The sequence below is a fragment of the Nonomuraea sp. NPDC003754 genome (assembly GCF_053605785.1).
The window spans coordinates 219,348-276,160 of record NZ_JBSGJX010000004.1 but is presented as its reverse complement, the minus strand read 5'-3'; the positions used below and the strand labels follow the sequence as shown (position 1 = coordinate 276,160).

Sequence of the window (56,813 nt, the reverse complement as noted above, 5' to 3'; positions counted from 1 at the left end):
GTCGGCCGACAGTGCGTGCTCGGGCGGCGCGTGCAAGGCGACGCTGGCCGTACCGGGCAAGGCGGCCGGGCAGCAGGTCGGCTTCATGGTCAAGGCCTACAGGAGCGACGGCGAGGGCGGGATGCTCGGCTCGGGCAACTCGAACACGGCCTACGTCACGGTTCCCGCGCCCCCGCCGCCGGCCCAGCCGAAGGCGGCGCAGACCAAGCAGGCCCAGCCGCAGACCAGCGGCAACCAGCAGGCCAAGAACACGCGCAAGACCGAACAGTCGCTCCCGTCCATCCCGTCGAAGAAGCGCGTGACGCCGACGGCCAAACCGCGGCAGAACGTGCCGAAGACGGTGAGCAGGATGCCCGCACTGCCCGCCACCGAGACCGACACCAAGGGCGAGTACAAGCTGCCCGCCGCCAAGCCCGAGACCAAGAAGAAGTCCGACGACGAGCCGCTGGTGCCGGCCGACGACGAGGCCGCGACCGCGAAGGACACCGCGGCGCAGGCCGTCGACACCACCGTCAAGGCGCAGTCGTCGGAGTCGCCGATCGGCAACATCGGACAGTACGGCATCTATGTGGCCGGTGGGCTGCTCCTCCTGCTGCTCGCGGCACACGGCGGCGCGTGGGCGCGCAGGCGGGCGCTCGCTTCCGCGGGCGGCGGGCCCGTCGCGGCGCCGGCCCCCGCACCGGCCGACGGCCCCCAGCCCGGCGACAGCATCCCGCCGACTGCCGCCGCGCCGCGCCGTCCCGCCGTCGTGCTCGCGGTGGCCAAGACCCGCAAGCCGCAGCCGCACGTCCCCGAGCAGCCGGGGCCGGACAGCGCGGGGCCGCGGCTGCCGATGTACATGAGCGCGGAGGAGGCCAAGGTCGCCGATCCTCCGGTGCGGCCGGAGCCGATCCGGCTCGCCCTGCCCAGCTCGGCGGTGACGACGGTGACGCCCGGATCCGACATCCCCCCGGTACGGCCCGCCGCGGCCCGGATCGAGGACCGCTGGGACGACTACCTCCCCCCGGCGCCGCGTTCCATGGAGGACAGCGGGTTCTGGGAGCGTCCGCAGCCGGGCGCGGGCGACTTCTGGGCGGCGGACGACGACGAGGCCGCCTACATCGGACGCCGCCACCTGGGCGGCGACAGCTGATCCACCGGGGTACGGCCCGCGTCTCGGGTTGTGGCGCAAGCCGTGTCGCGCCGGGCGGGTCAGCCGGGCAGGTCAGCGTCGCACCGGACGGGTAAGTGTCGCGTCGGGCGGGTCTGTGTTGCGTCGGGCGGGTAAGTGTCGCGCCAGGCAGGTCTGTGTGTGCCAGGCCGGTCTGTGTCGCGCCGGACGGGATCGACGCCGCCGGCACGGCGGAGCGGTCGCGCGGCGGTCGGAGACGAGGGGGCCGCTCCTCCTTCGAGAGGGAGAGGAGCCGCCCAGGGAGGGGCCGGCCACGAGCCGAGCCCTGACGTCTGCGCTGCCCTTCTTGCGTTCTGCGGTGACCAGCGCGCCGGTCCCCGAGGTGAGCGGGCGGTGTCGAGCGGTTCCTGGCGTCTCCCGTGGCGAACGGGCCTGTCAAGGGAGTGTTCTCTTGGCGAGCGGGCCCGTCAGAAGTATCCGGTCAGGCGTGGGTGTCGGTGGTGAGGAGGGTGTCGAGGAGGCGGATGGCGCCGGCCTTGTCGAGAGGCTCGTTGCCGTTGCCGCACTTGGGTGACTGGATGCACGACGGGCAGCCCCGCTCGCACTCACACGACGCGATCGCCTCGCGCGTCGCGGTGAGCCAGTCGACGGCGCGGGAGTAGCCGCGTTCGGCGAACCCGGCGCCGCCCTCGTGCCCGTCGTACACGAACACCGTCAGCATGCCCGTGTCGGCGTGGAGCTCGGTGGAGACGCCGCCGATGTCCCAGCGGTCGCAGGTGGCGAAGAGGGGGAGCAGTCCGATCGAGGCGTGTTCGGCCGCGTGGGCCGCGCCGCCGAGGTCGATGCCCGCCTCGGCCAGTGGGGCGACCTGGGAGGCGGGAAGCGTCCACCAGACGGCGCGGGTGCGCAGCGTGCGCGGCGGCAGGTCGAGCGGTTCGTCGCCGAGCATCTCGCCGGTCTGGAGCCGCCGTTTGAGGTAGGAGACGACCTGCCGGGTGACCTCGACCTCGCCGAAGTTCAGGCATGCCGTACCGAGGTCATGGGAGCGGAGGGTGGACAGGACGGAGATGTCCGTGACGTCGCGGGCGAACGTGCTGTACTCGGGCTCGGCGGACGACACCAGGGCGACGCCCGCCTCCAGGTCGAGTTGTTCGACGAGGAAGGTCTCGCCCTGGTGCAGGTAGACGGCGCCGGTGTGGACGGTGGTGTGCGCGGAGGGCTCGTCGACGGTGCCGAGCAGGCGACCCGTGGACGACTCGACGACCTGGACGGGCGCGCCGCCCGAGCCGCGGATGTCGGCCAGGTCGGTGGCGCGTTCGCGGCGGGTCCAGAAATATCCGGCGGGGCGCCGGCGGAGCAGGCCCTGCTCGACGAGGTCCGCCGCCAGCCGTTCGGCGGTCGGGCCGAAGAGCGGCAGGTCCTCGTCGGTGAGCGGGATCTCGGCGGCGGCGGCGCACAGGTGCGGGCCGAGCACGTAGGGGTTGTCGGGGTCGAGCACGATCGCCTCCACCGGGCGGCCGAACAGCGCCTCGGGGTGGTGGACGAGGTAGGTGTCGAGCGGGTCGTCGCGGGCGATGAGGACGGCGAGCGCGTCCTGGCCGGCGCGTCCTGCCCGGCCCGCCTGCTGCCAGAGGGAGGCCCTGGTGCCCGGCCAGCCCGCGATGAGGACGGCGTCGAGGCCGGAGACGTCGACGCCGAGCTCGAGGGCGTTGGTGGTGGCCAGGCCGAGGAGTTCGCCGCTGCGCAGGGCCTTCTCGATGATCCTGCGGTCCTCGGACAGGTAGCCGGCCCGGTAGGCGGCGACCCGGTCAGGGAGGTCGGCGAGCGCCCGCTGCGGGGCCGCCGGATCCGCTTCATCCGGGGCTGCGGGGTCTCGAAGGTCGCCGTCACCCGGATGCGGGGCTGTGGGGTGCTGTGGGTCGAGATCGTCCGGACGCGGGGGTGCGGGGTGCCGGCGGCTGGGGGCGTGTGCGGGCTCGGGCGTCAGGCGCTGCGGGTGGGAGTCGCCTGAGGGCGTTGGGTGTTGCGGGTGGAGGTCGCCTGAGGGTGCCGGGTGTTGCGGGCGGAGGTCGCCTGCGGGCGTCGGTTGGGGGACGGCATGCGTCGTCGAGCGCGGGCCGGCGGCGCGGGGTGGGGCGCCGGCGGGATCGGCGCCGGTCGCGGCGGCGGACGGCGTGGGGCCGGTCAAAGGGGTGGGGTCGGTCGGGGAGGCGGGGCCGGTCAGAGAGGTGGGGTCGATCGGAGAGGTGGGGTCGATCGGAGGGATGGGGCTGGTCGAAGGGGCGGGGCCGATCGGAAAGGTGAGGTCGGTCGGTGCGGCGGGGCTGATCGGAGAGGTGGGGTCGATCAGGGAGGGGGAGTCGATCGGCGAGGCGGAGGTGGGGAAGGTGTGCGGGAAGTGGCGGGGGGTGCTGAAGGCGACGTCGGACAGGCGGGCCCGAGCCGTCAACGCCACCGTCTCCGCGCCGCGCCGTGACCTGACGAAGGCGAGCGTGCGTACCTCGGCCAGTACCAGGTCGGCGAGCAGGTCGGCCGTCTCGGCGCCGGCCGTACGCCGTACCGGCGCGCCTCCCTCGCCCCGCAGTTCGGTCAGGGGCGGCTCCCACAGCGCGAAGGTGGTCGCACCCTTGGGCGAGGCGTCGGAGGTCACCTCGTCCATCTCAAGCCCCGTCAGCCGCGTCCCGAACGCCGCGGGCTCGCTGGCCGTCGCGGAGGCCAGCATGAAGACCGGCGTCGCGCCGTACCTGGAACACACCCTGCGCAGCCGGCGCAGGATCTGCGCCACGTGGGAGCCGAAGACCCCGCGGTAGCCGTGGCATTCGTCCACCACGACCATCCGCAGCCGCCGGAAGAACGATGACCAGCGCGCGTGCTGGGGGAGCAGGGCGCGGTGCAGCATGTCGGGATTAGTCAGGACATAGTTGGCGTATTGCCGCACCCATGCGCGCTCCTCGAACGGCGTGTCGCCGTCGAAGGTCGCCGCCCGCAGCTGGGCGATCCGCAGCTCCCTGAGGCTGCGCAGCTGGTCGGCGGCGAGAGCCTTGGTCGGGGTGAGGTAGAGGATCGTGCCGCCTTCGAGGGCGGCCGTGACCGCCGGAGCGAGGTAGGCGAGCGACTTGCCCGACGCCGTGCCTGTGGAGATGATCACGTTTCGGCCACGCCTCGCCAGGTCGGCCGCCTCGTGTTGGTGCGTCCAGAGCCCGGAGATCCCCTGGTTCGCCAAGCGCGTAATCAGAAGGTCATGGACCCACTCCGGCCAGCGAACATTACCGGCTTGACGTGCGGGAACGTGCTCCACATGGGTGACTCGCTCATGGCGTGCGGGAACGCCGAGCAGGTGGTGGAGGAGTGGACCGACTCGGTGTGGGGAGGAAGCGGAGGAACTCACTGGTTTCCAGTCTGACATCCATGGGCAAAGTGGCCGGGAATCGTGATTTCGTATAGACACAAGCAGCGACCGTGGTTGAATGCCGCGCGTCGGGGTCGGGCAGTTCCACACTGCCAGGCCCGCAAGGGTACTTTCGCAGGCGAGGCGCTGGAGGATCTGTGGATCTGAAGTTGGATCACCACCAGGACGACCGACTCACCATCGTTGAGGTCGAGGGTGAGATCGATGTCTACACCGCGCCCAGGCTGCGTGAGCTCCTGATCGACCTGGTGAACAAGGGGAGCTACCACCTTCTCGTGAACATGGAGAAGGTCGACTTCCTCGACTCGACCGGTCTGGGCGTCCTGGTCGGCGGGCTCAAGCGGGTGCGGGCGCACGACGGCTCCCTCGAGCTGGTGTGCACGCAGGAGCGCATCCTGAAGATCTTCAGGATCACCGGGCTGACGAAGGTCTTCGGCATCTACGCTTCGGTCGACGAGGCCAAGGAAGCTCACGGCCGAGACAAGTAGTCATGGCAACCGTCGAGCTGACGTTCAGCGCTCTTCCCGCGCACGTGCGGACCGCGCGGCTGGTCGCCACGGCGATCGCGCGTCGGACCGGCGTGGAGGAGTCGCTCCTTGACGAGGTCAGGCTCGCCGTCGGTGAGGCTTGTTCCCGGGCCGTGGAGGCGCATCGCGCCCACTGCCCGGGGGAGCCGATCCGCATCGAGCTCAAGGACGACTCCGGGCGCTTCGAGGTCACGGTCAGCGACCAGGCTCCGAGCGACGAGATCAAGCAGGAGCAGCCTGTCGATCTCGGGTCGCTGTCCGATTCCTTCATGTCGGGCTTCGGCATCGCGGTGATCGCGGGCCTGGCCGACGACGTGGAGGTGTTCCCGAGCCCCAAGGGCATGCGCATCCGGATGAGCTGGCCCGCACCCACCAACGCGCGCATGGTCTGACCCCGCGCCGGCCCCCGGAGAGCGGAACGGCAGCAGGCGTTCCTCGAAGCGTCGCGTCTCTCTCGCGTGAGGGCGGGATCCCCGGGGCGTCGCCCTGAGTCAGGACCCGCCCCGCCGGGCGCCTTCTTCCCGTGGTTGAAGGCGCCTGCCGGGACGCCAGGCGCGGCGGAGGGGCTGCGTCAAGGGTCTCTCCTCCCGTGTGCCCGGAGGCTCGTCTCCAGGACTCCCCATGGCCGGGCAGGGGCCGCAGGAACGCCCCCAGGTGCCGATGACGGCGAGCCGTTTCCATAGGTGCCAGGGCGCGCGTGGGACGCGCCGCCCACAGGCGGCGGTCAGGGCGCACGGCAGGCGGGCGCAGACGACCCTCCCGTACGGCAAGCCGCCCCAGCCCCACCCGGGCCGCGGGGCGGGCGTCCCTCCAGGGAGACGCCGCTCCAGCGCGCGGGGCCGGGCGCCGTGACGCGGTCAGGCCCGGCAGGTCACGCCGATTTCCGCCCCGCACCGGTACGGCCAGTTACCACAGCAGGTAACCCCTATTCCGGTCCAGCTATAAATAGCTCCTGTGACGCCCGTAACCCACCGGAAAATCTTCACTGTCAATACCAAACCGCCTCACTGTCAGGGACTCAGTGGAGGCACCGAAATTTGACGACCCCGAGAGCCTTCATATCCGCGGAACCCGTGCGTAGACTCCCGGCACCGGCCAAGGTGATCCGGCGCATCAGCGGGACTCAACCGGAAGCGGCAGCCCATAACCCGGACGCCGCTGACAGGCCCGCCGCATATCACAGCGCCGTCCGGGCAGGACGTACCCGTCTTGCCGAGGAGAACGGATGTCTAGGCTCTATCTGGCCGCCGAGCCAGCCTCAGCGCTGTCCCTGAGCGGAAACAATCTCACCATCGTCGTCGTGGTCGCAGCCGTGGCCCTGGTCGCGCTCGCCGTAGCCGGCGGCCTGGTACGCGAGGTCCTGGCCGCCGACCAGGGCACCGAGCGCATGCAGAACATCGCGCGTGCCGTGCAGGAGGGCGCGGCGGCTTATCTGACCCGCCAGTTCAGAACGCTCGCGATCTTCGTGGTCCTGATCCCGATCCTGTTGTGGTTCCTGCCAGGGACGACGGACGTGAAGATCGGGCGTTCCATCTTCTTCGTGGTCGGCGCCGGGTTCTCGGCGCTGACCGGTTTCATGGGCATGTGGCTTGCCGTACGCGGAAACGTGCGGGTGGCGGCCGCGGCCCGGACGTCGGGCGAGAAGAAGGCGATGCGCATCGCCTTCCGCACCGGCGGTGTGGCGGGCATGTTCACCGTCGGTCTCGGCCTGCTGGGCGCGGCGGTCGTCGTGCTGATCTACCAGGGCGACGCGCCGGGCGTGCTGGAGGGCTTCGGCTTCGGCGCGGCGCTGCTGGCGATGTTCATGCGTGTCGGCGGCGGCATCTTCACCAAGGCCGCCGACGTCGGCGCCGACCTGGTCGGCAAGGTCGAGCAGGGCATCCCCGAGGACGACCCGCGCAACGCGGCGACGATCGCCGACAACGTGGGCGACAACGTCGGCGACTGCGCGGGCATGGCGGCCGACCTGTTCGAGTCCTACGCGGTCATGCTGGTGGCCAGCCTCATCCTGGGCAAGGTGGCCTTCGGTGAGCAGGGTCTGATCTTCCCGCTCATCGTGCCGATGATCGGGGTCGTCACCGCCATCATCGGCATCTTCGTCACCCGCCTGCGCGACAAGGACCGCAACGGCATGGCGGCCATCAACCGCAGCTTCTTCATCTCCGCCGCGATCTCGGCGGTACTGGTCTCGGCCGCGGCGTACTGGTACCTGCCGGCCAGCTTCGGCGAGCTGTCGGGCGCGACGGTGCAGTCCACCGCCGACCCGCGCGTCATCGCGATCGGCGCCGTGCTGATCGGTCTCGTGCTGGCCAGCGCCATCCAGATCCTCACCGGCTACTTCACCGAGACCAACCGGCGCCCGGTGAAGGAGATCGGCGAAAGCTCGCTCACCGGCCCCGCCACCGTCATCCTGTCGGGCATCAGCGTCGGCCTCGAGTCGGCGGTCTACTCGGCGCTCATCATCGGCGGCGCCGTCTACGGCGCGTTCCTGCTGGGCTTCGGCAACGTGACGATCGCGCTGTTCGCGGTCGCGCTGGCCGGCACCGGCCTGCTGACCACGGTCGGCGTCATCGTGTCCATGGACACCTTCGGCCCCGTCTCCGACAACGCGCAGGGCATCGCCGAGATGTCCGGCGACGTCGACGGCGACGGCGCGCGCGTCCTGACCAGCCTCGACGCGGTCGGCAACACCACCAAGGCCATCACCAAGGGCATCGCGATCGCCACGGCCGTGCTGGCGGCGACCGCGCTGTTCGGCGCGTTCCGCACCTCGGTGGAGGCGGAGCTGGCCGCCGCCACCGACTCGGTGAAGAGCGCGCTCGGCGCGTTCCAGACCTTCAACCTCGGCATCGACCAGCCGAACGTCCTGGTCGGTCTGGTGATCGGCGCCGCGGTCGTGTTCCTGTTCTCCGGCCTGGCGATCATGGCGGTCGGCAGGGCGGCGATGCGCGTGGTGTTCGAGGTGCGCGACCAGTTCCGCAACAACCCGGGCATCATGGACGGCAGCGTCAAGCCCGAGTACGGCCGCGTGGTCGACATCTGCACCCGCGACTCGCTGCGCGAGCTGGCCACGCCCGGCCTGCTGGCCGTCATGACGCCGATCGCGGTGGGCTTCGCGCTCGGGTACGCCCCGCTGGGCGCGTACCTGGCCGGCGCCATCGCCTGCGGCACCCTGATGGCGGTCTTCCTCGCCAACTCCGGTGGCGCCTGGGACAACGCCAAGAAGCTGGTCGAGGACGGTCACCACGGCGGCAAGGGCTCCGAGGCCCACGCCGCGACCGTCATCGGCGACACGGTCGGTGACCCGTTCAAGGACACGGCCGGTCCCGCGATCAACCCGCTGATCAAGGTGATGAACCTGGTGGCGCTGCTGATCGCACCCGCCGTGGTGGTCTACGCCGACAACGTCGCCGTCCGCGTCGGCGTCACCGTGGTCGCGCTGGTGGTCGTGGTGTCGGCGATCGTCGTCTCCAAGCGCCGCTCGGTGAGCATCGCGCCGGCGGAGACCAGCGAGAAGAAGCCGCAGACCGTCAGTTCCTGATCCGTTCCGCTCGTACGGCCCGCGTCCGGCTTCGGCGCGGGCCGTACGCGTGCCCGGGTGAAACCGCGGCCGAAGCCGTGAGCGGCGTGTGGCGCCGGCCCCGGATGGTGGCCAGGTGGTGGAAGCAGCCCGTGGTGGCGGGTCGGAGAGGTCGCGGCAGTGGTCGGTTTGGCGGAAGCCGTGGAACCGGCCGTGGTGGAAGCCGTCGGGAGCGGCCGGTCGGTGGTCGAAGCCGCTGGAGAGTGGTCGAGGTCGGGCCAGATTCGGGGCCCGGTGCGCTTACCGGGGCGGCCGCCGCAGGTGGAAGACTGGAGGCATGGGAGAGCCTGCCAACTCCGGCGCGAAGACGCTGGTGATCATCTTGCTCGCCATGATGGCGATTCTCGCCCTCATCGCCGGTCTGGCCGTGTGGGCGTCGAACGGTGGCTGAGCACGTGCGCACACTGATCGTGCTGCGGCACGCCAAAGCCGCCCACATCGCCGGTCTGGCCGATCGTGAGCGTCCTCTCACCGACAGGGGGGAGCGTGACTCCGTCAAGGCGGGCGAGGCCATCAAGGCGCTCGGCCTGGCTCCCGAGCTGGTCCTGTGCTCTCCGGCCCTCCGTACCAGCAGGACCGCCGAGCTGGCCTTCCCCACGCTGGAGATCAGCTTCGAGCGTGACATCTACGAGGCCGACTCCGAGGACCTCTACGAGCTGATCCGCCGCCTCGACCCCGACGTCGAGACGCTGGTCCTGTGCGGGCACAACCCCGCCGTGCACGAGATGGCGCTCACGCTGACCAGCGGCGACTTCACGTTCAAGCCTGGCGCGTTCGCCGTGGTCGAGGTCGAGTCCTCGTGGGTAGACCTCTGGCCTGGGGAGGGACGCCTGGTCACGCACTGGGATCCCAAGGAGCACTGAACCGGGGGAGCGGATGCGGGGGGCGATCACCGCGCTGCGCGACGGGTTCCTGTCGCTGCCGGCCAAGCCCCCGTGGCGGTACGGCCTGCTGTGCGGCGTGGCCGTCGCGCTCCCGCTGGCGGTCGGCGCGCTGGCCGGGCGGCCGCGTGAGGGCGCGGTCGTCGCCCTCGGCGCCTACCTGACCGCCTTCGGCGACTCGTACGGCAAGCCGTACGGCGAGCGCGCCAAGAGCCTGTTCGGCACGGTGCCGCTGCTCGTCGTGGCCTTCTGGTTCGGCATCTTCCTGGCCGGGTACCCGTGGGCCGCGGTGTTCGGCGTCGGGCTGGCCGCCGCGGCGGGCGCGCAATGGAAGGCGATCGGGACGCCGCCGGTGCTGGCCGTGGTGGTCGGCTTCTACAGCGGCCTGCCGCTGGGTCTCGCCCCCGCGCTGCTGACCGGGCTCGGCGGGCTCCTGTACTGCGCGATCACGCTGGCGCCGTGGCCGCTGCTCCGGCTCGACCCGCTGAAGCAGGCGCTCGCCGCGGGGTGTACGGCGATGGCCGGGTTGCTGGACGCGTTCGACGAGCCGGAGGAGGACTGGGCGAGGCTCAGGCAGCGGGCGGCGGACGCGCTGGAGGAGGCGGAGACGGCCTCGGCCGCCTTCCACAGCCCCGAGGAGAGCGACCGCTCCCCTGACGCCTTCGTCTCGTCGCTGACCAGGATCTTCCACGAGAGCGTCGCCCTGCGTTCGCTGCGCGCCCAGGCGGTCGCGGCAGGGGCGACGCCGCCGGAGCTGGACGAGGCGGTCGTCGCGCTGTCGACGGCGCTGCGCGGGGTCGGCGGGCATGACGTCACGCTCGACAGCAAGCAGGCGCTGGCGGCGGTGGCCGGCTTCGCCGAAGGGGTGACGGCCGTGCGCGACAGGTTGACGCCCGTCCAGCGGGCGATCCTGGGTCAGGTCCGCAGGTGCATGGACCGTATCGGCCTGGCGGTGCGGTCGCTGTCGGCGCAGGCGCGTGAGGGGGTGCGGGCGCCGGCCACGCTGCCGCGCCTGACCTGGCAGGCGCCCTCGCTGACCGGCCACGACGCCGCGCACGCGGCCAGGTCGGGGATCGCGGTGGCGGTCTCGATGGCGCTCGTGGTGGGCCTGCACGAGACCTACGGCAGGTGGCTGGTGTTCACGGTGCTGCTGGCGCTGCGGCCCACCTACGGCGACACCATCGACCGGGTGACGTTGCGGGTGGCCGGCACGGTGATCGGCTCCACGATGGCCGCGCTGCTGCTGGCCGCCGTGCCGGGGCACGCGACGCTGGTGGTGGTCGTGTGGGCGTTCGCGACGGTGGGGTTCGCGCTGAGGGAGGTCAGCTACGCCTACTGGTCGGTCTTCGCGACGCCGCTGGCGCTCATGCTGTCCGACTTCTCGGCGCGGCTCGACTGGGGCGCGGCCGGGATCAGGGTGCTGCTCACCGTGTGCGGGGGCGTGCTCGCGCTGCTGGCGGCCAGGCTGCTGTGGCCGAGGGGCGAGGTGGGCAGGCTCAGGGAGCGGATGGTCGACCTGCTGCGGGAGCACGCGCGCATGGTCAGGGCGCTGGCCGGCCATGACCTGGAGGACCTGTCCGAGCACACGGAAGCGGCCGGTCAGGCGGCCGACCGGCTGCAGGCGTCCCTGGACACCGTCGACAAGGAGCCGGGCGGTCAGGCGCCCGAACGGCTGCGGCAGGCCTTGACCGACGCGCGCAGGCTGCGCGACGACGTGATCCTGCTGGGGGCCGTCATGAGGGGCGCGCCCGACGGGACGGACGCGACCGTCGCCGTGCTCGACGCCGTGGCCGACAGGATGGAGGCGGTCGCGCACGCCGTACGGCACGACACGGCGCCGCTGGAGACGGACGAACTGGACGTCAATCTCGCCGAGCTGGCCACCCGGATGGACGCGCTCATCGAGGAGGCGTCCGTCACGGACGACACGGCGGTGAAGCGGCAGTTGCGCCACGCGGTCACGGCGCATCCCGCGCTGCGGACCCTCACGGCGGACGCGCTGCGCCTGGCCACGGACGCCTGCCGGTGACGGCGGACGCGCTGCAGTTGACCTGCCCGCCGGACGGCGCGGGGTGGCCGATCCGTCGGGCGGCGAGACGGTCACCGGGTGACCGCTGACCTCCGGTGAAGGTCAGCGGGAGCCGCGGCGTGGCCGTCGAAGAGCGTCAGCGGGCGATCTGGTCCTCGGCGTCGGCGGCCTCGATCTCGTCGCGGGAGATGCCCAGCAGGTAGAGGATCGAGTCGAGGTAGGGCGTGTTGACGGCGGTGTCGGCGGCCTGCCGTACGACGGGCTTGGCGTTGAAGGCGATGCCGAGGCCCGCGACGCCCATCATGTCGAGGTCGTTGGCGCCGTCGCCGATGGCGACGGTCTGGCTGATCGGCACCCCGGCCTCGCGGGCGAACCGCTCCAGGGCGCGGGCCTTGCCGGGACGGTCGACGATCTCGCCGACCACCCTGCCGGTCAGCTTGCCGTCGACGACCTCCAGCGTGTTGGCCGCGGAGTAGTCGATGCCGAGGTCGCTCACCAGGGCGTCGGTGATCTGCGTGAAGCCGCCGCTGACGATGGCGAACCTGTAGTCGAGGCGCTTCAGGGTCCGCACCAGCGTGCGGGCGCCGGGGGTGAGCACGACCTCCTCGCGCACCTTGCGGAAGGTCTCCTCCGGCAGGCCGGCCAGCAGCTTGACCCTGCGGCGCAGCGACTCGGCGAAGTCGAGCTCGCCGCGCATCGCCTCCTCGGTGACCTTCGCGACCTCGTCGAGGCAACCCGCGTGCGCCGCGAGCAGCTCGATGACCTCGCCCTGGATGAGGGTGGAGTCGACGTCCATGACGATCAGCCGCTTGGCCCTGCGGGACAGTCCCGTGCGCTGGACGGCCACGTCCACCTTCTGGGCGGCGGCCTCCGCCGCCAGCTCCACCCGCAGCGCGTCGGGGTCGGCGCCGGACACCGACAGTTCGATGCACGTCACGGGCCACTGGGCGAGCCGCTCGATGCGGTCGATGTTCGCCCCGGCGGCGGCGATGCGCCCGGCGATGCCGCCGATCGCGGCCGGCGGCAGGGCGGCGCCGAGCACGCTCACCGACAGGCGGCCGCGGCGGCGCTTCTCCTTGGTCCTGGAGCCGGTGGCGAGGTCGACCTCCATGCCGAGGTCCTCGGCCACCCGCTCGACAGCCGTCCACAGGGCGCCGATGGTGCCGCCCGTGCCGGTCGACGGGCCTCCCACGTAGGCGACGAGGACGCCGAGGGTGAGGCGGCCGCGGATGACGACCTGCTCGATGTCGGCCACGGTCACGGGGAAGCCCGCGAGCACCGAGAACAGTCGTGAGGTGACGCCGGGCCGGTCGGGGCCGGTGAGCGTGATCAGGAGCGTGCGCTGGTCCACATCAGGCCACGCTACTGGCACCCGTACCGTGCTCCGCATCGAGGTTCACCATTCGGACGGCTGACCTTGGGCGTGTGGCCATCATGAGCTGCCTTCATAGGTTCATGCACCGCTACACCGTGGGACTGGCCCGCACGCCCGCCGATCTCCAGGCCGCCCAGCGCCTGCGTTACCGCGTGTTCGCCGAGGAGCTCGGCGCGCGGCTCGACTCGCCCGTCACGGGGTTGGACGTCGACCCCTTCGACGCCTACTGCGACCACCTGCTCGTCCGCTCGGGCGACGACGTGGTCGGCACCTACCGGCTGCTGCCGCCGAAGCGCAAGGACCGCCTCTACTCGGACACCGAGTTCGACCTGGCGGCTCTGGCCCACCTGCGGGACGACCTGGTCGAGGTCGGGCGTTCCTGCGTGCATCCCGACCATCGCGCGGGTGCGGTCATCGGGCTGATGTGGGCGGGCATCGCCCGCTACATGGCCGAGGGCGGCTACGGCTGGCTGGTCGGCTGCTGCTCGGTGCCGCTGCGGGACGCCGCGAACATCATGGAGCGGGCGCGGCTGGCTCCCGAGGAGTACCGGGTCAAGCCGCTGCTGCCGTGGACGGATCTCGGCGAGGGGTCGCCGGCGTTCGTGATGCCGCCGCTGCTGCGCGGCTACCTCCGGCTCGGCGCGTGGATCTGCGGCGAGCCCGCCTACGATCCGGCGTTCGGCTGCGCCGACTTCCTGGTGCTGCTGTCGATGGCCCGGGTGGACCAGCGCTACCTGCGGCACTTCCTCGGGGAGCCGTCATGAGCCCGTGGTTCCCCACGTCCCCGTGCACGACCGCCAGGTGCGTGGACGTGCCCATGCGGGCCGCGGGCGTGCTGCGCCAGGTGCTGCGCGGGCTGGCGGTCATCGCGGTCGTCCTGGTGGGCGTGCCGCTCGCCCGCCTGGTCAGGGGTACGGCACGGCGGCGCGTGACGCTGGCGTGGTCGCGCGCCCTGCTCAGGGCGCTGGGCGTCAGGGTGGAGGTGCGCCAGGGGTTCGCGTTCTTCGCCGGCGCCGTGCCGTCCGCCGAGGCGACGCCGGCACGGCAGGCGGGTGGCGCCCCCGGGACGGCGCCGGCACGGCAGGCGGGTGACGGCCCTGGGACGAGGCCGGCGCAGGAGACGGGTGACGCCCCCGAGGCGCGGCTGGTCGTGGCCAACCACATCTCCTGGCTCGACCCCCTGGTGGTCGCCGCCGCGCTGCCGTGCAGGCTGGTGGCCAAGAGCGAGGTGTCGGCGTGGCCGGTGGTCGGCGGTCTGGCCGCCGGGTCGGGCGCGCTGCCCATCGCCCGCGACTCGCTGCTCGACCTGCCGGGCGCGGTGGCCAGGATCGCCGACACGCTGCGGGCCGGCGAGACCGTCGCGGCCTTCCCGGAGGGGACGACGTGGTGCGGCAGGGGGAGCGGCACCTTCAAACCCGCGGTCTTCCAGGCCGCCGTCGACGCGGGCGCCAGCGTCACGCCGGTGGCCATCGCCTACCGGGAGGCGGACGGGCCGAGGACCACCGCTCCCGCGTACGTCGGGGACGACACGCTGGCCGCCTCCGTGCTCAGGGTGCTCGCGGTGCGGCGGCTCGTCGTCGAGGTCACCGTGCTGCCGCCGGTGAGCGCGGCCGACCGGAGGGAGCTCGCGGGTCTGGCCGAGGCCGCGGTGGCGTCCGCGACGGGACGCCTCCCGCTGCCCCGTCACACGTCCACCCCGGCCCTCGCGTGACCGGCCGCGGCGCGCGGGGCCGGCAGGGGACGGGCCGGGCATGGGAACGCCCGCTCCCGGCCAGGCGGAAGCGGGCGTCTGCTCCGGACGGCGTCAGCGGACGACCGTGGTCTTGGCCTGCTTGACGAAGCCGAACCCGGGAACGCCCAGCCGGTCGAGCTCCTCCTTGCTGAGGTTCTCCATGCCGGTCTCGACGTTGTAGGAGACCACCCCGAGGACGGCCTTCTGCGTGCCCGACGCGGTCTTCGTCAGCCTGGCGTCGAAGACCATGGCGACCGACTCGCCCTTCTTCACCGTGGCCGGCAGGACGCAGAACAGGTCACGCTTGATCAGCTCGCAGGCCGTGTCGTCGACGCTGGTCCGGTAGGTGACCTTGCGCAGGTCGACGCCCTTGGGGAAGAGGCCGCCGACGAACCAGGTGCCCGCGGTCGCCTCGTGCGGGCCGGTGTTGACGGCCGTGATCGTGTAACGGACCTTGCCGCCGCGCTTCGCCTTCTTGGTCGCCGTGAGCTTGACGTCGAAGGTGGAGAACGGGTCGGCGGCCGACTTGGCGACCGCGGCGGCCGCGACGGGCGCCGTGGGGGCGGCCGAGACCGGTGCTGCGCTGAAGACAAGGGCGCCCGCCACCGGGGCGGCAACCAGGAAAGAAGCGATGCGGCGCATTCACGTCTCCGATGAGGAAGAGGACGAGGATGCCCAGAAATATGAGCCCCCGTTAAGACCGCAGCTTTTTATCACGTTTGGCCAGGAAAGATCTACCTATTTGGGGGAGAGGAGGAGGTGCGAGTCGCCGAATTCATGCCACAAATAGCCCTCTTGCAGGGCAACCGCATAGGAACGTGCCAACATCTCCTCGCCCGCGATCGCGGCGAGCATCATGAGATGCGTCGAACGCGGCTCGTGCAGCCCGGTGATGAGCCCGGTGACCGCCCTCACGCCCCGCTTCGGCGTCACGAGGTGGTCGGTCCAGCCGGAAGCCGCGCCGACCAGCCCGTCGGAGCCCACCGCGGTCTCCAGCGCCCGCACGACCGTCGTGCCGGCCGCGACGACCTTCCCGCCCTCCGACCGGGTCAGGTTCACCAGGTGCGCCGTCGAGGCCGGGACGGCGAAGCGCTCGGCGTAGGGCGGCTCGTCCTTCTCCACCGAGGCGACGCCGGTGTGCAGGGTGACGGGCGCGACCCGGACGCCGCGGGCGACCAGCTCGGTCACCAGCGGCGACGTGAACGGCCGGCCCGCGCTCGGCATCTCGGCGCTGCCGGGCACCGTGGCGAACACGGTCTGGTAGTCGGCGAGGGGCCAGTCCCTGTCGACGTAGGAGTAGCGGATCGGCACGCCGTACGACATCAGGTACTCCTCCACGTCGCGGTCGAGCGCGGCCCGCCAGAGGCGGGGCGTCTCCCGGGCGAGGAGCCGCAGCGTCGCGCCGCCGGGCAGCGGCAGCCACTCGCCCGCCGCGCCGCCCCCGTAGGGCTCGAACGACAGGCGGCGCAGCTCCACCAGCCACGTGCCGTCCTCGCGCGCGGTGGAGAAGTGCACGGCCAGCCGGTCGAGCCGGACGGCCGCGGGCAGGGTGGCCGAGTTGTTCACCACCACCAGGTCGCCGGGCGCCAGCAGGGCCGGCAGGTCCGCGAACGTGTGGTGGGAGTCGCCCGCCTCGTCGGACACCAGCAGCCGTACGGCGTCGCGGGCCACGCCCCGTGCCTCGGGCGGCTCGTGCGCGGCCGGCACGTCGGGAAGCGCGAAGTCAGTGGTCACGGTGCGCTCCGGAACTCATGACAGGGCCACCCTGCCGCTGGCGGGACGGCGCTCGACCAGCTCCCGCAGGGCGGCGGCGACGGTCGCGGGGTCGGCCGCGCCCGCGGCCTCCTCGGCGCCCACGGCGTCGGCGAGCATCCTGGTGTTCATCTCGCCCGGGTCCACCCACCAGACCGCCACGTCGGGCTCCTCGGCGGCCAGCACGTTCGACAGCTGGTCGAGGGCCGCCTTCGTCGCGCCGTACCCGCCCCAGCCCTCGTAGGCGCCGGTGGCGGCGTCGGAGGTGACGTTGACCACGGCCCCGTGGCGGCGGCGCAGCGCCGGCAGCGTGGCCTGCAGCAGCCCCAGCGGCGCGACCACGTTGGTCGCCAGCAGGGCCGTGAAGACGTCGAGCGGGTAGTCGGCCAGGCGCGGCAGCGGGGTGGCGCCGAGCCCGCCGGCGTTGTTGACGAGGAGGTCCAGCTCGGGCACGGCCGCCGCCAGCGCGGCCCGGTGCGCGGGATCGGCCACGTCGCCCGCGATGGTCGTCGCGCCCAGCTCGGCGGCGGCCTTCTCCAGCTCCTCGGCACTCCTGGCGGTCAGGACGAGCTGCCAGCCCGCGGCCGACAGCGATCGGGCGAGTTCGAGACCGAGCCCGCGGGAAGCGCCGGTGATGAGTGCGGTGTTCGTCATGAGGACGACGGTAGGAAGCGCGCCCGTTCGCGGCATCGGGCGAGCGGCCGATGTCGCGGTGAGCACTTCGACCTAGGACCGTAGGCTGAGGACCGTGAGCCCCGAATCCGACATCCTGCGAGCGGTGAGCTCAGCCGTCCTGGCCGTCACCCGGCACCTGTCGGTGCGGGAGGTCCTGCAGGTCATCGTCCGTTCGGCACAGCAGCTGCTCGACGCCAGGTACGCGGCGCTCGGCGTGCCCGACGAGGACGGCTCCTTCGCCGAGTTCGTCGCCGAGGGGCTCACCGACAAGCAGTGGGAGGCCATCGGCCCGCTGCCTCGCCAGCATGGCATGCTCGGCGCGATGCTGCGCGACGGGGTCCCCGTCCGGATCCCCGACCTGCCGAAGGACTCCAGGTTCGAGTACTGGCCCAAGGCGCATCCGGTGATGCGCGACTTCCTCGGCGTGCCGATCCTCGACGGCGGCGAGGTGCTGGGCATCATCTTCCTGGCCAACAAGAAGGTGCCGGGCGGGTTCACCGAGGACGACGAGAAGCTGCTGACGATGTTCGCGGCGCACGCCGCCCTCGCGCTGACCAACGCCCGCCTCTACGAGCGCGGGCGCGAGCTGGCCATGCTCGAGGAACGCAACCGGATGGCCCGCGAACTGCACGACGCGGTCACCCAGAAGCTGTTCTCGCTCCGGCTGACCGCGCAGGCCGCCCACGCCCTCCTGCCGGTCGACCAGGACCGCGCCGCGGTCGAGCTCGACCGGGTGCAGCGCCTGGCCGGGGAGGCGCTGGCCGAGCTGCGCGCCGTCATCGTCGAGCTGCGTCCGGCCGAGCTCGACCGGCACGGGCTCGCCGAGACGCTCCGCAAGCACGTACGGCTGCTCGACCGGCTCCAGCCGTTCCGGGTGACCTTCGAGGGCGACGAGCTGCCGCCGGTGCCCGCCGACATCGAGGTGGCGGTGCTGCGCGTGGCCCAGGAGGCGCTCCACAACGCGCTGCGCCACGCCGGCGCCGACCGCGTCGAGGTGCGGCTCACGCACGCCTCGGGCAAGCTGGTCCTCCAGGTGTGCGACCAGGGCGAGGGCTTCGACGACTCCGCACGACAGCGGGGCCTCGGGCTGGCCTCGATGAGCGACCGCGCCGAGTCGGTCGGCGGGAAGGTGACCGTGACGTCGGAGCCCGGCCGGGGCACGACGGTGCGCATGGAGGTGGACGTGTGATCCAGGTGCTGATCGCCGACGATCATCCAGTCGTACGGCAGGGCCTGCGCACCTTTCTCGACCTGCAGGACGACATCACGGTCGTCGGCGAGGCGGCAGACGGGCAGGAGGCGGTGTCCCTGGTCGAGCGGCTGCGTCCGGACGTGCTGCTGCTGGATCTCAAGATGCCGGTCCTCGACGGCCTCGGCACCCTCCAACGGCTCGGCGGCTCCTCGACCAAGATCCTGGTGCTGACCTCGGTGAGCGACCGGTCCGACGTGGGCCCCGCGATGCGGGCGGGGGCGTCCGGGTTCCTCTACAAGGACGTCGACCCGAACGCGCTCGTCCAGGCGGTGCGGGCGGTTCACGGGGGACAGGTGCTGCTGGCCCCCGAGGCGGCGTCGGCCATGATGGCCGCCGAGTCCACACCGGTGCCGCTGACGGAGCGGGAGCGCGAGGTGCTCAAGCTGATCGCGGCCGGGCGGTCGAACAAGGAGATCGCCAGGGACCTGGCCGTCGCGGAGAAGACCGTCAAGACGCACGTGTCGAACGTGCTGATGAAGCTCGGCGTCCAGGACCGGACCCAGGCGGCGCTCTACGCCGTACGACACGGCCTGGCGTGACGCCCGCCGTCCGACGCCTCCCCCCCGACGCCGACCCCGGCACGTTTGGCCCCGGCAGGTTCTGACCCGGGCACGTTCCGGCCCAGGACATGTCTGACCCGAGCACCTTCTGACCCGGGCATGTTGACCCGGGCATGTTGACCCGAGCACCTTCTGACCCGGGCATGTTGACCCGGGCATGTTTCAGGGCCCGGAAAGACCTGAGCCCCCGGACAGACGTGCTCGTCCGGGGGGCCCGCGCCGCAGGGAACCTCGACCGGTTCCCTGGACGCGTCAGGTGTCCTTCTTCTCGTTCCGCTCCACCCGCGTGGGAGACGGCGGGTTCCACTTCGGCGGGGGCGGCGGCGGGGGCGGCGTGTAGGTGCCGGTGCCCGTGGGGCGCTTCTTCTGCGGCCAGACGATCTTCGTCGTGGTGCTCTTCATGAACAGATGGCCCTTGAGGCCCATCCGGGCGAGCTCTTCCTCGTCGAGGTTCTCCGCGCCGGTCGGCAGGTCGTAGGCGACGACGCCGAGCCTGGCGGCGGCCGTGCCCTTGGTGGTCTTCTTCAGCGTCAGCTGGAAGTTGAGCCACGTCGTGCCGCCCACCGGCACCTGGTACTTCGGCACGCACAGGAAGACCTGGTCCTGCCAGACGCACGAGGTGCCCTTCGGGCCGCCCCACTTCAGGGTCGGGACGACGCCCTTCGGCACGAAGCCCCCGATGCCGAAGTAGTCGGCGTCGTAGGGGCCGAGGTTCTTGGCCTTGATGAGGTATGTGATCTTGCCGCCGCGCTTGGTGGCCTTGTTGTACGTGACCTTCACGCTGAACTTGGAGAACGGGTCCTTCGCCGCCGTCGCCGTCGTGGCGGCCGCCGCGAGGCCGGCCGGAGGCGTGACGGCCGCCGCCGCGGGCGCCGCCACGGCCAGCGGAGTCAGCGGCGCGACCAGGCCGAGCCCTATGAACATGCCGATTGCTCGGCGCATTGGGTTGCTCCCCCCTAACGGAACTGGAAATCCCCCATTGTCTAGTGGATTATTGCCCACGGCAAAGATTTCGCAAAGAGTGATGATCTATCGTGATATGACGTTGCTTGCACACCGTGCAGCGAGCCCGTCACTCTTGCGATTGGGGGGAACGCACGAGGGGGAGGGCTCAGGTGCCTGACAAGCACCCGTTACAGCCAGGAGATCCGGCTGAGCTGGGTCCGTACCGGCTGCTCGGGCGGCTGGGCAAGGGCGCGCAGGGCATCGTCTACAAGGCCGAGGGCCCGGACGGCGAGCTGGTCGCGATCAAGCTGCTCAACACCAGGCTCGACGCGCCCGGCATCGACGCCGAACGCTTCATGCGCGAGGTCGCGGCCGCCCGGCGGGTGGCGCAGTTCTGCACCGCGCAGGTGCTCGGCGCCAACATGGACGGCGAGCAGCCGTACATCGTCAGCGAACTGGTCGAAGGCGTCTCGCTCCAGCGTGTGGTGCAGATGGATGGCCCGCGCTCGGGCGGCGCCCTCTACCGGCTCGCCGTCGGCACCGTCACCGCGCTCGCGGCCATCCACCGCGCGGGCATCGTGCACCGCGACTTCAAGCCGAGCAACGTGCTGCTGGGCCCCGACGGCCCCCGAGTGATCGACTTCGGCATCGCCCGCGCGCTCGACTCGTCCATGACGCTCAGCAGCGGGGTGGTCGGCACGCCCGCGTACATGTCGCCCGAGCAGATCTCCGGCGAGCGGGTCGGGCCCGCCAGCGACATGTTCAGCTGGGCCCTGACGATGACGTACGCGGCGACCGGCGCGCCCGCGTTCGGCCAGGACAGCCTGCCCGCCGTCATCTACCGGGTGATGAACGACCAGCCGGACCTGTCGGCGTTCCCCGACAGCCTGCGGCCGCTGGTGCAGGCGTGCCTGAGCAAGCGGGCCGACGAGCGGCCCACGGCGGCGGAGGCGCTGTTCTCGCTCCTGGAGAACCAGGGCGCCGCCGCCGAACGGGACGCCGAGGTGGCGATGACCACCGGGTCGCAGATGGCGGCCGAGGAGGTGGCCAACCCCGCGCTCTACGAGTCCCTGCCGGACGGCTGGTCGAAGCCGCAGGACCCGTCCGTCAACCGCTGGGCCGCCCCGGCCGACCCCGGAGAGGGCCACCCTGACGACCCCTCCGCGTCCGCCCGGCCCGCGGCCGCCCCTCCCGCGGGTCACCCGGACGGGAGCCAGAGCCCGCCAGGGCCGTCGAGCCCAGGCGGCTGGGCGAGCCCGTCGGACTCCGGCGGCTGGGCCAACCCCTCGGGCGCCGCCTACATCCCTCCGCAGGGCTCCGTGCCCCCGCAGCCGGGCCCCTACCACCAGGCCCCCACGGGCCCGCCTCACCCCGGCCCGCCTCACCCTGGCCCTGCTCACTCGGGCCCTGCTCACTCCGGTCCTGGTCACTCGGGCCCTGTTCATCCTGGGGCGTCTCATTCCGGTCCTGGTCACTCGGGGCCGCCTTACCCGGGCCCCGTTCACCCTGGACCGCCTCACCAGGGCCCCGCCCAACCTGGGTCGCCTGCTCATCCCGGTGTGCCCGGACAAGGCGGAACTCACCCCGGGCCGCATCACCAGGCGCCTGGTCGCCCTGACGCGCCCGAAAACGGTCCCGCCCACCCTGGGTCTCCTCATCAGGGGTCCGCTCACCCCGGCGTGCCCGGACAGGCGTCCGCCTATCCCGGGTCGTCTCCCTCCGTCCCCGCGCAACCCCAGGGACTGCCCAGCGGGGCGCCGTACCAGAACGCGCCGCATCAGGGCGCGCACCAGAACGCGCCGCACCAGAACGCGCCGCACCAGAACGCGCCGCACCAGAACGCGCCGCACCAGGGCGCGCCTCATCAGGCCGCGTCTCACCAGGGCGCGCCGTACCAGGGGCGGACACCTCCCGGCGCGCCGCCGCAGAGGGGCGGTCCCTCGGGCGACCCCCAGCGGGCGGAGTCGCAGGGCCAACCCGGGCGCGACAACGACAACGATGCCTTCTTCAGGGAGACCAGGCCCGAGGAGCAGCGCGAGGACAGCTCGCGCCGCCGCAGGGCGGTCATGGTCGGCGGCGCGCTGCTCCTCGCGCTCGCGCTGGCCGCCGGCGTGCTGCTGTTCGTGCCGCGGACGTTCGAGGGCCAGGAGAACCCGGCGCCGACCCCGCTGGCCCAGGGATCCAACACAGCCCAGCCCTCGCCTCCCGTCTCCCCCTCGGCGTCAGCGCCGGTCTCACCGACCGTCTCCGGATCACCGGCCGTCTCCGGATCCCCGGCGCCCACGCCGACGGTCCCGCCCCTCGAGCCGCCGCAGGCCCTGCCCGCGCTCGGCAAACAGGACGGCAAGTCGCTGTCCGGACACAGCGAGCCGATCCAGTCGCTGTCCGCGATCATGGTCGGGGACGACCAGCGGTTCGTGTCAGGCGGGCAGGACGGCGTGCTGCGCGTCTGGGACCCGGTCAAGCGCACCACCATCGCCAAGCTGCGCGGCCACGACAACGACATCTACGCGGTCGCCTGCGTCACCGTCGGCTCCACCCCGATGGCCGTGACGGGCGGCTACGACCACACCGTCCGCCTGTGGAACCTGAAGACCCGCAAGGGCACGGTCCTCGGCAGGCATCCGATCGCCGTGTTCGCGGCCGCCGTGAGCAAGGTGGACGGCCGCTACATCGCGGTCACCGGCGACGGCGACGGCATGCTGCGGTTCTGGGATCTGAAGAAGCGCCGGCAGATCGGCTCCGTCAAGGCGCACAGCAAGGACGTCAACTGGCTGAGCGTCGGCCGCGTGGGCGACCGCCCCGTGGTGGTCTCGGCCAGCGAGGACAAGACGCTGCGGGTGTGGGACCTGGCCAAGCGCAAGGCGTACGGCAAGACGTACAAGGGGCACAGCAAGGCGGTGTTCTCCGTCGCGGTGGGACAGGTGGACGGTAAGGCCGTGGTGGCCTCGGGCGGCAAGGACGAGAAGATCCGCCTCTGGGACCCGAAGACCGGCCGCTCGATCGGCAAGCCCCTGTCCGGCCACTCGAACAACGTGTACTCGCTGTCGTTCGGGTCCGTGGACGGCAAGGCGGTACTGGCGTCGGGCAGCACGGACGGCACGATCCGGCTGTGGGACCCGCAGAGCCGGCAGGCGCTGGGCGGCTCGGTGAAGGCGCACTCCGGCGGGGTGTACGCGGTGGCGGTCACCCCGGTGGAGGGCGCCCCGGCGGTGGTGTCGGCCGGGAAGGACAAGCGCATCAAGATCTGGCGCTTCGCCTCGACCTCCTGACCCACCGCAACACCCCAGCCGGAGGACACGCCCGGGATGGGAACCGACCGCGCGGCAGAGCTCCGCGGCGGGGTCGGCCGTGTGGGGAGCTTCGCGAAGTGGCGTCGGCCGCGCGGTCGGGGGGAGCCCTGACCAGCCGGGGAATCTCGAGCGGAAGGGGCACCGGGGAGCCCGGCGGTGGGGTCGGCCAGGCGGCGGTCGGGTGGGGGATCGGTCGTCTGGGGGGCCGGTCGTCTGGGGGCTCGGCGGTGGGTCGGCCCTGCGGGAGAGTTCCGCGGTGGGGATCGGCCGCGCGGTCGGGGCGAGACCCTGCCAGCGGGGTATCTCGAGCGGAAGGGGCACCGGGGAGCCGGGCGGTGGGGTCGGCCAGGTGGGGGATCGGTCGTCTGGGGGTTCGGCGGTGGGATCGGCCAACGGGTGGTCCGGGCTGGGGTGGCCAGGTGGGGAATCCGGGGATGGGGGGCGCGTGACGGCGGCCGGCCACGTGCGCTGGAGGAGCGTCTCCCTGGACGGGCGGTGGCCGGTGACCGGGGTGGGCTGTCGGCGGCTTGCCGTACGGGAGGCTCACAGGACGGACCGGAGGAGGCTCGCCGGACGGGCGTCAGGAGGCTCGCGGGGCTGGGAGGAGGCTCGCCGGACGGGTGTCAGGAGGCTCGCGGGGCGGACCGGTGGAGGCTCGCGGGGGCTGGGCGGTGGAGGCCCCAGGACGCCGGGTGGATCTAGTGGTGTGGTTCGAAGACGGCGTGGTGGGCGGAGATGAGGGCGCGGCGGACCGCGGCGTCGAGGGTGCGGAGCGCCGTCGCGCGGGTGGCGATCTGCGCGGACGTCAGCCCTCGCTCGTCGGCCTGCCGCAGGGCCGCCGACAGGCGGGCCGCCAGCGCCGACACCCGGTGGGCGCGCGGCGGGTAGCCGGGGGCCAGCTCGCCACTGTCGTGCAGCCGTCCGGGGTGTCCCTGCGCGGGCCCGCCCACGCCCGCCAGCGCCTCGGTGGCCTCGCGCATGGCGCCGGTCAGCTCGCGTTCGGCCTCGGCCAGCGACGGCAGGTCGGCTCGCGGCGGCCCCGACTCGTGCACGGAGAGGCGCACGCCCATGTAGGAGGATCCGCGCAGGTCCGGTGCCGGGACGAGCCCGATGACCCGCTCGTTCAGCACCGCTATCGCCGCCTCGCCCGCTTCGACGGCGGCCGCGTTGAAGTCCGGCGGCCCCGACAGTCCGAGCGGGTCGCCGGGAGCGGGGAGCGCGAGACGTAGTTCGGTGAGACCATCGACACGCAGCTCGGCCAGATACGCGCGGAGCGGCAGCGAGCCGACCACGACCGGTCCGGCCAGCCGCTCCACCTGGTCGGCGGCCTCGTCGAGGCCCACGTGTCCGGTCAGCCAGGCGTTGCCCCACGCGACGAGCGGCAGTGAGATAGGCGTTTGATGGCGCACCGGTCCACGATATGCGCTCGCCCTGCAATAGGTTTGTCCCGAGCGTTCGACTGGGAGGGATCAGCGATGGGTGGTCAGGTGCTGCGGCTCCAGGATGTCGGCGTCCGGCGCGACGGATCGGCCCTGATACGCGGCGTCGACTGGGCGGTCAACGAGGACGAGCGTTGGGTCGTCATCGGGCCGAACGGCGCGGGCAAGACCACGCTGCTGCAGGTCGCCGCCACGTTGCTGTTCCCCAGCGAGGGTGTGGCCGAGGTGCTGGGTGAGCGGATCGGCCAGACCGACGTGTTCGACCTGCGTCCGCGCATCGGCCTGGCCAGCTCGGCGCTGGCGGAGAAGGTGCCCGCCGAGGAGAAGGTCATCGACCTGGTACTGACCGCCTCCTACGCGATTCTCGGCCGGTGGACGGAGGAGTACGACTCCCACGACGTCACCCGCGCCGTCGAGCTGATCGACATGATGGGTGTCGCGCACCTGATCAGGCGGCGTTTCGGCACGTTGTCGGAGGGTGAGCGCAAGCGCGTCCAGATCGCCCGCGCCCTCATGCCGGACCCGGAGCTGCTGCTGCTCGACGAGCCCGCCGCCGGGCTCGACCTGGGCGGGCGCGAGGATCTGGTGCGGCGGCTGGCGACGCTGGCGGGCGACCACCGCTCCCCGACGATGGTGCTGGTCACCCACCACGTGGAGGAGGTGCCGGCCGGGTTCACCCACGCGCTGCTCATGCGCCACGGCTCCGTCGTCACCCAGGGGCCGATCGAGCACGTGTTGACCGCCGACAACCTCTCGCGGACGTTCGGGGTGCCGCTGGTCCTCGACCGCAACGCCGAGGGTCGCTGGTACGCCAGGCCACAGTAGCTTTTGTACGGTTGACGGCTTCGGCAAGCCGGAACCAAATATCATCTTCGGAGTCGGCCCCGACGACTCCCGGAGTGTGGCCATGGGCACCGAGCAGCTGATCGTCGCGCTTGTCATGGTCGCCGTGGTGGGGTTCGCGCTGGTGCGGACCATCCGCATCATCCCGCAGGCCACGGCGGCGATCATCGAACGGCTCGGCCGCTACCATCGCACGCTCACTCCCGGGCTGAACCTCGTCGTGCCGTTCATCGACAACATCAAGGAGATGATCGACCTGCGGGAGCAGGTCGTGTCGTTCCCCCCGCAGCCGGTCATCACGTCCGACAACCTCGTCGTCTCCATCGACACGGTCATCTACTTCCAGGTGACCAATCCCAGGGCGGCCACCTACGAGATCGCGAACTTCCTCGTCGGCGTCGAGCAGCTGACCGTCACGACGCTGCGCAACGTCGTCGGCGGGATGGACCTCGAGCGGACGCTCACCTCGCGCGAGGAGATCAACACCGAGCTGCGCGGGGTGCTCGACGAGGCGACGGGCAAGTGGGGGATCAGGGTCAACAGGGTCGAGCTGAAGGCCATCGACCCGCCGGCGTCCATCCAGGACTCGATGGAGAAGCAGATGCGGGCCGACCGCGACAAGCGGGCCGCTGTGCTGGCGGCGGAGGGTCAGAAGCAGGCGGCGATCCTGACGGCCGAGGGGGAGAAGCAGGCGGCCGTGCTGAGGGCCAGAGGTGAGGCGGAGGCGGCGGTCCTGCGCGCGCAGGCCGAGGCGGAGGCGGCGGCGATGCGGGCCAAGGGGCAGGCCGACGCTATCGGGATGGTGTTCAGGGCGATCCACGAGGGCAAGCCGGACGAGCGGCTGCTGGCCTACCAGTACCTGCAGATGTTGCCGGAGATCGCCAAGGGCGATGCGAACAAGCTGTGGATCGTGCCGTCGGAGATGGGCAAGGCGCTGGAGAACCTCGGCGGCCTGTTCGGCGGCGCCAAGGACAAGCCGGAGTAGGCCAAGGGCAAGCCGGAGTAGGCCACGGACAAGCCGCAGTAGGCCGTGCGCCATTGCCGGGCCCCGGCATCGCCGGTCCCGCGCGCCTGGAGCGGCGGCGACCGGATCACGCGGTGACCCGTGATGCGCGGAGAGTGCCCACCCCGGGCGAGGGCAGCTGACGTGTGACGTCTAGGCTCTGGCCGACGTGCATACGGAACGTGAAGGGGGCGGGACGTGACTCCGTGGGAAGCGGTCGCGGTCTGTGCGGCCGGAGTCGCAGCCGGGGCCATCAACGCCGTCGTCGGTTCGGGGTCGCTGATCACCTTTCCCACGCTGGTGGCCGTAGGGGTCGACCCTGTCACGGCCAACGTCTCCAACAACATCGGCCTGGTCCCCGGCTCCTTCACCGGCGCGTACGGCTACCGCGCCGAGCTCAAGGGCCAGCGTGACCGCCTGGTCAGGCTGGGCACGGGCTCGGCGCTCGGCTCCCTGGTGGGCGGCCTGCTGCTGCTGGTCCTCGATCCTGCCGTCTTCCAGGTCGTCGTCCCCGTCCTGATCGCGATCGCCTGCGTGCTGGTGGTGGTGCAGCCGAAGCTGAACGGCTGGCTGGCCGCCCGGCGCGAACACGCCCACCCGGACGGCGGCCCATGGCTGTGGGTGGGCGTGTTCGGCGCGGGCGTCTACGGCGGCTACTTCGGCGCCGCCCAGGGGGTGCTGCTCATCGGCCTGCTGGGCAGTTTCCTGGACGACGGCCTGCAGCGGGTCAACGCGGCCAAGAACGTCCTGTCGCTGATCGTCAACGCCACGGCCGCGGTCCTGTTCACGATCATCGCGCCGGTGGACTGGTGGGCGGTGCTGATGGTGGCGCTCGGCGCCACGCTGGGCGGGTTCCTCGGCGCGAAGGTGGGCCGCCGGCTGCCCGCGCCGGTGCTGCGCGGGTTCATCGTGTGCGTGGGGATCGTCGCCATCATCAAACTGGTGTACGGATAAATCCCAAGTAAATGGGTATAAATCAGGGCATGAAGGGTGATCGGGTCGAGATCGTGATCGACGCGGGGGGTACCCCGCGCACCTACGAAGTGATCGCCACCAAGGCCGGCCGGCGGGTCGAGGTCGCGACCAGGCGCGGCCTCGTCGAGGTCAGCGAGGTGACACGAAGCGGCACGGCCGTACGCACCGCCCGCTTCATGTCCAGCAGGATCCTCGCCCTCGTCGAGCACCCCGCCGACGCGCCGCGTCCGGCGGCTCAGCGGAAGTCGGCCGCGTGATCGGCGGCCCACGCGGCGAATGACCGGGCGGGGCGCCCGGTCAGCCGTTCCACCGCGTCGGTGACCTGCTCCGGAGCGGCGACGAAGCCGCCCCAGGCGGCCACGGCCTCCCGCGCCAGCACCGGGTCACCCCACACCGTGGCCAGCTGCGCCACGGCCTCCTCGGGCGGCATCTCCTCCCACCGCACCTCGCGTCCCACGGCCGCGCCGATGATCCGCACCTGCTCGGCCTGGGTGACGGCGGCCGGCCCGCTGAGTACGGGAGCCTGCCCGACGAGCTCGTCCGACAGCAGCGCCTTCACCGCGACGGCGGCGATGTCGGCCTCGTGGATGAGGGAGCGGGCGGCCTGGCCGTACACCCATCGGACGGTGCCGGCGCGGACCGCGTCGGCCCAGCCGAGCGTGTTGGCGGCGAACCCGCCCGGCCGCAGGAACGTCCACTCCAGCGGCGAGGCGCTGATGAGCCGTTCGAGGTCCTTGTGGAACATCGTGGAGTCCTCGGGCAGGTTCGCCGACAGGTAGACGACGCGGCGGGCGTGCGCGGCGACCAGGTCGACGACCTTGGCGGCGGTCTCGGCCGCGAACCCGGGCCAGACGAGGAAGACGCCCTCGACGCCGTCGAGGGCGGCGGACAGCGAGGGGGGGTCGGTGAGATCGCCGGTGACGACCTCGACGCCGGCGGGGAAGGCGGCCTTGGCGGGGTTCCTGACCAGCGCACGCACCTGGGCGCCCGCGGCGGTGAGCTGGGAAACGGCGTGGCGACCGACGTTGCCGGTCGCTCCGGTGACGAGAATCATGGCGCCGACGTTAGAAGTTCAACAAAGGTTCAAGTCAACGGCCGCACCTGGATCGTGCCGTCCTGCCGCACCCGGGTCTCGAAGATGGGCGCGGGCGCGGTGGCGGGACCGTGCTTGACCGAGCCGTCGCCCAGCCGGAACGTGCTGCCGTGCCAGGGGCACACCACGCACGGCACGCCGTCCTCGAGGACGATCCTGCCCTGGTGGAGCGGGCCCGCCAGGTGCGAGCACTGGTCGGCGAGCACGGTGACGCCACCACCGTGACGCAGCACGAACAGCTGGATGTAGCCCAGCCTGCGGGCGACCGGCCTGCCCTGCGGCAGGTCGTCGATCCGGCACAGGTCGTGCCAGCCCAGCGGCACCAGGTGCGCGACCTGCTCGGCGTGGTTGGCGCCCGACGCCTGCCGGTAGGCCAGGTGGCCGCCGAGGTAGCCGCCGACCGTGGCCGCGCCGAGCCCCGCCAGGGACAGCGCCTTGCCGCCGCTCTCGCGTCCGGCCAGCCGCAGCAGGAGGGACCCCGAGAAGAGCCCCACCGCGGCCAGGTTCACCATCATGTGGACGAAGCCCACCCGCTGCTGCTCGCGGTGGAGCGAGGACCAGTCGGTGAGCCCTGCGGCGGCCGTCGGCAGCGCGCTTCCGAGCCCCGCGGCGATCAGGGTACGCGTGGCGCGCGGGTCGGCCTTCACCAGGTCGAGCAGGGCGGCCGACACCCAGCAGCCGATCGTCACCGTGGTCAGCGGCGGGTGCAGCGGCTTGCCCATGGGCACGCCGTGCAGCCAGTCGCGGAGCCCGCCGGGGCCGATCTTCTCGCGGACGAATTTCGCCAGCGCGTGGATCGGCCGGTCCATCGTCCTGCTCTTCTCGAGCCGATCGGCCAGATCGACCGGGCCGGCCAGCCTGACTTTCTCCTTCACGACCGGACCCCTACCCCGGCGGTCAGGGGATCACTCGGCGAGGTGGCCCCGGCTGACCGAGAGGTCGACCAGTTCGTAGGCGTAGGCGCCGAGCGACGCCGACCCCTCCTCGATGATCTTCACTTTCTCCCGCACCTGGTCGGCCCGCACCTTGAACAGCGGCCACGTGCCGCCCTCGGTGTGGTGGTTGGCCAGGATCGGGGCGAAGCGGTCGAGCGCCTTGGCGAAGCGCGCCTCCACCGTCTCGCGCGCCTCGAACTCCTCCCACAGCTGCCTGAAGACGCTCGCCTGGTCGGCCGGGAGCAGCGCGAAGATGCGGTCGGCGGCGGCACGTTCGGCGTCGGCCTGCGCCGCCACCGCCACCGCGTCGTAGATGAAGGTGTCGCCCGCGTCGATCTCCACCAGGTCGTGGACGAGGAGCATGGCGACCACGCGCTGGATGTCGGTGCCGGGTGGCGCGTGCTCGCCGAGGATCATCGCCAGCATGCCGATGTACCAGGAGTGCTCGGCGTCGTTCTCCCGCCGCGAGCCGTCCATGAGGCTGTTGCGGCGGATCACCCGCTTCAGCTTGTCGATCTCCAGGGCGAAGGCGATCTGGGCGGTCAGTCGGTCCTCTTCCGGGGCGCTAGTCACGCGCGACACCTTATGCATGCGCCACGCGTCCGTCGACCGCGACGATCACGGCGACGGGGTCACGTCACGGCGCCTCGACGGTGACCGGAACCCCGTTGAAGACGGCGTTCCCGGACGGCACGTCGATCGCCGCGTCGTCGGTCAGCGTGTTCGCGCTGACCCCCGGATGCCCGGCGGCCACCGCCTGCGCGCTGCCCGCGTGGCCCCAGCCGTGCGGCAGGCTGACCACCCCCCGCATGATCGTCTCCGTCGGCTCCAGCGTGACCGTGAGCCGGCCGGCGGCCGAGGTGACCACCGCCTGCCCGTCGAGCCCTCGGTAATGCGGGAACAGATGGATCACCTCCTCGAGGTCTCCCAGCTCTCGCATGTCAGTGTCCGTGTCCTGACCTTTGAATCGCGTCATCCGGTCAACACGGGAGCTTTCATCCATGTGCGGTTCGCGGCGTTCGACGATGTCGTCTACTTGGAGTCGCTGTACAGTCCGCGCTTCGTCGAAGACCTCGGACTGGTGGCTGGATACGAAACCGCCTTCGACCACATCGGATCCGAAGCGCTCGATGAGGACGAGTCACGCGTGCTCATCCAACGCAAGCCCATGATGTGGCGCAATGCGTGGCGGCAGAGAGCCCGCACACTCAGAGAACGGAGTCAACATGTCCCCCGAACGCATCGCCGTGATCAGTCTGGCGGTCGTGGTGGTCATCGCCATCTTTTGTGCGCTGCTCCTCGCGAGCGGATCCACCTGGCCAACCGCCCTGCTTGGCGGGCTCGGTGCTGGCGGCGCCACCTTGGTGGCGCTTCCCTCGCTGATGAAGAGCTTTGATCGGGACAGCAACGATTAGCTGTCGACCCTTCACCGGGCCCAGCGGCTGTCCTCCGTACGGGCCGATCCTTCCCGGAGGCAGACACGCAGGAGCCCCAGGCGCAAGACACCCCCGGGCTCATCTGCTGGTAGCTGTCAGCGGACGGCGAATGGCGGCAAGGTCCGCGCGCTTGAACACCTCGATCGCGGCGCCGTCCCCGCCCCGGGGTAGACCTTGGCGCGGGAACTAGCAGTTTGGCGGTATCGGGCGGCTCCTCGATGTCGGCGCGGGTGGATCGCGGCGTGACCCATCTGCTCCTGCCGTACAGGCGGTCCAGCCCCGGGCCGGCCGCGCCGGCGGAGCGGGCCTGAAGCTGGGGATTGCGCGACATTTCACGACACCTCTTCGGGGACGAGCGAGGTGCGCGGCACCTTGAGCTGGTCGAACCGCGGGTCGCGGTACGAGCGGGAGCCGAACCGGGTACGGGAGACGGTCCAGCCGCGCCGGTGAGCGAACTCGTCGGGCTCCATGCAGATGTCCCTGTCCGCCCACGCGATCCACCCTGCGATCAGTTCCCGGGCCGGGGACTTGATTCGGCTGAGTCCCTTGGTACCTTGTGAGTACATAGAAGACCCCTTTCGCGGCATTCTTGAGGTGGACTTCTGGCCGGGCCTGGCGCTGAGGCTCGACCGTCACCCGGGTGGCAGCCCGTTGACGGTGCCGGTGCGGGATCAGCGTCGGTCCGGCTTCGTGCTGAGTGCCTGTGTCGCCTCTATCTGAACGGCGCCGTTGCCGGAAGGGCGGCCTGCAGGGGCCGCGATTGGAGCATCGGGGGAAGGCTCCGCGTCCGCCATCTCGCCTTCCTGGCCTGATCGTCCCTCTGTGAACTGGCGGCGGCAATGGTTGCAGGGGAATAAAATTCAAATTTCTTCGCAGTTCTTACGGCGAGATGTGGCGCATGTTTATGTGCAACTTGCATGAAGCGTGTTGGGCAGTTGGCGAGCGCTCAGGGAAGCCCACCTGGCATGCGTCTTGTCCCAGCGGTCCTCCCATGCAAGCCTTATGGCACGTCTTTGCGTGAATAGCCGTGCAACTTGCACGGTTTCATCACGTGACGCCCCCCGTGAGGAGAGCGGACGGTGGCAACAGAGCACGGCAGCCCAACGGTGCGCAGGCTGAAGCTCGGTCAGGAGTTGCGCCAGCTGCGCGAGCGCAGGACCATGACGGGAGCCAGAGCTGCGAGCGCGCTGGGGTGGTCGCCGAGCAAGGTGAGCAGGATCGAGGCCGCCAAGACCAAGCCGAGCCCTGACGACGTCAGGGCCATGGTCGAGCTCTACAAGGCCGACGACTCCAAACTCGCCGAGCTGCTAACGCTGCTGGAGGATGCATACCAGCGGGGCTGGTGGGAATACTATGAAGGCACCCTGCCCGGGCAGTACACAAATTTCCTTGGGCTGGAGGCGGAGGCCACATTGCAGCGCGACTGGGAACCCCAGGTAGTGCCGGGCCTCCTGCAGACCGAGGAGTACGCGCGGGAGGTCATCCTTGCCGCCCGCGGCATCGTGCGCATCACGCACAGCGGTGTCCGAAACCGGGTCGAGGCCCGCCTCGCCAGGCAGCAGCGGGTCCTGCACCGACCTGATCCGTGCATGCTGTACGTCATCCTGGACGAGTCAGCCCTGATGCGGCGCTTCGGTGAACCCTCGGTCATGCGCGCGCAGATGGATCATCTGATCGAGATGTCCGTTCTGCCACATATTCGAGTTCACGTGTTGCCGCTGGAGGCTCTCCATCCGGTCAACACGGGAGCCTTCATCCATCTGCGGTTCGCGGCTTTCGACGATGTTGTCTATCTGGAACAGCTGTACAGCGCTCGCTTCGTCGACGACCTCGAGCTGGTGGCTGGATACGAAACAGCCTTCAACCACATCAGGTCGGAGGCCTTGGATGAGAACGAGTCTCGCGTGCTCATCCAGCGCAAAGCCATGATGTGGGGCGGGTGACGGCAGTTTTCATGGGGCAACGACGCCTCTTCGGCTCAAATGGGGAGAAAATGCACATCGACATTTCCAGGGTGGCCTGGCAGAAGAGCCGCTTCTGTAATGGTGCTGCCGCATGCGTCGAGGTCGCCGGCCTCGCCGACGGCAGCGTCGCGCTCAGGGACAGCAAGGAGCAGGACGGTCCCGTTCTGGTCTTCACCCCGAGCGAGTGGGACGCCTTCACGGCCGGCGTGCGCGACGGCGAGTTCGATCTCGCCGCGCTCTCGGCGCGTTCATAAAGAACGGCCCTGGCAGGTTGCTGACACAACCCTCAGGGCCGCTCGCTTCAGCCCGCCCCACAAGACGAGTGCCGAAGATCTTCACATCTTGTCATACGGGGGTCGCCCTCCCTCGCATCCCCGGCCGGTGTCCTCTCCCGTTCGCATAAAGAAAGGCCCACGCCCCAGCGTGGGTCGCTACGCCTGGGAGATCTTCGGGCGGATGAGGAAGATGGAGCTCAGCCCGGCGAGGACGGCAAGCGCCGCCAACGCGACGGCCGTCCCCAGCGAGGCCTGTCCCGAATGGCCCTGCATGAGCGAGATGAACAGCGTGCCGACCGTGGCCACCCCGATCACCTGGCCGAGCTGCATGACCGTCAGCAGCGCGCCGCTGGCGTCGGCCGCGTAGGCGGCGTCCACCCGCTGGGTGGCCATGTTGGTCACCGCGATCTGCACGCCGAGCCCGGCGCCGATCAGCGCGCTGACGATCGCGTACGGCAGGCCGCCCTCCGAAGCGGCGGCCAGCCCGAGGTACGCGGGCGCGGCGACGACGTAGCCGAAGGGCACCAGCGACCGCTGCAGCCGCTGCGGCAGCCGGGGCCAGGCCAGCCCGACGGCGGCGAAGGCCAGCGCGCACGGCACCAGCATCAGCCCGGACATCAGCGGTGTCAGGTGCAGCTCGCCCTGGAGGTGCAGGGCCGAGGTGAAGAGGAAGGCTCCCCACGTGGCGGGCCCGAACAGCAGGACCGCCAGTCCTGGCCGCATGCCGGGAGCGCGCAGCACCCTGGCGTCGACCAGCGGTCGGCCGCCGCGCGCGGTCACCCAGCGCTCGACGCGGACGAACAGCGCGAAGACCGCCAGGCCGGCCGCCATCGACGCCCATCCCCACAGCGGCCAGCCGAGCTCGCGGCCCAGCACCAGCGGCACGATGACGAGCAGGACCGCCGACGACAGCGTGACCAGGCCGAGCGGGTCCAGGCCCGTACGGCCGCCGCCCTGGTCGGCGGGCAGTACCCGCAGGCCCGCCACGAGCAACAGCACGCCGATCGGCACGAGCACCAGGAACACGATCCGCCAGCCCGCGCCCAGGCCGAGCAGGATGCCGCCGAGCGCCTGGCCCACCACGATGCCGCCGCTCACCACGGCCGACCACAGCGCGATCGCCCTGCCTCGCGCCTCTCCCTGGTAGTTGCGCTGGATCAGGGTGAGCACCTGCGGCATCATGAGCGCCGCTCCCGCGCCCTGCGCGAAACGGAAGGCGACCAGCACACCCGTCGACGGCGCCAGTCCGCAGCCGAGCGTGGTCAGGGTGAACAACGCGAGGCCGGTCAGGAAGGTGTTGCGATAGCCGAACAGGTCCCCGACCCGGGCCCCGGTGATCAACAGGACGGCATAGGTGATGGTGTAGCCCGCCACGATCATCTGCAGTCCCGCCCCCGACGAGCGCAGGTCTGCTTCGATCGTCGGGGTGGCGACGTTGACGATGTTGACGTTGAGGACGGCGAGGAACTGGCCGAGCAACACGATGGGCAGGAGCAGGCCGGTGGTGCTCCTGGTAGTCGGGGTGTGGGTCATGCTACCAATGTGGTGGGCCGTGGATACTAGTAAAAAGAGTCCGATTATCCCGGTATTGGTGGCACCTGGATGAGTAAGCGACGTGATGACCTGGCCGCTTTCCTGCGCTCCCGGCGGGAGCGGGTCACGCCCGAAATGGCGGGCCTGCCGCCGGGCACCCGCAGGCGTACCCCCGGCCTGCGCAGGGAGGAGGTCGCCCATCTCGCCGGCGTGGGTGTCACCTGGTACACGTGGCTGGAGCAGGGCCGGCCCATCAACGTCAGCCTGCAGGTCCTCGACTCCATCGCGCGCACGCTCATGCTCGACGTCGCCGAGCGCCAGCAGCTCTACCTCCTGGCGGGCCACGCCGTCGCCCCGCCCGTGCGCGACTCCACCCGTGTCACGCCGGCCATGCAGGAGATCATCAACAGGCTGAGCCCGTTGCCGGCCGCCTTCAGCACCAGCCGGCACGACGTCCTGGCGTGGAACGCCGCCTACGCCGCGCTCTTCCCCGAGCTGGTCAGCGCCCCGGCGGAGGAGCGCAACACGCTGTGGCAGTGCTTCGTCGGCGCCCAGTGGCGGACGGCGCTGGTCGACAGGGAGCAGGAGCTGCACGGCAGCGTCGCCGTCTTCCGCGGCGCCTACACGCGCCACGCCGACGACCCCTTGTGGCGCGACTTCGTGAAGCGGCTGTCGGCGGCCAGCCCCGAGTTCGCCGCCCTGTGGGCCACCCACGACGTCGCCGATCCCCGCTCGCGGGAGAAGACGTTCGACAACGACCAGGTCGGACGGCTGCGGTTCACCAGCACGCTGTTCAACTGCACGGCCGCGCCCGAGACCCGTATGATCGTTTACACTCCCGTCGACGAGGCGACGCACTCCGCCGTGGTGTGGCTCACCGCGCACAGCGAGCGCGCGCATGGCATGCTCGGTGCCTGAAGACCGGGAGGGCAGATGAGACCGAGCCGCGCTGTGGCCGTTGTGGGTGTCGTGATCGCAATGACCGCCTGTGCGGCGGCGGAGTCCGAGCCGACCCCTGAGGCGGCCGAACGGCCGACGATCTCGCCCAGCCTGCCGAAGGAGCCCGAGCGCACGCCGTACACGATCTCCTTCGGGGGTGACGTGCACTTCGAGGGCGTGCTGAGAGGCAGGCTCGCCAACCCGCGCACCGCGCTCGGTCCGATCGCCAAGGTGCTGAGGTCGTCGGACCTGGCGATGGTCAACCTGGAGACGGCCATCACGACGGGCGGCACGCCGGCGCCGGGCAAGCAGTACACCTTCCGCGCGCCGGCCTCGGCGTTAACCGCGCTCAAGGCGGCCGGGGTGGACGTGGCCTCGATGGCCAACAACCACGGCATGGACTACATGGACGGCGGCCTGGCCGACTCGCTCGCCTCGATCAGGAAGTCCAGGTTCCCCGTCGTGGGCATCGGCAGGAACGAGACCGAGGCCTACAAGCCTTACCGCGTCACGGTGAACGGCAACCGCGTCGCGATCATCGGCGCCACCCAGGTGCTCGACTCGGAGTTCATCCAGGCGTGGACCGCCGCGGGCGACAAGGGCGGGCTGGCCTCGGCCAAGAACGAGGACCGCCTCATCAGAGCGGTACGGCAGGCCCGCAAGAGCGCCGACACGGTGATCGTGCACCTCCACTGGGGCACCGAGATGCAGAAGTGCCCCAACCCGGCACAGCGCGCTCTCGCCCCCAAGCTGGTCAAGGCGGGCGCGGACGTCATCGTCGGCGGACACGCGCACATCCTGCTCGGCAGCGGGTTCGTCGGCAACGCCTATGTCAACTACGGCCTGGGCAACTTCGTCTTCTACAACTGGGGGCCCGAGACCGGCAGGACCGGCGTCCTCACGCTCACCATCGACGGGCGCAAGGTGCTCAAGGACAAGTGGACGCCCGCCACCATCCAGGGCGGTGTGCCGGTCCCGCTGACCGGGGCGGCCAGGACCCAGGCGGTCTCCCAGTGGAAGGACCTGCGTTCGTGCACGGGTCTGGCCGGGAGCCCAGCCGACAGCTAGCCTCTGGACCGTGCGTCTAATAGATTCCGGTGAGGTTCGATTAGCCGTCCACGAGCAGGGCGACCCTGCGAAACCGACGATCGTGCTCCTGCACGGTTATCCCGACGACCACCACGTGTGGGACCGGGTCGTCCCGCTGCTCGGCGGCTATCACATCGTCCGGTACGACGTGCGAGGCGCCGGCGCCTCCACGGCGCCGCGCTCGCCCGGCGGCTACCTGCTCGACCGGCTGGCCGCCGACATGGACGCGGTGCTCGACGCCGTCGGCAAACCCAAGGTCCACCTCGTCGGCCACGACTGGGGCTCCATCCAGGGGTGGTACTTCCTCGGCAGGAGCGACAGGTTCGCCTCCTTCACCACGATCGGCGGCCCCGGCCTCGACCAGGCCGCCGCCTTCTTCCGCCAGGCCCGCCCGAGCAGGGCGCTCGGCCAGCTGCTGCGGTCGTGGTACATCGCCGGGTTCCAGCTCCCCGTGCTGCCCGAGCTGGTCGTGACGCGGCTCGCCCGTCCGCTCGGGGCCACCGCCGCCGACGCCCGCAACGGGCTCAACCTCTACCGCGCGAACATGCTCACCCGGCTGCGCCGCCCCGGCGACCCCCGCGTGCGCACGCCCGTGCAGCTCATCCGGTGCACCCGCGACCCGTTCGTCTCCCCGTGGCTGCTCGCCTCGCTCGGGCAGTGGGCGCCGGCGTTCACGCACGAGAGGCTCGTCGCCGACCACTGGCCGCAGCGCACGCGGCCTGAGGCCGTCGCCAAGCTGGTCGCCGCGTTCGCCGACCGCTGGAACGCGTCGTGACCCGCATTGCACGTCGTTCTACAATCGCGGTTTTCCCGGCGGCGCCCGGCGTATTGGAGGCAAGATGAAGTCCGTGTCCTCTCTGCCGGATGACGAAGACGGCACCGAGCTAGCGACGCTCCGCCGTCAGCCCACGCAGCGCCGTAGCGCTCGCAGGGTCGAGCGGATGCTCGACGCCTGCGCCCACCTGCTCGACGACGTCGGCTACGAAGCCCTCTCGACCACCCGCATCGCCGAGCGCGCCGGAGTCGCGATCGGCTCGGTCTACCAGTTCTTCCCCGACAAGCGGGCCATCACCCAGGAGCTGACCAGGCGCAACGTCGAGCTGTTCGTCTCCAGGGTCGGCGCCCGCTTCCTCGACGAGGACTACCGGGGATGGTGGGACGCCGTCGACGCGATCATCGACGAGTACGTCGCCATGCACAGGACCGTCCCCGGTTTCAAGAGCCTCCACTTCGGCGACGTCGTCGACCTCAACCTGCTCGACTCCGACTCCGAGAACAACATGGTGATCGCGGGACGGCTGCGCGGCCTGCTGCTCCAGGAGTACGGCCTGGCCGACAGCGAGGAGCTCGACGTGGCCATCCTGGTGGCCGTCGAGGCGGGCGACGCCGTACTCAAGCTGGCCTTCCGCCGCGACCCTGCGGGCGCGCCCGACATCATCGAGGCCGCCAAGCAGCTCATCAGGTCGTTCCTGTCACGCAGGCTCAGTCCGCGCCGGTCACGCCAGACGTGATCGGCCCGTACTCGGGCGCCGGCACCACCGGCTGCTCCGCGGGCACGAGCGCGCGCGGCGCGGTGGGTCTCGCCTTCAGCCGGTTCGCGGGAACGGGGGAACAGGGACGGGGCAGCGAAACCATCTGGATCTTGTTCGCCAGCCGCGCCTGCATCATCGCCACCCTGAGCTCGGCCGCCTCCACGGCCTCCATCCGGGCGGAGAAATAACCGGCGGTACCCGGGATCACCGTCGACAGCACCGCGGCACAGGCGATCATGAAGGTCACATGCTTGGCCATGCCCAGCCCCTTCCGCCCCTGATGACGTGTGCCATATATGCCCTTGGTCCTGGAGAGACACGCGGTGTGTAGTGGGGTTTGCACGAATCGTTGCCGAAGCTGTGCAGAGGCGGTGATGTTGCATTGTCCAGGCAAAACCGGGACCAGCTCGGTAGTCTCGCGGTGTGGCGCATGTGACCCGTGAGCACCTTGATCGAATGCTGGAGCAGGCACTGCTGGCCGACGACCACAGTTCGCTGGCCCGGCAGCTGAGCGAGCTCGCCCTCACCTACTCCTCGGGCGACATCTCCCGCGCGGCCATCTTCGTGCTGGCCGCCGAGGAATGGAAGCAGGCGGGGCAGCCGGCCCGGGCGCTCGAGTGCTTCCAGCGGGCGGTGGACGACGGCGGCGAGTCGATGATCGACCCACGGGCCGGCATCGCCGACACGCTCTTCGAGCTCGACCGGCCAGGCGAGGCACGAGAGATCATCGAGACGCTCAGGGCGGAGGGCGCGCTCACGCCCGCCACGGCGCACAACATCGCCGAGACGCTGGTGGCGTACGGTGACCTGCAGGGCGGGCTCGAGTGGGCGACCCAGGCGGCGCTCAGCTGCGCCGAGGACGACCCCGAGCACGTCGCCCTCCTGCGCACCCGCTACCGGATCAGGCTCGACCTGGGGCTGCCGGAGGACGAACTCGACTCCCTCGTCTCCTGACACGCGCTCTGTCTCCAGGACCCGCGGCCACCGGGCGCGGACCCCGGTTCCACACGGGGAAGGGCCGTGCCCGGGAAAGGGGGCACGGCCCTGGTCTGGGGTGCGGGAGCGAAACCGCGTCCTCAGTTCTGTAGGGGGTCCAGCCCCAGCCCCGCCTTGCCCACGGCGTCGGTGACCCGCTTGACCCCGTCCAGCTCGAGCGCCTTCTTCGTCTCCTCGTTGACGGTCTGACCCGCCTTCCCGACCGCGTCCTTGACCGGGGCGGCCAGCTTGAGCGGCGCCTTCTCCCCCTCGACCACGTCCGGCAGCGCGGGCAGGGCCTGCGACGGCAGATCGGGCAGCCACGGGAGGGCGGAGACCCTGTCGGCGTTGGGCAGCGACGGCAGCCCCACCGGGTCGGGCGCGGTGGACTGGTGCGCCACCGCCGGCAGGCCGGACTCCTCGGGCAGCGCCACCGGGAGCGCGGGATGACCGGCGCCGGCCGCGACGCCACCCATGTCGGCGATGCTGAACACCGCCGTCGAGCGTGACATGCCCGGCATGCCGAGCTGCCTGGCGAGCTTCTCGACCGCCTTCGCCGTCTCCGAGTTCGAGGGGACGGCCATCGACGTGTGCGTGACCTGAGCCCTGACCTCCGCCGCGTCATCGCAGAGCGCGGCCACCGACGATCCCTCGTTGAGGGCGATCCGCCGCTCGCACTCCTCCGCCGACGCGGGCCCGGCCGCCAAGCTCACGCTCGTCGCCAGCACGGCCACCGCAAGGACGCTCCGAATACTCCGTGATGCGTTCGACATGCACGTTCCCCCTGATGGTGTTCGGTGATCCGACGAATCACGAAGCTAGCCACGGCGGCACGGTGGCCACCGTGGCTTGGGGCAACAGTGGTGAAGCTCTTAATGATCGAGACGCGCGGCGCGAACATCTCGTAACACTCACGCGCGGCAAGGGCGATTACGTATAGCTTCAGCAAAGAGTGGATGGTCCGCGAACGAGGGGATTCCGCAGTGTCGCCGGTCGTCCTCACGCACGCCATGACCGCCCCGCATCAGGCGAGCGAGCTGGTGGCGGCGGTGCTGCGCGACATGGAGGACCTCGCCGTGCGCCGCTTCCCCCGGTGGTTACCGGGCGCCGAGGACATCCCTGGGCCGGGCGGCGCCGGTGTCAGGGCCGTCCGGTCGCTCGCCGTACGGCTGGCGGCGGGGGATCGGCACTTCGGGCCGTTCCTGGCCGACCTGGCCGAGGCGGCGCTCAGCGGCCACCCCGGTACGGCACGCCACCCCGGTACGGCCCGCCACCCCGCGGAGGTGCGCGCGGCGGGGCTCGGCCGGGTGCTCGGCACCGGTGCGACGATCGCGGTCGAGACACCCGGTGACCTGAGCGAGGGCGAGGCTGACGCGGTGGTCGCGGGCTGCCAGTGGCTCGAACGATGGACGGGCCTGCGCGTCGTGAAGTCGTCGCGCCCGCCGGCGGAGCCCCCGGCGCCCGCCTCTCCCAGCGTTCCCGGTCAGCCCACGCGCGGGCGATCCGGGGCTCCTGGGCAGCCCGCGCCCGCGCCGTCCGGGCTTCCCTGGCAGCCTGCGGACGGTCCCGGCGGGCGGGGGCCGTGGCCGCCCAGGAAGGGGCGTCCGCATCACGCGAGCCCCGCCGAGCAGCGCATGGAGAGCGTGCTCAGGTGGTGCGAATGGGCGGCCGACAGGGAGTGGAACCAGGTCTACGGCGCCCACCCGCTCGCCAACCCGATCAGGGTCGACCTCCTCTGGCGGGAGGCGTGGCTGATCGTCGAGATCGACGACGACAGCCACCTGAGGCAGGAGAAGTTCGAGTCGGACCGCCGGCGTGACGTGCGCCTGCACCGGGACGGCTACACGGTGCTGCGCTTCACCAGCGGCGACGTTCTGACGGACGCGCAGGCCGTGGCCCGCGAGATCGCGGTGTTCGTCAACGAAAGGGTAGGAAATGGCACTGTCGGTTCCGCAGGTCTCGGTGATGATCGTCCTCATGGCCGAGGCCGATGAGGTGACCAACCCGGAGCTGAAGAAGCGGTACGGGCTCACCCTCGACGGCGAGGACCGCCGTCGCCTGAACGACCTCAAGCTGGTGGAGAGCTGCAAACGGGGCAGGTCGTTCGCGCACGTGCTGACCGACGACGGCTGGGCGCGCCTGGCCGAGGAGATCCGTGCGGGCGTGAAGGTCACCTCCGGCTCGAACGGGGCCGCGCTCAGGGCGGTGCTGGCCGGACTGGCGCGCTTCCTGGCCCGTACCGACCAGCGTCTGGGCGACGTCTTCCAGCCCGCCCAGGAGGCGGACTCCCGCGAGACCACACCCGAGGACGTCGAGGGGCGGGTACGGGCCGTCTACGCCGAGCTGGCCCGCGAGCCGGGCGGCTGGGTCAGCCTGACCGACGTCCGCCTGCGGCTGGCCGACGTGCCCAAGGACGTGATGGACGCCGCCCTGCGCGGCCTCAACAGGCAGCCCGACGTCGTCATGGTGCCCGAGGACAACCAGAAGGCGCTCAGGCCGCAGGACCGCAGCTCCGCGCTGGCCGTCGGCGACCAGGACAAGCACTACCTGTCGATCGGCGCCCGATGACGGCGGAATGGGAGGCGCTGAGCGCGCTGCGGCTCAACGCGGTCCACGCCCCTGACGACGTCTGGCGGCCCTCGCCGTACCACGTGGAGAGCCTGCACCCGATGGCCGCGCTCGACCTGCGCCGCGGGGTGACCGAGGCGAAGGAGAGCGCTGACGCCAGCCCGATCGGCGTGGTGATCCAGGGGCAGCGCGGCACCGGCAAGACCCACCTGCTGGGCTGGGCGCGCGAGCACGCGCAGCGGGAGGGCGGGTACTTCTTCCTGGTCGGCCTGCTCGACGCCAGGAGCTTCTGGGAGAGCATCGTGATCGCGATGCTGGACAGCCTCTGGCGGCCGGCCGAGGACGGCCACTCGCAGCTGCGCCTGCTGCTGAACCGGCTGGCGCAGCTGGCCGACGTGCCCAGGATGGTACGGCGGGCCGTCGACGGAAGGGGCCACCTCGACAGGAAGGCGCTCGACCTGTTCGTGGAGGCGCTGCGCCGCAAGGGCGGCACCGTGCTCAGGGACGCGCACGACACGGCGCGGGCCCTGGTGCTGCTGGCCTCCGACGACCTGACGGCGCAGGACGTGGGGCAGGCCTACCTGTCGTCGCTCCCCGACGAGGGGCTGGGCAGGGAATGGGGGCTGACCAGGGTCTACCGCTCGCCGCAGGAGGTGGTGCGTGACCTGTCACGGCTGCTGGCGCTGACGGGCCCGTCGGTGATCGCCGTCGACCAGGTCGACGCGCTGGTGGCGCAGTCCGGCGCCCGCCTGGTCGACGAGGGGCAGGGCGCGGTCGTCGAGCAGGTGGCCGGCGGCCTGATGGCGCTGCGTGACGTCACCCGGCGGACCCTGACCGTGCTCTCCTGCCTGCCGCACACCTGGATGCTGATCAGGGAGCAGGCGACGGACACCGTCCGCGACAGGTTCAGGGAACCGGCCACGCTCAGGGTGCTGAAGGACGCGCAGACCGCGCGGGCCATCGTCGAACGGCGTTTCGCGGCGGGGTTCGGCAAGGTGGGGTTCGTCCCGCCGTACCCGACCTGGCCGGTGTTGGAGGACGCCTTCGACAGCGCGGTCGGGCTGACGCCGCGGCAGATCCTCGTCAAGATCGACAAGCATGTCCAGAGCTGCCTCGCCGAGGGCGAGATCAGGGAGCTCGACCGGCTCGACGACCCTGGAGACGGGGGCGGCGGAGGTGGCGGCACGCCGTCCGGCGCCGGTCCCTCCGGGCTGGCCGCGCTCGACGCCCACTTCGCCCGGCTGAGGGAGAGCGCCGAGATCGAGCCCGCGCTGGACCCCAGAACCGAGGACGCCGTCCTGCCCGGACTCCTGTCGGCAGGGCTGGCGGCGTGGACGGTGGGTCGTGGCGCCGCGGCGCACGTGTACGCCCAGGATCCGCCGCCTAGCACCAAACCGCCCCTGCACGCCCGCCTGCGCCTGACGCTCGACGAGGCGACGGAGGACGAGGTGCACTGGTGCTTCAGGGGCATCGCCAGCACCCACCCCGTCGCGGCGCTGCACCGGCTGAGGGCGGCGTGCGTCTCGGCGGGGCTGCAGGCGGGGGTGCCGAGACGGCAGCTGTTCGTGCTGCGCAACGAGCCCTGGTCGGGCGGGCCGAAGACGAAGGAGGCGGTGGCGGCGTTCGAGGCGGCGGGCGGGCGGGTGCTGCACGTGGACGAGGCGGACCTGCGCACGCTGGCGGCGCTGCGGGCGCTGCTCGACGAGGAGCCCGCGCACCTGCGGGAGTGGCTGTCCGCCCGGCGTCCGGCCGACGACGTGAAGCTGCTGGTCGAGGCCCTCAGCCACCCCGCCACCGCCCTCCCCCCGGCTCCCGCCGCGCCCGGCCCCGCTGCCCTGCCCGCCGTGGAAGGGGCTGCCGCTTTGCCGCCCGGCCCCGCCGCCTCGCCCGCCGTGGAAGCCGCTGCCGCGCCGCCCGGGCCTGTCGCCCAGCCCGCCGCACCCGTGAGGGCCGCGCCGTCCGGCGGGGGCTCCTTCACCACCGGCGCGGGCCGTTCCGGATCCGGGGCAGCCGGCGCGCGCCCGGACTCGGTGGTCGTCGGCACGGACACGGGCGCGGGCACCCCGGTGCGGATCGAGCTGGCGGCCCTCAGGAAGCACACGGTCATCTTCGCCGGCTCGGGCTCCGGCAAGACCGTGCTGATCCGCAGGCTCGTCGAGGAGTGCGCGCTGCAGGGTGTCTCCGCCGTCGTGCTCGATCCGAACAACGATCTGTCCCGCCTCGGTACGGCATGGCCCGAGCCCCCACCCGCCTGGGAGGACGGCGACCGGCAGAAGGCCGCCGACTACCTCCGCGACACCGACGTGGTCGTCTGGACCCCCGGCAGGCAGACCGGCCGCCCGCTCACCTTCCAGCCGCTGCCTGACCTGAGCGGCCTGGCCGACGACCCCGACGAGTTCCGCCTGGCGATCGACGCCGCGGTGGCCGCCCTCGCCCCCAAGGCCAGGATCGACGGGGCGACGGCCAAGGCGCAGCGCGCCCAGGCCGTGCTGAGGGAGGCGGTCGCCCACCACGCGAAGCTCCGAGCGCACGGGCTGGAGGGGCTGATCGAGCTGCTGTCCGACCTGCCCGAGGAGGTCAGCGACCTGGACGGCGCCGCGAAGCTGGCCGCCGAGGTGGGACAGAACCTGCGGGCGGCGGTCATCAACGACCCCCTGTTCGGCGGTCGCGGCACCCCGGTCGACCCCGGCGTGCTGCTGACCCCGGAGCGCGGACGGCGGGCCCGGGTGTCGGTGATCAACATGGCCGGGCTCCAGGAGGACGAGCAGCGGCAGGGCTTCGTCAACCGGCTCCAGCTCGGGCTGTTCGCGTGGTTCAGACGGCATCCGGCGGGCGGCCGGCCGCTGGGCGGGCTGCTGGTCATGGACGAGGCGCAGACGTTCGCGCCGCAGGCGAAGACCACGCCCGCCACGGGCAGCACCCTCATGCTCGCCTCCCAGGCCCGCAAGTACGGCCTGGGCCTGGTGTTCGCCACCCAGGCGCCGAAGGGGCTGCACAACCACATCCCCGGCAACGCCGCCACACAGTTCTTCGGCTTCCTGAACGCGCCGATCCAGCGGCAGGCCGCGGAGGAGATGGCCAGGGCCAAGGGGGGAGCGGCGACGGAGATCGGGCGGTTGCGGGCCGGGCGGTTCTACGTGGCGGCGGAGGGGGCGGGGTTCCACCAGATCAGCGTGCCGATGTGCCTGAGCCACCATCCGGCCTCCCCGCCCACCGCCGAGGAGGTTCTGTCCCTGGCCCGCGCCGACACCCCCTGACCACAGGCCCCGACCGGCCCCGCCCCACAGCTCTCCCGCGAGCGGGACGAGCCCCTCGAGGACTGTCCCCCTGAGCATGAAGCGCCCCTCGGGGACTCTCCCCGTGTGCGGTACGAGCCCCTCGGGGACTCTCCCCGTGTGTGGGACGCGCTCCCCGGGGACTCTCGCCGTGGGCGGGACGCCCCTCGTGGACGGAGCACGCGACGGGGCCACGCGGACGTGACAAGGCCCCGGACGGGGATCCGCCCGAGGCCTTGTGGTTCAGGGGCCAGGGTCAGGCGCGGCCGATGGTCAGCTCGTCGTCGCCCAGGTCGACCAGGACCGTGTCGCCGTCGACCACCTCGCCGGACAGCACCGCCTTGGCCAGCTTGTCGCCGATCGCCGACTGCACCAGCCGCCGCAGCGGCCGCGCGCCGTACATCGGGTCGTAGCCGGTGATCGCCAGCCAGTCGCGCGCCGCCGGGGTGACGTCGAGCGCGAGCCGCCGGTCGGCCAGCCGCTGGGCGAGCCGGTCCACCTGCAGGTCGACGATCTTCGTCAGCTCCTCCGTGCCGAGCGCGTCGAAGAGGATGACGTCGTCGAGCCGGTTGAGGAACTCCGGCTTGAACGACGCCCGCACCGCGCCCATCACCGCGTCGCGCTTGGCGCCGTTCTCCAGCTTCGGATCGACGAGGTACTGCGAGCCGATGTTGGAGGTCAGGATGAGGATCGTGTTGCGGAAGTCGACCGTGCGGCCCTGCCCGTCGGTCAGCCGGCCGTCGTCGAGCACCTGCAGCAGGATGTCGAAGACCTCGGGGTGCGCCTTCTCGACCTCGTCCAGCAGGACGACGGTGTAGGGGCGCCGCCGTACGGTCTCGGTGAGCTGGCCGCCCTCCTCGTAGCCGACGTAGCCGGGAGGCGCGCCGACCAGGCGGGCGACGCTGTGCTTCTCGGAGTACTCGGACATGTCGATGCGGGTCATCGCCCGCTCGTCGTCGAACAGGAACTCCGCCAGCGCCTTGGCCAGCTCGGTCTTGCCGACGCCGGTCGGGCCGAGGAACAGGAACGAGCCCGTCGGCCGGTCGGGGTCGGCGATGCCGGCGCGGCTGCGCCGCACGGCGTCGGAGACGGCCTGGACGGCTTCGCGCTGCCCGATGAGGCGCCTGCCGAGCTCGTCCTCCATCCGCAGCAGCTTGGCGGTCTCGGCCTCGAGCAGCCGCCCGGCGGGGATGCCGGTCCACGAGGAGATGACCTCCGCGATGTCGTCGGAGCCGACCTCCTCCTTGACCATCTGCTGCTCGGGCGTCTCCTGGGCGGCGGCCAGCAGTTCCTTCTCCAGGCGGGGAACCTCGTCGTACAGGAGCCTGGAGGCGTCGGCGTAGTTGCCGTCGCGCTGGAAACGTTCGGCGGCGCCGCGCGCCTCGTCGAGCTGCTTCTTCAGGTCGCCGACCCGGTTGAGCCCGTCCTTCTCGCGCTGCCACCTGGCCACGAGGGCGTTGAGCTCCTCCTGGCGGTCGGCCAGCTCGGCACGCAGCCGTTCGAGGCGCTGCAGGGAGGCCTCGTCGGTCTCCTTGGCCAGGGCCAGCTCCTCCATCTTCATCCGGTCGACGTTGCGCTGGAGCTGGTCGATCTCGACGGGACGCGAGTCGATCTCCATGCGCAGCCGCGAGGCGGCCTCGTCGACCAGGTCGATGGCCTTGTCGGGGAGGAAGCGGTTGGTGATGTAGCGGTCGGACAGCGCCGCGGCGGCCACGAGGGCGCTGTCGGCGATCTGCACCTGGTGGTGGGCCTCGTAACGGCCCTTCAGCCCGCGCAGGATGGCGATGGTGTCCTCGACGGACGGCTCGCCGACGAACACCTGCTGGAAGCGCCGCTCGAGCGCCGGGTCCTTCTCGATCCGCTCGCGGTACTCGTCGAGGGTGGTGGCGCCGATCATGCGCAGCTCGCCGCGCGCCAGCATCGGCTTGAGCATGTTGCCCGCGTCCATGGCGCCCTCGGCGGCGCCCGCGCCGACCACGGTGTGCAGCTCGTCGATGAAGGTGACGATCTGCCCGTTGCTCTCCTTGATCTCGGAGAGCACGGCCTTGAGCCGCTCCTCGAACTCGCCGCGGTACTTCGCGCCCGCCACCATCGCGCCGAGGTCGAGCGAGACGAGCTTCTTGTTGCGCAGCGACTCGGGCACGTCACCGGCGACGATCCGCTGCGCCAGCCCCTCGACGACGGCGGTCTTGCCGACGCCCGGCTCGCCGATCAGCACCGGGTTGTTCTTGGTGCGGCGCGACAGCACCTGCACCACGCGCCTGATCTCGGAGTCGCGCCCGATCACCGGGTCGAGCTTGCCGCTCCTTGCCCGCTCGGTCAGGTCGACGCCGTACTTCTCCAGCGCCTGGTAGGTGTCCTCCGGCGTCTCGCTGGTGACCCTGGCGTGCCCGCGCACCTTCTCGAACGCGTCGAGCAGCGCCTGCGGCGTGGCCCCCGAGTTCTTCAGCAGCGTGGCCATCTCGCCGCCGTCGGTCGCGAGACCGACCAGCAGGTGCTCGGTCGAGACGTACTCGTCCTCCAGGCGCTTGGCCCGCTGCGCGGCGGTGTTGATCACCGTCAGCACCTGACGCGAGCTGGAGGGCGCGCTCACCGTGGCGCCCTGCGCCTTCGGCAGGGCCGCCAGCGCGGCCTCCACCTTGGCGCGCAACGCCTTCCAGTCGGCGCCGACCGCTTCGAGCAGAGGTACGGCGGTGCCGCCCGTCTGGGAGAGGAGGGCGGCCAGCAGATGGGCCGGCGCGATCTCGGGATTTCCTTCGGTGGCCGCCCGGCGCATGGCGACCGACAGCGCTTCCTGGCTCTTCTGCGTGAGCTTGTAGTCCATGTATTCAGGCCCCCGGTGGCAACTCGTAGCGGATCAGCGCCTTGACCATGGACACTTCGGCTCTGAGGCGGTGAACCTCCTCACGCAGCCTCAGCGCTTCGTTCTCCAGCTCAAGAATCCGCTTGATGCCGGCGAGGTTGATGCCCTCCTCCTGGGACAGGCGCTGCACCTCGCGCAGCTGGATGATGTCTCGCATGGAGTAGAGGCGGCCGCGGCCCGCCGTACGGCCCGGGCAGACCAGCCCGAGGCGGTCGTACTGCCGCAGGGTCTGCGGATGCAGGCCGGACAGCTGGGCGGCCACCGAGATGACGTAGACGGGTGTCTCGTCCGACAGGTTGAAGTAGTTGGCGTCCATCGGCCTACTCACTCCTGGCACGTTGGATGAGGTCGGCCCGAGGGTCCTCGTTCGCGGTGGCGGTGCGGAACTCGTTCAGCAGCTCGCGCGACTTGTCGTCGAGCTCCTGCGGCACGAGCACCTCCACCGAGGCGAGCAGGTCGCCCTTGGTGCCGTCCTTACGGGTGGCCCCCCTGCCGCGGACCCTGAACGTGCGGCCGTTGGGCGTACCCGCCGGAATGCGCAGAGTGACAGGCAGGCCCTTGAGGACGGGCACCTTGATCTCCGCGCCGAGCGCCGCCTCGGTGAAGGTGACGGGAACGGTGATGGTCAGGTTGTCGCCCGACCGCCCGAACACCGCGTGCGGCTTGACGTGAGTCTGGATGTAGAGGTCGCCCGCCGGCCCGCCGTTCTCGCCGGGCGCGCCCTTGCCTTTGAGCTTGACCCGCTGCCCGTCGGCCACCCCGGCCGGGATGCGCGCCTGGATGGTGCGGGTGCTCTTGGCCCGCCCGCTGCCGTCGCAGACCGGGCAGGGGTCGTCGACGAGCAGCCCGCGGCCCTTGCAGTCGCGGCAGGGCTCGGAGAAGGCGAAGTTGCCCAGGTTACGGCTGGCCGCACCGGTGCCCTCGCAGGTCGGGCAGACCCGCGGGGTCGTGCCGGCCTTGGCTCCGGTGCCGCTACAGGCCTTGCACGCCGACGACGTGGTCAGCCTCAGCGAGACGGTGTGGCCCTCGACCGCCTCGGTGAAGGAGAGCGTGACCTCGGACTCGATGTCCTGGCCGCGGCGCGGCCTGGTCGTCGTGCCCGTGGTGCGGGTGCTCCCGCCGCCACCCCTGTTGAACAGCCCGCCGAACAGGTCGCCGATGCGCTCGCTCGTGCTTCCGCTGTGCTGGCCGGTGCCGCCGAACAGGTCGCCGAAGTCGAACGGGAAACCACCGCCACCGCCGCCGGGCCGCGGCGCGCCCATGCCCGATCCGAACAGGGTGCGCGCCTCGTCGTACTCCTTGCGGCGCTTGCTGTCCGAGAGCACGTCGTTGGCCTCGGAGATCTCCTTGAACCTGGCCTCCTTGGCGGAGTCACCCTGGTTGGCGTCCGGGTGGTACTGCCTGGCCAGCTTCCGGTAGGCCTTCTTGATCTCTTCGGCGGTGGCGGTTTTCGGCACACCAAGGACGGCGTAGTAATCCTTCTCCAGGTAGTCCTTGGTGCTCATCTATGGCGTCCTTTCGGGGGGTTCTCAGTTGTCGTCGGACGCGGCCGGGGCGTCCTCGGGTTCGGCGACCGCGACCCTTGCCGGGCGCAGCACCCGATCACCGATGCGGTAGCCGAGCTGCAGCACCTCGATGGCGGTCGGCTCGGTCACCTCCGAGGAGTAGCTGTGCATCAGCGCCTCGTGGACCGTCGGGTCGAAGGGCTCGCCCTTCTGGCCGAACGGGGTCAGCCCCAGCTTGGTGACGACCGCCTCCAGCGACTCGGCGACCTTGGCGAAACCGCCGGTCAGTTCGCCGTGGTCGCGAGCCCTGCCGATGTCGTCGAGGACCGGCAGCAGCTCGGTGAGCGCTCCGGCGACCGCCTGCTCGCGGACCGCGACCCGGTCGCGCTCGACCCGCCTACGGTAGTTGGTGTACTCCGCCTGCAGCCGCTGCAGGTCCGCGGTGCGCTCGGCCAGGAGGCCGGTGTCGCCCCCCGCGACAGGCGCGGCGTCCGCCGGAGGAGCGGCCGGGGCCGGCTCCTCCTTGGCGGTCCTCGCCTGACCCGTCTTGGGGTCGATCTTGCGGTTGTCGCGGATCACCGGCTCTGACTCGGGCCCGTTATCGCGCGGCTCAGACATCGTCACTGGTCCTTCTTGGGCTGGTCGTCGTCCACGATCTCCGCCTCGACGACGTCGTCGTCGCCGCCGGCCTTGGCCTGGCCGGTCTCGCCCTCGGGCGTGGGGCCGGCCTGCTGCTGGCTCTGAGCGTAGATCGCCGAACCCATCTTCTGGCTGACCGTGGCCAGCTTCTCCGCCGAGGTGCGGATCGTGTCGGTGTCGGTGCCCTCGAGAGCCTTCTTCAGCTCGGCGAGCGCGTCGTTCACCTCAGTCTTGATCTCACCGGGGACCTTGTCGTCGTTCTCGCGGAGGAACTTCTCCGTCTGGTAGGCGAGGCCGTCGGCGTTGTTGCGGACCTCGGCCTCCTCACGACGCTTCTTGTCCTCCTCGGCGTAGGACTCGGCCTCGCGCATCATGCGCTCGATGTCGTCCTTCGGCAGCGCCGAGCCGCCGGTGATCGTCATCGTCTGCTCCTTGCCGGTGCCAAGGTCCTTGGCGGAGACGTTGACGATGCCGTTGGCGTCGATGTCGAAGGTGACCTCGATCTGCGGGATGCCGCGCGGGGCCGGGGCGATGCCGGTCAGCTCGAAGGTGGCCAGCTTCTTGTTGTAGGAAGCGATCTCACGCTCGCCCTGGTAGACCTGGATCTGCACCGACGGCTGGTTGTCCTCGGCCGTGGTGAAGACCTCCGAGCGCTTGGTCGGGATCGTCGTGTTGCGCTCGATGATCTTCGTGAAGATGCCGCCCTTGGTCTCGATGCCGAGGGACAGCGGGGTCACGTCGAGCAGCAGGACGTCCTTGACCTCACCCTTGAGCACGCCCGCCTGGAGCGCGGCGCCGATCGCCACGACCTCGTCGGGGTTGACGCCCTTGTTCGGCTCCTTGCCGCCGGTGAGCTCCTTGACCAGCTCGGAGACGGCGGGCATACGGGTCGAACCACCGACGAGCACCACGTGGGCGATGTCGGAGACCTTGATGCCGGCGTCCTTGATGACCTGGTGGAACGGGCCCTTGGTCCGCTCGAGCAGGTCGGCGGTCAGGCGCTGGAACTCCGAGCGGGTCAGCTTCTCGTCGAGGTGCAGCGGGCCCTCGGAGGAGGCCGTGATGTAGGGCAGGTTGATGTTGGTCTCGGCCTGGCTGGACAGCTCGATCTTGGCCTTCTCCGCCGCCTCGCGCAGGCGCTGGAGGGCCATCTTGTCCTTGGCCAGGTCGACGCCGTGGGCGTTCTGGAAGCGCTTGACCAGCTCGTCGACGACGCGCTGGTCCCAGTCGTCGCCACCGAGGTGGTTGTCGCCGGAGGTGGCCTTCACCTCGACGAAGCCGTGGCCGTCCTCCTGGCCGACGTCGAGCAGGGACACGTCGAAGGTGCCGCCGCCGAGGTCGAAGACCAGGATGGTCTGGTCCTTGTCCTTGTCGAGGCCGTAGGCGAGGGCCGCGGCCGTCGGCTCGTTGATGATGCGAAGCACGTTGAGGCCCGCGATCGTGCCGGCTTCCTTGGTGGCCTGGCGCTGGGCGTCGTTGAAGTAGGCCGGGACGGTGATCACGGCGTCAGTGATCTTCTCGCCCAGGTAGGCCTCGGCGTCCTGCTTGAGCTTCTGCAGGACGAAAGCGCTGATCTGCTGCGGGGAGAACTTCTTCCCGTCGATCTCCGTGGACCAGTTGGTGCCCATCTCGCGCTTGACCGAGCGAATCGTCCGGTCCACGTTGGTGACGGCCTGACGCTTGGCCACCTCACCGACGAGGACCTCGCCGTTCTTCGCGAAGGCGACCACGGACGGCGTGGTCCGCGAGCCCTGCGCGTTGGCGATGACGGTGGGCTCACCGCCCTCGAGGATCGAGACGACGGAGTTGGTCGTCCCCAGGTCGATACCTACCGCACGTGCCATGAGTACGTCCTTGTAGTCAAAGTTGAGCTTGTTGGGCTCAACCTATGGACCGACGAATGGTTTGTCAAACGAGTTGAGCCTATGCGACTCAACCTCTGGGTGCGCACCGACATTCCCGGCGAGGGGGCTTTTCCGAGTGACTCACGATCCTGAACGACAGGCGGCACCCCCGCGGTTCCAACCCGGTGCGGACGCACACGGCGACGGCCGCCCCTCGGGGACGGCCGTCGTGTGGGTTCGGCTTCTCCAGCGCCTGCGCCGGCGCTTCTCTGGCGTCTTCTCTAGCGCCGCCCGGCGCCGTCGACGATCTTGCGTTTCCCGATCGGCGCCTTCAGCTTGACCGTCGTGGTCTTCTGGATGGCGATCTCGATGCAGGAGACGTTCTGGGCCTTGGCCGCCGTGCCCTCGTAGAGGGTGACGGTCACCTGCTTGGCCGTCTCCTTCACCGCCACCCTGTCGAGCACCGCGCACGGCTCGACACCCGACCACCAGACCAGCTTGACCAGGCGGTCCTTGGCCTTGGCGCTCTCGAACCGGACCTTACGGGTGTTGACGGTGTCGCCGACCGGTTTGACCTTCTTCGGCGACGGGGTGGGGGAGGTGGAGGGTGTGCTGATCACCGGCTGGGCGGCGACGGGCTGGTGGGGGTTCGGGCGGGCTGCCGTGTCAGTGGCGGCCGCGCCGCAGCTCAGGGTCAGCATCAGACACCCGGCCACGAGGGCTGTAGTCCGCATACCCGTATGACGGATCCCGCGACGCCCCGGTTCACCCTCCCACCGCCCATCCTTCGCGCCGGCCCGCGCCCGCCTTCCGAGCGAATCGCCCTCCGACCGTCGCGGTGTCTCGGCCGGTCCTGCCCGCAGGCGTCGGGTGACCGCCTCGGGCCCTTCCCGCAGGCGTCGGGTGACCGTCTCGGGCCCTTCCCGCAGGCGTCGGGTGACCGTCTCGGGCCCTTCCCGCAGGCGTCGGGTGACCGTCTCGGGCCCGTCGGTCCTGCCCGCGGACCTCGGGGGACGGTCTCGGGGTGTCGGCGCCGGCCTCCCGGGGTGGCCACGTCGGGGTGCTCCTGGCGGGCCGTACCGAGGGTCGCGGGAGAGATCGGGGCGGTGATCCACAGGCGATGCGGGGGTTTACGCTGATGATGTGCTGCGTCACGTTCTCCTGGCCGCCTCGCGAAGCGAGCGCGCCGAGCGTCTCATCGCCTCGTCCCCGCTGACCAGGGGAGTGGTCAGCCGCTACGTGGCCGACGACGTGGGCGCCGTCGTCCACGACCTGTCACACCAGGGCCTGCTCGTCACCGTCGACCACCTCGGCGAGGACGTCACCGACAGGACACAGGCCGAGCGCGAGGTCCGCGCCTACCTCACCCTCCTCGAAGGTCTCCCCTCGGGAGCCGACGTCTCCGTCAAGCTCACCGCCCTCGGCCTGCGCCTGTCGGAGCAGTTCGCCCTCGACAACGCCGCGTCGGTCTGCGAGGCCGCCGCGGCCAGGGGCGTGACGGTCACCCTCGACGCCGAGGAGCACGACACCATCGAGGCCCAGCTGTCGATCCACTCGACCCTCCGCAAGGAGCATCCCGACGTCGGCGTGGTCGTCCAGTCCTACCTGCGCGCCGCGCCTGAGCGCTGCGCGAAGCTCGACAGCGCCAGGGTACGGCTGTGCAAGGGCGCGTACGTGGCGCCCGAAGCGCTGTCGTACACCTCACCGAGGGACATCGACCGCAGCTACGTCCGCTGCCTCAAGACACTCATGGCGGGCACCGGCTACCCGATGGTCGCCACCCACGACCCGCGCCTGATCGAGATCTCCGCCGCGCTGGCCGTCCTCCACGGGCGCGACACCACCGGCTTCGAGTTGCAGATGCTGTACGGCGTGCGGCCCGCCGAGCAGCGGCGGCTGGCGGGGGTCGGCTCGCAGGTCAGGGTGTACGTGCCGTACGGCGACGACTGGTACGCCTACCTCATGCGCCGCCTGGCCGAGCGCCCGGCCAACCTGACCTTCTTCGCCCGCTCGCTCTTCTCCCGGGACTGAGGCTCCCGGCGTTGCGACCGTCACGCTCTCCGGGTTCGAGGCCGCTCGCTTCCCTCCGGGAGTCGGGGTCGGGTGGCCCTCCCTCCGGGGCCGAGGCTGCTCGCGCCTCTCGCGGCTGGGGCCGAGACCGCCCGCTCCTTCTCCTGGGGGAGGCCGGTCGCTTCCCTCCTGGGGAGGAGGCCGGTCGGTCCTGTTCCGGGGCGGAAGCCGGTCGCTCCTCTCGCGGCTGAGCCCGGTCGTTATCCCGGGGCGGGCCGGTCGGGGATCCCCAGGGTCGGCGAAGAGGTCGTGGTCGAGTGTGCCGCTCCGGCGTGACCTCGCCAGGCCCGGCCTCGACGCCGTACCGGCCGCCGCCTTTTTCCGACGCGGTGCCGTACCGGCCGCCGCCTTTTTCCGACGCGGTGCCGCCACGTCGGACTAGGTAGGCTGCCCGCATGATTGCGATTCTGGGAACCGGCAAGATGGGCGAGGCCCTGCTGTCGGGGCTGCTGCGGGCCGGGTTCAAGCCGGGCGACGTCCTGGCGACCGCGCGCAGGGAGGAGCGGGCCCAGGCGCTTCGGGAGACGTACGGCGTGCGGACCGTGTCGAACACCGAGGCCGCCAAGGCCGCCGACACGCTGATCCTCGCCGTCAAGCCACAGGACATGGCCGCCCTGCTGGCCGAGATCGCCCCCTACGTGCCCGCCGACAGGCTCGTCATCTCGGCGGCGGCGGGCATCACGACCGCGTTCGTCGAGCAGCGGCTCGGGGTGGACGTGCCGGTGGTCAGGGTCATGTCGAACACGCCGATCAAGTTCGACGAGGCGATGAGCGTGATCTCGGCCGGCGCGTACGCGGGTGAAGAGCACCTGCAACGCACCGAGAACCTGCTCAAGCCGGTGGGCAAGGTGCTGCGGATCCCCGAGTCGCAGCAGGACGCGGCGACGGCGCTGTCGGGCAGCGGTCCCGCGTACTTCTTCTACCTGGTCGAGGCGATGGTGGACGCGGGCATCCTGCTCGGCATGCCGCGCGCCGCGGCGCTGGACATGGTCACGCAGTCGATCGTGGGAGCGGCGATCATGCTGCGTGACTCGGGGGAGCACCCGGTGATCCTGCGCGAGGCGGTGACCTCGCCCGGCGGCACGACCATCGCGGCGATCGCCGAGCTCGAACGGCACAGCGTGCGCGCGGCCTTCCTGGCCGCCATCGAGGCGGCCCGCGACCGCGGCCGCCAGCTCGCCTCCGGCTGACCGCAGGCTTCCGGCCTCACGCATGTCCTGCGGTCGGCCCGCTGTTAGGAAACCGGGTCGTCTTCGGCATCACGCTGTTCGGCCCGTTGATCCCCCTCGGCTCCGAGCTGATCACCGGCGCGTACGGCGAGACCGCCTACGGCCTCGTCCTGTCCGCCGGCGGCGCGGGCACGATCGTCGGCGGCCTGGTCGCCCTGCGGGTCCGCCCGGCCAGGCCGCTGGCGGCGGGCGCGGCCGGGCTGCTGCTGTTCGCGCTGGAACCGCTGACGATCGCCCTCGGCGCGTCCCTCCCGGTCGTCATGGCGGGGCACGTGCTGGGCGGCGCCGCGTGGGCGTTCTGGTCGGTGATGTGGGCGACCAGCGTGCAGACCATGGTGCCGGGAAACGCGCTCACCAGGTAGGGGTACGGCAGGCGGTCGCCTGATGCGCCCTCTACGCTAGGCGGCGTGACGGTTCGTCGCGGTATCCCCCCGCTGCTCGTCCTGTTAGCGCTTACCGGCTGCACCGCCGAGGAGCCGCCTGCCTTCCAGCTCGCGCAGGTGCAGCGCGCCCCGGTCACGGAGGTCGTCGAGGCGCCCGCCACGATCGGTGCCAGGGCCACGGCCACGCTGCGCGCGCCCGCCCAGGGCACGGTGACCAAGCTGTACGTGCGTGACGGCGAGAAGGTCGCCAAGGGGCAGATCCTGGCCAGGATCCGGTCCCCGCAGGCCACCGACCAGCTCGCCCAGGCGCGCAGGGCGGCGCGTCCCGTGCCCGCCCCCTCGACGCCGCGCCTGGCGAGCATCGACACCAGCGCCTTCGACCGCAAGGTGGCCAGGCACTTCGCCAAGGCCAGGGCGGAGGCCCGCAAGGTGGACGACGCGGCCGCGCGCAGGCAGCTGCTGTCCGCCATCGACATGGCCGAGACGCAGCACAAGGCCAACAAGCAGGCGCTGTCGCAGATCACCGCGTCGCTCAGCCGTACCGTCAGCGGCTTCACCAGCGGGCTGACCGCCTCGATGTCGTCGCTGCAGGCGGCCTCGCGCACGCAGGCCAGGGTGGCGGTCAAGGCCGCCGAGTCCACGGTGAAGGCGCTCACCATCAAGGCGCCGTTCGGCGGCGTCGTCACGCTCGGGCGTCCTTCGGGCGGTGGCGGCTCCAGCGCGTTGAGCGGGCTGCTCGGGCAGATCCCCGGCGGGGCGGCGCCGCAGCTGCCCGCCGTACCGGCGGGCGGGTCGTCGGGCGGCGGCGCGCCGGTCGCGGTCGGCGTGCCGGTGTCGGCGGGCGACCCGATCGTGACGGTGACCGACGTGTCCAAGCTGACGCTCTCCGCCGACATCGACGAGACCGACGTGCTGCTGGTCAAGCCCGAGACCCGCGCGGAGATCGAGCTGGACGCGGTGCCCGGCGCGACCTACACCGCCACGGTGACGGGCGTCGGCATCCAGCCCATGGAGGCCACCACCGGCGGGGTCAGCTACCCCGTGCAGCTGTCCCTCGGCTCCGGCGCCTTCGACGACGGGTCCGCGGCGCCCACCCCCAAACCCGGCATGAGCGCGGTCGCCAGGCTGACCGTCCGCGAGGCGCCCTCCGCCGTCGCCGTGCCCGCCTCGGCGATCGTCTCGAGCGGGCGGGAGAGCGTCGTCTGGATCTCGTCCGCCGGTACGGCCCAGCGGCGCGTGGTCAAGCTCGGCGCCCAGGGCGACGCGATGGTCGAGGTCGTGAGCG

General features: G+C 71.3%; 51 protein-coding genes and 1 pseudogene (2 of these 52 cut by a window edge). 31 read left to right on the top strand and 21 right to left on the bottom strand.

From position 1 onward, the window contains the following. On the top strand, positions 1-1,132 hold the 3' portion of the coding sequence (locus tag ACWEVS_RS07700; RefSeq protein WP_452550447.1) for a hypothetical protein. Its footprint begins 482 nt before the window's first position; only the last 1,132 of its 1,614 coding nucleotides appear in the window; its start codon lies off the left edge, out of view; its stop codon occupies positions 1,130-1,132. 460 nt (positions 1,133-1,592) lie between these two features. Here the strand turns inward: ACWEVS_RS07700 and ACWEVS_RS07695 are convergent, their stop codons facing one another. After that, positions 1,593-4,259, bottom strand: coding sequence for a DEAD/DEAH box helicase (locus ACWEVS_RS07695; RefSeq protein WP_452550445.1), 2,667 nt, complete (start codon positions 4,257-4,259; stop codon positions 1,593-1,595). Positions 4,260-4,657: 398 nt separating this feature from the next. Between ACWEVS_RS07695 and ACWEVS_RS07690 the strand changes: the two genes are divergently transcribed. The 5 genes from ACWEVS_RS07690 (at position 4,658) to ACWEVS_RS07670 (ending at position 11,537) form a co-directional block, all read left to right on the top strand. Then, complete coding sequence (locus ACWEVS_RS07690) at positions 4,658-5,008, top strand: STAS domain-containing protein (RefSeq protein ID WP_183652283.1); 351 nt, start codon at positions 4,658-4,660, stop codon at positions 5,006-5,008. Positions 5,009-5,010: 2 nt separating this feature from the next. Further along, positions 5,011-5,439: an ATP-binding protein gene (locus ACWEVS_RS07685; protein ID WP_449915373.1), complete on the top strand. Its 429-nt coding sequence runs from the start codon at positions 5,011-5,013 to the stop codon at positions 5,437-5,439. An 833-nt stretch (positions 5,440-6,272) separates the two neighbouring features. Beyond that, on the top strand, positions 6,273-8,588 hold the full coding sequence (locus ACWEVS_RS07680) for a sodium-translocating pyrophosphatase (protein ID WP_452550443.1): 2,316 nt from the start codon (positions 6,273-6,275) through the stop codon (positions 8,586-8,588). A gap of 434 nt (positions 8,589-9,022) precedes the next feature. Continuing rightward, a complete protein-coding gene (locus ACWEVS_RS07675; protein ID WP_354907882.1) occupies positions 9,023-9,490 on the top strand; it encodes a SixA phosphatase family protein in 468 nt (155 codons plus the stop codon). Positions 9,491-9,503: 13 nt separating this feature from the next. Further along, the gene (locus ACWEVS_RS07670) at positions 9,504-11,537 is read left to right on the top strand and encodes an FUSC family protein (protein WP_452550440.1); all 2,034 of its coding nucleotides are present in this window, start codon (positions 9,504-9,506) and stop codon (positions 11,535-11,537) included. 136 nt (positions 11,538-11,673) lie between these two features. Here ACWEVS_RS07670 and serB read toward each other — a convergent pair whose 3' ends face one another. Continuing rightward, positions 11,674-12,888, bottom strand: a complete 1,215-nt coding sequence (gene serB / locus ACWEVS_RS07665; protein WP_449915367.1) for a phosphoserine phosphatase SerB — start codon at positions 12,886-12,888, stop codon at positions 11,674-11,676. A 104-nt stretch (positions 12,889-12,992) separates the two neighbouring features. Between serB and ACWEVS_RS07660 the strand changes: the two genes are divergently transcribed. Next, positions 12,993-13,676 (top strand): GNAT family N-acetyltransferase, encoded by a 684-nt coding sequence (locus ACWEVS_RS07660; protein WP_449915364.1) that lies wholly within the window; start codon positions 12,993-12,995, stop codon positions 13,674-13,676. Continuing rightward, complete coding sequence (locus ACWEVS_RS07655; protein ID WP_452416302.1) at positions 13,673-14,623, top strand: lysophospholipid acyltransferase family protein; 951 nt, start codon at positions 13,673-13,675, stop codon at positions 14,621-14,623. The genes ACWEVS_RS07660 and ACWEVS_RS07655 overlap by 4 nt, the downstream gene beginning before the upstream one ends. A 93-nt stretch (positions 14,624-14,716) precedes the next feature. Here the strand turns inward: ACWEVS_RS07655 and ACWEVS_RS07650 are convergent, their stop codons facing one another. The 3 genes from ACWEVS_RS07650 to ACWEVS_RS07640 all read right to left on the bottom strand — a co-directional run bounded on the left by ACWEVS_RS07650 (position 14,717) and on the right by ACWEVS_RS07640 (position 17,050). Then, positions 14,717-15,286 carry a hypothetical protein gene (locus tag ACWEVS_RS07650; RefSeq protein WP_449915358.1) on the bottom strand — a complete coding sequence of 190 codons (570 nt, stop codon included), beginning with the start codon at positions 15,284-15,286 and terminating at the stop codon, positions 14,717-14,719. 96 nt (positions 15,287-15,382) lie between these two features. Beyond that, positions 15,383-16,378, bottom strand: coding sequence for an S-adenosylmethionine:tRNA ribosyltransferase-isomerase (locus ACWEVS_RS07645; RefSeq protein WP_452550438.1), 996 nt, complete (start codon positions 16,376-16,378; stop codon positions 15,383-15,385). 15 nt (positions 16,379-16,393) lie between these two features. Continuing rightward, complete coding sequence (locus ACWEVS_RS07640; RefSeq protein WP_452416306.1) at positions 16,394-17,050, bottom strand: SDR family NAD(P)-dependent oxidoreductase; 657 nt, start codon at positions 17,048-17,050, stop codon at positions 16,394-16,396. Between the two features lie 94 nt (positions 17,051-17,144). Between ACWEVS_RS07640 and ACWEVS_RS07635 the strand changes: the two genes are divergently transcribed. Together ACWEVS_RS07635 and ACWEVS_RS07630 are read left to right on the top strand one after the other, a co-directional pair. After that, complete coding sequence (locus tag ACWEVS_RS07635; protein WP_452550436.1) at positions 17,145-18,260, top strand: GAF domain-containing sensor histidine kinase; 1,116 nt, start codon at positions 17,145-17,147, stop codon at positions 18,258-18,260. Then, positions 18,257-18,862, top strand: coding sequence for a response regulator (locus ACWEVS_RS07630; RefSeq protein ID WP_449915351.1), 606 nt, complete (start codon positions 18,257-18,259; stop codon positions 18,860-18,862). Before ACWEVS_RS07635 ends, ACWEVS_RS07630 begins: the two co-directional genes overlap by 4 nt. A 273-nt stretch (positions 18,863-19,135) precedes the next feature. Here ACWEVS_RS07630 and ACWEVS_RS07625 read toward each other — a convergent pair whose 3' ends face one another. Continuing rightward, entirely contained in the window at positions 19,136-19,825 is a 690-nt protein-coding gene (locus tag ACWEVS_RS07625; protein WP_449915348.1) for a hypothetical protein, read from the bottom strand. A 173-nt stretch (positions 19,826-19,998) separates the two neighbouring features. Here ACWEVS_RS07625 and ACWEVS_RS07620 point away from each other — a divergent pair, with 173 nt between their 5' ends. Beyond that, positions 19,999-23,100, top strand: a complete 3,102-nt coding sequence (locus ACWEVS_RS07620; protein WP_452550434.1) for a protein kinase domain-containing protein — start codon at positions 19,999-20,001, stop codon at positions 23,098-23,100. A gap of 719 nt (positions 23,101-23,819) precedes the next feature. Here ACWEVS_RS07620 and ACWEVS_RS07615 read toward each other — a convergent pair. Continuing rightward, positions 23,820-24,530: a hypothetical protein gene (locus ACWEVS_RS07615; protein WP_452550433.1), complete on the bottom strand. Its 711-nt coding sequence runs from the start codon at positions 24,528-24,530 to the stop codon at positions 23,820-23,822. Positions 24,531-24,596: 66 nt separating this feature from the next. On the opposite strand from ACWEVS_RS07615, the gene ACWEVS_RS07610 reads away from it, so the two are divergent. The 4 genes from ACWEVS_RS07610 to ACWEVS_RS07595 all read left to right on the top strand — a co-directional run bounded on the left by ACWEVS_RS07610 (position 24,597) and on the right by ACWEVS_RS07595 (position 27,638). Further along, positions 24,597-25,385 carry an ABC transporter ATP-binding protein gene (locus tag ACWEVS_RS07610; protein WP_354907864.1) on the top strand — a complete coding sequence of 263 codons (789 nt, stop codon included), beginning with the start codon at positions 24,597-24,599 and terminating at the stop codon, positions 25,383-25,385. Between the two features lie 82 nt (positions 25,386-25,467). After that, positions 25,468-26,388 (top strand): SPFH domain-containing protein, encoded by a 921-nt coding sequence (locus tag ACWEVS_RS07605; RefSeq protein ID WP_449915342.1) that lies wholly within the window; start codon positions 25,468-25,470, stop codon positions 26,386-26,388. 216 nt (positions 26,389-26,604) lie between these two features. Further along, positions 26,605-27,360: a sulfite exporter TauE/SafE family protein gene (locus tag ACWEVS_RS07600; RefSeq protein ID WP_449915339.1), complete on the top strand. Its 756-nt coding sequence runs from the start codon at positions 26,605-26,607 to the stop codon at positions 27,358-27,360. 29 nt (positions 27,361-27,389) lie between these two features. Beyond that, the gene (locus ACWEVS_RS07595) at positions 27,390-27,638 is read left to right on the top strand and encodes a hypothetical protein (protein WP_354907862.1); all 249 of its coding nucleotides are present in this window, start codon (positions 27,390-27,392) and stop codon (positions 27,636-27,638) included. On the opposite strand, the gene ACWEVS_RS07590 is transcribed toward ACWEVS_RS07595, so the two are convergent. From ACWEVS_RS07590 to ACWEVS_RS07575, 4 genes are read right to left on the bottom strand one after another with little or no spacing between them, the layout of a single operon-like run. After that, entirely contained in the window at positions 27,617-28,435 is an 819-nt protein-coding gene (locus tag ACWEVS_RS07590; RefSeq protein ID WP_452416312.1) for an NAD(P)H-binding protein, read from the bottom strand. The two genes, ACWEVS_RS07595 and ACWEVS_RS07590, sit on opposite strands and share 22 nt — an antisense overlap. A 29-nt stretch (positions 28,436-28,464) precedes the next feature. Further along, positions 28,465-29,349, bottom strand: a complete 885-nt coding sequence (locus ACWEVS_RS07585; RefSeq protein WP_449915334.1) for a Rieske 2Fe-2S domain-containing protein — start codon at positions 29,347-29,349, stop codon at positions 28,465-28,467. 30 nt (positions 29,350-29,379) lie between these two features. Further along, a complete protein-coding gene (locus tag ACWEVS_RS07580; protein WP_449915331.1) occupies positions 29,380-30,000 on the bottom strand; it encodes an HD domain-containing protein in 621 nt (206 codons plus the stop codon). Between the two features lie 46 nt (positions 30,001-30,046). Beyond that, positions 30,047-30,349, bottom strand: a complete 303-nt coding sequence (locus tag ACWEVS_RS07575; protein ID WP_452550431.1) for a molybdopterin dinucleotide binding domain-containing protein — start codon at positions 30,347-30,349, stop codon at positions 30,047-30,049. Here ACWEVS_RS07575 and ACWEVS_RS07570 point away from each other — a divergent pair. After that, positions 30,302-30,511: pseudogene (locus ACWEVS_RS07570) on the top strand (Scr1 family TA system antitoxin-like transcriptional regulator); the annotation flags it as partial. The gene ACWEVS_RS07575 and the pseudogene ACWEVS_RS07570 overlap by 48 nt on opposite strands. Positions 30,512-30,635: 124 nt before the next feature. Continuing rightward, entirely contained in the window at positions 30,636-30,824 is a 189-nt protein-coding gene (locus tag ACWEVS_RS07565) for a hypothetical protein (RefSeq protein ID WP_452550498.1), read from the top strand. Positions 30,825-31,177: 353 nt separating this feature from the next. On the opposite strand, the gene ACWEVS_RS07560 is transcribed toward ACWEVS_RS07565, so the two are convergent. Beyond that, complete coding sequence (locus ACWEVS_RS07560) at positions 31,178-31,411, bottom strand: hypothetical protein (RefSeq protein WP_452550429.1); 234 nt, start codon at positions 31,409-31,411, stop codon at positions 31,178-31,180. 513 nt (positions 31,412-31,924) lie between these two features. Here ACWEVS_RS07560 and ACWEVS_RS07555 point away from each other — a divergent pair. Then, on the top strand, positions 31,925-32,788 hold the full coding sequence (locus ACWEVS_RS07555) for a helix-turn-helix domain-containing protein (protein ID WP_452550427.1): 864 nt from the start codon (positions 31,925-31,927) through the stop codon (positions 32,786-32,788). Between the two features lie 50 nt (positions 32,789-32,838). Further along, the gene (locus ACWEVS_RS07550) at positions 32,839-33,063 is read left to right on the top strand and encodes a DUF397 domain-containing protein (protein ID WP_452550425.1); all 225 of its coding nucleotides are present in this window, start codon (positions 32,839-32,841) and stop codon (positions 33,061-33,063) included. A 177-nt stretch (positions 33,064-33,240) separates the two neighbouring features. On the opposite strand, the gene ACWEVS_RS07545 is transcribed toward ACWEVS_RS07550, so the two are convergent. Further along, complete coding sequence (locus tag ACWEVS_RS07545; RefSeq protein ID WP_449915320.1) at positions 33,241-34,617, bottom strand: MFS transporter; 1,377 nt, start codon at positions 34,615-34,617, stop codon at positions 33,241-33,243. 69 nt (positions 34,618-34,686) lie between these two features. Here ACWEVS_RS07545 and ACWEVS_RS07540 point away from each other — a divergent pair, with 69 nt between their 5' ends. From ACWEVS_RS07540 to ACWEVS_RS07525, 4 genes are all read left to right on the top strand, one after another. Next, positions 34,687-35,535: a helix-turn-helix transcriptional regulator gene (locus tag ACWEVS_RS07540; RefSeq protein WP_449915318.1), complete on the top strand. Its 849-nt coding sequence runs from the start codon at positions 34,687-34,689 to the stop codon at positions 35,533-35,535. 60 nt (positions 35,536-35,595) lie between these two features. Beyond that, positions 35,596-36,624 carry a CapA family protein gene (locus tag ACWEVS_RS07535; RefSeq protein WP_449915316.1) on the top strand — a complete coding sequence of 343 codons (1,029 nt, stop codon included), beginning with the start codon at positions 35,596-35,598 and terminating at the stop codon, positions 36,622-36,624. A gap of 10 nt (positions 36,625-36,634) precedes the next feature. Further along, a complete protein-coding gene (locus ACWEVS_RS07530; protein ID WP_452416317.1) occupies positions 36,635-37,420 on the top strand; it encodes an alpha/beta fold hydrolase in 786 nt (261 codons plus the stop codon). Positions 37,421-37,484: 64 nt separating this feature from the next. Further along, complete coding sequence (locus ACWEVS_RS07525; protein WP_452550423.1) at positions 37,485-38,156, top strand: TetR family transcriptional regulator; 672 nt, start codon at positions 37,485-37,487, stop codon at positions 38,154-38,156. On the opposite strand, the gene ACWEVS_RS07520 is transcribed toward ACWEVS_RS07525, so the two are convergent. Continuing rightward, entirely contained in the window at positions 38,128-38,436 is a 309-nt protein-coding gene (locus ACWEVS_RS07520) for a hypothetical protein (protein ID WP_452550422.1), read from the bottom strand. The genes ACWEVS_RS07525 and ACWEVS_RS07520 overlap by 29 nt on opposite strands. A gap of 197 nt (positions 38,437-38,633) precedes the next feature. Between ACWEVS_RS07520 and ACWEVS_RS07515 the strand changes: the two genes are divergently transcribed. Beyond that, complete coding sequence (locus ACWEVS_RS07515; protein ID WP_449915309.1) at positions 38,634-39,131, top strand: hypothetical protein; 498 nt, start codon at positions 38,634-38,636, stop codon at positions 39,129-39,131. Between the two features lie 122 nt (positions 39,132-39,253). Here the strand turns inward: ACWEVS_RS07515 and ACWEVS_RS07510 are convergent, their stop codons facing one another. Next, positions 39,254-39,886, bottom strand: a complete 633-nt coding sequence (locus ACWEVS_RS07510; protein WP_449915307.1) for a hypothetical protein — start codon at positions 39,884-39,886, stop codon at positions 39,254-39,256. A 249-nt stretch (positions 39,887-40,135) separates the two neighbouring features. Here ACWEVS_RS07510 and ACWEVS_RS07505 point away from each other — a divergent pair, with 249 nt between their 5' ends. Genes ACWEVS_RS07505 through ACWEVS_RS07495 form a run of 3 tightly spaced genes read left to right on the top strand, consistent with a single transcriptional unit; the run spans position 40,136 to position 44,977 of the window. Further along, on the top strand, positions 40,136-41,146 hold the full coding sequence (locus tag ACWEVS_RS07505; RefSeq protein WP_452550420.1) for an endonuclease domain-containing protein: 1,011 nt from the start codon (positions 40,136-40,138) through the stop codon (positions 41,144-41,146). After that, a complete protein-coding gene (locus ACWEVS_RS07500) occupies positions 41,130-41,720 on the top strand; it encodes a hypothetical protein (RefSeq protein WP_452550419.1) in 591 nt (196 codons plus the stop codon). The genes ACWEVS_RS07505 and ACWEVS_RS07500 overlap by 17 nt, the downstream gene beginning before the upstream one ends. Beyond that, positions 41,717-44,977, top strand: a complete 3,261-nt coding sequence (locus ACWEVS_RS07495) for a helicase HerA domain-containing protein (protein WP_452550417.1) — start codon at positions 41,717-41,719, stop codon at positions 44,975-44,977. The genes ACWEVS_RS07500 and ACWEVS_RS07495 overlap by 4 nt, the downstream gene beginning before the upstream one ends. Before the next feature lie 274 nt (positions 44,978-45,251). Here the strand turns inward: ACWEVS_RS07495 and clpB are convergent, their stop codons facing one another. The 6 genes from clpB to ACWEVS_RS07465 form a co-directional block, all read right to left on the bottom strand. Beyond that, entirely contained in the window at positions 45,252-47,819 is a 2,568-nt protein-coding gene (gene clpB / locus ACWEVS_RS07490) for an ATP-dependent chaperone ClpB (RefSeq protein ID WP_449915300.1), read from the bottom strand. Between the two features lie 4 nt (positions 47,820-47,823). Continuing rightward, complete coding sequence (locus ACWEVS_RS07485; RefSeq protein ID WP_449915297.1) at positions 47,824-48,186, bottom strand: heat shock protein transcriptional repressor HspR; 363 nt, start codon at positions 48,184-48,186, stop codon at positions 47,824-47,826. Beyond that, complete coding sequence (gene dnaJ, locus ACWEVS_RS07480; RefSeq protein ID WP_449915296.1) at positions 48,179-49,363, bottom strand: molecular chaperone DnaJ; 1,185 nt, start codon at positions 49,361-49,363, stop codon at positions 48,179-48,181. The genes ACWEVS_RS07485 and dnaJ overlap by 8 nt, the downstream gene beginning before the upstream one ends. Positions 49,364-49,387: 24 nt before the next feature. Next, positions 49,388-49,981 carry a nucleotide exchange factor GrpE gene (grpE, locus tag ACWEVS_RS07475; RefSeq protein ID WP_449915294.1) on the bottom strand — a complete coding sequence of 198 codons (594 nt, stop codon included), beginning with the start codon at positions 49,979-49,981 and terminating at the stop codon, positions 49,388-49,390. Positions 49,982-49,983: 2 nt separating this feature from the next. Then, positions 49,984-51,846, bottom strand: coding sequence for a molecular chaperone DnaK (gene dnaK / locus ACWEVS_RS07470; RefSeq protein WP_354907836.1), 1,863 nt, complete (start codon positions 51,844-51,846; stop codon positions 49,984-49,986). Positions 51,847-52,127: 281 nt separating this feature from the next. Next, positions 52,128-52,547 (bottom strand): hypothetical protein, encoded by a 420-nt coding sequence (locus ACWEVS_RS07465; protein WP_452550415.1) that lies wholly within the window; start codon positions 52,545-52,547, stop codon positions 52,128-52,130. A 442-nt stretch (positions 52,548-52,989) separates the two neighbouring features. On the opposite strand from ACWEVS_RS07465, the gene ACWEVS_RS07460 reads away from it, so the two are divergent. From ACWEVS_RS07460 to ACWEVS_RS07445, 4 genes are all read left to right on the top strand, one after another. Next, positions 52,990-53,877, top strand: coding sequence for a proline dehydrogenase family protein (locus ACWEVS_RS07460; protein WP_452550413.1), 888 nt, complete (start codon positions 52,990-52,992; stop codon positions 53,875-53,877). A 434-nt stretch (positions 53,878-54,311) separates the two neighbouring features. Beyond that, entirely contained in the window at positions 54,312-55,106 is a 795-nt protein-coding gene (gene proC / locus ACWEVS_RS07455) for a pyrroline-5-carboxylate reductase (protein WP_354907832.1), read from the top strand. Positions 55,107-55,192: 86 nt separating this feature from the next. Then, entirely contained in the window at positions 55,193-55,507 is a 315-nt protein-coding gene (locus ACWEVS_RS07450; RefSeq protein WP_449915287.1) for a hypothetical protein, read from the top strand. A 45-nt stretch (positions 55,508-55,552) separates the two neighbouring features. After that, positions 55,553-56,813: the 5' portion of an efflux RND transporter periplasmic adaptor subunit gene (locus ACWEVS_RS07445; protein WP_449915286.1), read on the top strand. 71 nt of this gene lie beyond the right edge of the window; 1,261 of the gene's 1,332 nt are visible here — the first part of the coding sequence; it begins with the start codon at positions 55,553-55,555; its stop codon lies beyond the right edge, outside the window.

Coding starts and splice junctions, on each gene's coding strand:
- ACWEVS_RS07495 (WP_452550417.1), top strand. CDS start 41,717: ATGACGGCGGAATGGGAGGCGCTGAGCGCGCTGCGGCTCAACGCGGTC.
- ACWEVS_RS07525 (WP_452550423.1), top strand. CDS start 37,485: ATGAAGTCCGTGTCCTCTCTGCCGGATGACGAAGACGGCACCGAGCTA.
- ACWEVS_RS07670 (WP_452550440.1), top strand. CDS start 9,504: ATGCGGGGGGCGATCACCGCGCTGCGCGACGGGTTCCTGTCGCTGCCG.
- ACWEVS_RS07560 (WP_452550429.1), bottom strand. CDS start 31,411: ATGTACTCACAAGGTACCAAGGGACTCAGCCGAATCAAGTCCCCGGCC.
- ACWEVS_RS07595 (WP_354907862.1), top strand. CDS start 27,390: ATGAAGGGTGATCGGGTCGAGATCGTGATCGACGCGGGGGGTACCCCG.
- ACWEVS_RS07640 (WP_452416306.1), bottom strand. CDS start 17,050: ATGACGAACACCGCACTCATCACCGGCGCTTCCCGCGGGCTCGGTCTC.
- ACWEVS_RS07520 (WP_452550422.1), bottom strand. CDS start 38,436: ATGGCCAAGCATGTGACCTTCATGATCGCCTGTGCCGCGGTGCTGTCG.
- grpE (WP_449915294.1), bottom strand. CDS start 49,981: ATGTCTGAGCCGCGCGATAACGGGCCCGAGTCAGAGCCGGTGATCCGC.
- clpB (WP_449915300.1), bottom strand. CDS start 47,819: ATGGACTACAAGCTCACGCAGAAGAGCCAGGAAGCGCTGTCGGTCGCC.
- ACWEVS_RS07650 (WP_449915358.1), bottom strand. CDS start 15,286: ATGCGCCGCATCGCTTCTTTCCTGGTTGCCGCCCCGGTGGCGGGCGCC.
- ACWEVS_RS07545 (WP_449915320.1), bottom strand. CDS start 34,617: ATGACCCACACCCCGACTACCAGGAGCACCACCGGCCTGCTCCTGCCC.
- dnaK (WP_354907836.1), bottom strand. CDS start 51,846: ATGGCACGTGCGGTAGGTATCGACCTGGGGACGACCAACTCCGTCGTC.
- dnaJ (WP_449915296.1), bottom strand. CDS start 49,363: ATGAGCACCAAGGACTACCTGGAGAAGGATTACTACGCCGTCCTTGGT.
- proC (WP_354907832.1), top strand. CDS start 54,312: ATGATTGCGATTCTGGGAACCGGCAAGATGGGCGAGGCCCTGCTGTCG.
- ACWEVS_RS07625 (WP_449915348.1), bottom strand. CDS start 19,825: ATGCGCCGAGCAATCGGCATGTTCATAGGGCTCGGCCTGGTCGCGCCG.
- ACWEVS_RS07575 (WP_452550431.1), bottom strand. CDS start 30,349: ATGCGAGAGCTGGGAGACCTCGAGGAGGTGATCCATCTGTTCCCGCAT.
- ACWEVS_RS07685 (WP_449915373.1), top strand. CDS start 5,011: ATGGCAACCGTCGAGCTGACGTTCAGCGCTCTTCCCGCGCACGTGCGG.
- ACWEVS_RS07515 (WP_449915309.1), top strand. CDS start 38,634: ATGCTGGAGCAGGCACTGCTGGCCGACGACCACAGTTCGCTGGCCCGG.
- ACWEVS_RS07535 (WP_449915316.1), top strand. CDS start 35,596: ATGACCGCCTGTGCGGCGGCGGAGTCCGAGCCGACCCCTGAGGCGGCC.
- ACWEVS_RS07605 (WP_449915342.1), top strand. CDS start 25,468: ATGGGCACCGAGCAGCTGATCGTCGCGCTTGTCATGGTCGCCGTGGTG.
- ACWEVS_RS07465 (WP_452550415.1), bottom strand. CDS start 52,547: ATGCTGACCCTGAGCTGCGGCGCGGCCGCCACTGACACGGCAGCCCGC.
- ACWEVS_RS07580 (WP_449915331.1), bottom strand. CDS start 30,000: ATGCATAAGGTGTCGCGCGTGACTAGCGCCCCGGAAGAGGACCGACTG.
- ACWEVS_RS07590 (WP_452416312.1), bottom strand. CDS start 28,435: ATGATTCTCGTCACCGGAGCGACCGGCAACGTCGGTCGCCACGCCGTT.
- ACWEVS_RS07565 (WP_452550498.1), top strand. CDS start 30,636: ATGTCCCCCGAACGCATCGCCGTGATCAGTCTGGCGGTCGTGGTGGTC.
- ACWEVS_RS07500 (WP_452550419.1), top strand. CDS start 41,130: ATGGCCGAGGCCGATGAGGTGACCAACCCGGAGCTGAAGAAGCGGTAC.
- ACWEVS_RS07660 (WP_449915364.1), top strand. CDS start 12,993: ATGCACCGCTACACCGTGGGACTGGCCCGCACGCCCGCCGATCTCCAG.
- ACWEVS_RS07680 (WP_452550443.1), top strand. CDS start 6,273: ATGTCTAGGCTCTATCTGGCCGCCGAGCCAGCCTCAGCGCTGTCCCTG.
- ACWEVS_RS07550 (WP_452550425.1), top strand. CDS start 32,839: ATGCACATCGACATTTCCAGGGTGGCCTGGCAGAAGAGCCGCTTCTGT.
- ACWEVS_RS07610 (WP_354907864.1), top strand. CDS start 24,597: ATGGGTGGTCAGGTGCTGCGGCTCCAGGATGTCGGCGTCCGGCGCGAC.
- ACWEVS_RS07540 (WP_449915318.1), top strand. CDS start 34,687: ATGAGTAAGCGACGTGATGACCTGGCCGCTTTCCTGCGCTCCCGGCGG.
- ACWEVS_RS07655 (WP_452416302.1), top strand. CDS start 13,673: ATGAGCCCGTGGTTCCCCACGTCCCCGTGCACGACCGCCAGGTGCGTG.